Origin of the sequence: Lactobacillus sp. ESL0679 (assembly GCF_029433515.1) — a bacterium.
Lineage (GTDB): Bacteria > Bacillota > Bacilli > Lactobacillales > Lactobacillaceae > Lactobacillus.
In genome coordinates this window covers 230,384-288,054 of the sequence record NZ_JAQTIG010000001.1, presented here as the reverse complement: position 1 = coordinate 288,054, position 57,671 = coordinate 230,384, and the positions used below count along the sequence as shown (strand labels likewise).

The following is a 57,671-nucleotide window of genomic DNA, read 5'->3' as shown; positions in this document are numbered from 1 at the left end:
TTTTCAATCTTGCCGATAAATGGCTTAGTAAGCTCTTCCTCTGATTTTGCGCTGACAATGTCACCTAATTTTACGTCTGCTTTTTTCAAAATGTGTCTTCCTCTCTTTCCCATGTTTCATTATAATAGAAAGATATTATTATAAAAGTCAATTGTTTTCAAGTAAAGGGAGTCTAGATTTTGCGAAAATTAATATTAATTGCTGGTCCCAGTGGTGCAGGTAAGACAACAATTTCGGAATATCTAACTACAAAATTCAATATTCCGCGAGTAGTGACGCACACGACAAGACCAATGCGGGCAGAGGAAAAGCAGCATCAGGCTTATCATTTTGAAGATGATACATCTTTTAGTAAATTACACTTTTTTGAGCATGTTAAATATGGCTCGTATCAATATGGCTCAAGTAGGGAAGCCCTAGATGCTGCATGGCAAAAGAGTGATGTTGTGTCGTTAATTGTTGATATTCAAGGAGCGGTATCATATCTTGAACAGTTAAAAGCGCAGGTTTATTTCTTGTATGTGACGACTAGCACGAAGCAGCAATTACGAACAAGACTGCTTGAGCGCGGAGATGATCCAGTTAAAATTCAAGAACGAATGAGTGGGGATGAATTAAACCAGCTGCCAAATGAGTTGACGAGCGATGCGCACATTTTAGTTAACAATGATTGGTCGCTGACTAAAAAGCTGCTAAAGACGATAATTACTGGTCTTTAACGTGTCTGACGTTTCCTTTTTGGCGGTTAAAAACAAGCTATAATTGAATTCTCATGATTTTGTAGCTTGTTTGACATAAACGTGTAACATTTAATGAGTAAGATATAACTCGTAGGTTGAAAGTAATGGAGAAACTTTCAAAATAAAAAAGATTATCAAGTTGGAAGAAGCGAAAGTTTTGGGACATAAACATAGTTTAATCAAATTAATTACGGTTATATCATTATTCTTTGTTGGCAGTAGTACTGCTGTTTCTGCAGTCGCTAGCACAAGTGAAGTTGTTAGTGCCAGTGCAGTTACTAAAAAGCGCAACGCAATTGTTAAGCTTGCTAAAAAGCAGGTTGGTAAGAGTTACGTTTATGGTGCTACTGGTCCTTACTCGTTTGATTGCTCCGGCTTGGTTCAATATGTTTTTCATAAGGCTGGTAAAGTAACTTTGCCAAGAACGACTTACTCACAAGTTACATTGGGCAAGAATGTTTCTTTAAATAAACTCAAGAAGGGCGATTTGCTTTTCTGGGGTTCACCTTCTGCGCCATATCACGTTGGGATTTGCGTCGGCAATAATAAATTTGTCCATGCAGCAACTCCCGATCAAGGCGTTATCGAACAAACGATTAGTACCTACTTCTATCCATCAGCAGCTAAACGAGTTCTTAATTAAGTTAAAGCTGTAATGTCTTTTTAACATAACAATTAAATTTTACTGAGCTTTTTCGGAAAAAATATTTTCTGAAAGGGCTTTTTTACATACTGGTATCTGTTTTGTAACATTTATGTAACATAGCACGAGTAAAATTTACAATGTAATGATAGAAGTATAACGATAATGGTTGATTGGTCTTCAACGATTTAGTGTAAATGGGAGAATTTGATTTTGAAAATTAAGAGTAATATAGCTAAATTCACTACAGCTGCAGCTCTTGCTATTACTGGCATTGCGGTTGTCAATGCTGGTAATGCAAATTCGATGACATCAAATGTTGCAGCTGCGACTAATAAAGTTACGGTTAATTATATTCCAGGATATGGAGTTAATATCTGGAATAGTTACGAAAATCCAACTTTCACTGGTCAAAGAGTTCAACATGGCACTGTTGTCAATGTAATTGACAGTGAAACAGATGCTAAAGGCAATGTTTGGTATGAAATTGGTCCTGATCAATGGATTCAAGCAAAATACACGGTAAAAGGCAGTGTAGCTGCTAAGCACGTTACAACTTCTACTAAGCAAGCTAAGAAAGTTGTTAAATTAGCTAAGGCAGAAGTTGGTAAGGCTTATGTTTGGGGTGGCACCAGTCCAAGTGGTTTTGATTGCTCTGGCTTAGTTCAGTATGTTTACAATCAAGCTATTGGCAAGGATTTAACGCGCACAACTTATACTCAAGTTAAGCAAGGTAAGGAAGTTTCAATGCAAGATTTGAAGCCTGGCGATTTGCTTTTTTGGGGTTCAGCTGATGCACCATACCATGTAGGAATTTATGTTGGTAATAATCAGTTCATTCATGCGGCAACACCAGAGCAGGGTGTTATTAAAGCAACTCTTAGTTCATACTTCTATCCATCAGTTGCTAAGCGGGTTCTTAATTAAAAGCTAAAATAAAATGAGGCATTTAGAAAATTCTTTCTAGGTGCTTTTTTGTATTCTTAAATGCCATGACTTGATTAAAAATTCCAGTCGATTAAAATAAAGTTATAGGTCGAATTATAGTCACTTTTCGCTACCAAAAAAGGAGAGCCAATGTTAATGAAACGTAATTTTTTGAAAATGGGGCTAGCGGCGGCTTTAACCTTAACAGGAATTGCTACTATTGCTCCGCAAAAGGCAGTTAACGCGGCAACATTAAAGGAACCAATTAAACAGGTTCAGATTAATTATTTACCCGGTAAGAGTATTAAAATATGGACGAATTATGAGGGCGGTCAACTCATTAATTTTCGTGCAAAAAATGCCAGCAAGTGGAACGTTGCTGACACCGCGGTCGATAAAAAAGGTAAATTATGGTATAAAGTTGGCGTTGATGAGTGGATCGAAGCGCGCTATACCGTAGAAGTAACGGCTAACGCTGCAGCTGCAGCAACTTCTAAACCACAAGTACAGGTTCCAGTCAAAAAGCCGAAGAAGACTAAACCAGCTAAAGCACCAACACCAGCGGTTAGTAAACCGGTTGAGAGTAAGCCTGCTAATAATACCGTGACGACAGTTGCCAATACAGTGGTCGGCGGTAATGTTAGTCAGCGAGCTAAGGCAGTCGTCAATTTAGCTGAAAGTCAAGTTGGTAAAAGTTATGTTTGGGGTGGCGATGGTCCCGACAGCTTTGATTGCTCTGGCTTAGTGCAGTATATTTACAATCAAGTTGGCGGCGTTAGTCTGCCACGAGTTACAACGGATCAGGTTAAGGTGGGCACGACAGTTGATATGAGTCAATTGCAGCCGGGCGATTTGCTCTTTTGGGGGTCGACGGACGCACCTTACCACGTGGCAATTTATGTTGGTGATAATCAATATGTTAGTGCCGCAACTCCTGAGCAGGGCGTAGTTTTACAAACTCTTAGCTCATACTTTTACCCGTGTGTGGCTAAACGAGTTTTATAATAGAATATTTAATTAAAAAACAGTTAGATGATGTAAAAATCACCTAACTGTTTTTTATGTGTAATTATTTAAATAATATATTTCTGAAATTGAGCCTGCTTTTCTGGAGCTAGGCGAACGCAAACGTGAATGCCATCAGATTGATATTGCTCGTCCATTACTTGAGCATGTTCGTGCAAGTAGGCTAATTCTTTGCCATCAGTTAAAGGGAGCAATAGATTCAGTTGTTCATAGTTGGCAAAGATACGCTTAGTAATCAGTTGCGCCAGCATTTTAATTGAGGCTGGGTCAGTTGCTGCATATAAAATGTCGCTGCCTTCAATCTGAGGGTAATTACGCTCGGTCTTGTCCGCCTTGTTATAGGCAGTAATCATTGGGATGTCTTTGATGCCAATTTCTGCTAGTACATTTTGCGTGGTGCGAATCATTTGAATCATGTTCGGGTCAGCAGCGTCAACAACATTAATCAGCAGGTCAGCATCTTTTGCTTCTTGTAAAGTTGCCTTGAATGATTCCACCAAGTTGTGAGGCAACTTAGAAATAAAACCAACGGTATCAGATAAGATGAAGCTAAAATTGTTCCCCAGTTCAATTCGGCGAACACTAGTATCCAGCGTCGCAAACAGCATATTTTTGACAAAAACCTGCTTGTTACTGTTTTCAGTGCTGAACTCTTGCAATAAGCCATTCATTGTTGTTGACTTGCCCGCGTTGGTGTAGCCCACCAGAGCAACCTTGGGGATATGATTTTGATTGCGGCGCTTGGCCTTGATTTCTTCTTGTCCAACGATAGCCTTCAGCTCTTTTTTAATCGCAGAAATTTGCTTGCCAATTGTTCTGCGGTTCATTTCTAACTTGGACTCACCTGCACCACGATTGGCAAAGCCACCGCCAGTTGAGCCACCATTACCGCGCTGCTGGTCAAGGCTATTTTCTGAAGGGTGCAATCGGGGCAATTCGTATTGCAGTCGTGCTAATTGCACCTGTAATTTGGCTTGTTTAGAGCGGGCACGACTAGCAAAAATTTCGAGAATTAATTCTGTTCGGTCAATTACTCGTAATTTGGTTAATTTTTCTAAATTACGAATTTGTACTGGTGATAGTTCGTCATTAATAATTAATACTTTTGCTTTTAGACCGCGAGCCATATCTTTAATTTCGTTGATTTTGCCAAGGCCAAAGTAGGTTCCGGCAACAACTTGGACGGCGTTTTGATGTGATTGGCCAACGACTTCCATATTATTAGCTGCGGTTAAATTGGCTAGTTCAGTCATGTAGTAGTCGAAGTTAGGATCATTTAAATTGACGCCTGCAAGGTAGGCCTTGATTTTTTTGGGTGTGTTATCGATCATTTGCTGTTCTTTCTAATGTAATCATTTTAATGGTAAGTAATTAGTTTAATTGTAGTACAAAAATTGCTTCCTGCGAAAGAAGTTAATTTAGACTTTTGCTAGTTTAAGCTGGTTTAGTCAATTAGTTGCACCAAAAATAATTAATTGGTGTGACTTATCGAATAGGGTACTTCATGTTTGAATGATTAAGGAAGCGATTACTTAGAAAGGAGCACTCATGTTAGAGAAGCTGAAAAAAGAAGTCTATGAAGCCAATATGCAATTACCCAAGCTTGACCTAGTAACGTTTACTTGGGGGAATGTTTCGGGAATTGATCGTGACAGCGGCTTATTTGTTATTAAGCCTTCTGGTGTAGCGTATGAGCAATTGAAGCCAGAAGATATGGTCGTAGTTAATCTTAAGGGTGAAGTAGTAGAGGGCAAGTTGAATCCTTCTAGTGATACACCAACACATACGGTTTTGTATAATGCGTTTTCTAAAATTGGTGGGATTGTTCATACTCATTCGCCTTGGGCTGTATCGTTTGCGGCTGCCAAAATGGATATTCCAGCGATGAATACAACTCATGCCGATACATTTTACAATGCAATTCCTGCAGCTGATGCTTTAACTCAAAAAGAGATTGAAGAAGACTACGAGGGCAACACTGGCAAGGTAATTGTCCGGACGTTTAAAGAACGCAATTTAGATTACGAAGCAACTCCGGGATCACTTGTTAGTCAGCACGGACCGTTTTGTTGGGGAACAACACCTCAAAAGGCGGTTTACAACGCAAAGGTCTTGGAAGTTGTAGCTGAAGAAGACTATCACACGTTGCAATTAACTAGAGCTAATAGTGAGTTACCACAATATTTACTGGATAAACACTATTATCGCAAGCACGGTAAGAATGCTTATTACGGTCAAGATAATGCACAGTCAATGACGCATGCAAAACGGTCCTAGTTTTGCTAGTCAATTAGTTGCACTAAAATTGGTTGCTTGGCGTTACTTATAAAGCGCTTTTATAAATGGTTAAATATTTGGTGTAAGAAGACAAATGGGAGGTGAATAAATGGAGTTATTAAGTCCAAAGCTGGTTTTTGCACAAGTTAAGGCTAATTCTGCTGATGAAGTTATTCACTATTTAGCAACTCAGCTTAAAGATAACGGTAAAGTAAAAGATACTTTTGAACAGGCTGTAAAAGAGCGTGAGCAAATTCATCCAACAGGGTTACCTAGTGGAAAAATCGCGGTGGCAATTCCGCACACCGATGTCCAGTATGTTAATGAAGCTGCAATAACTTTTGCGACATTAGCTCATCCGGTTGAATTTCATAACATGGCTGTAACTGACCAACTGTTAGAAGTTCAAATTGTCGTTATGTTAGCTTTGAAGGATCCACATGGTCAAGTGGAAATGTTACAAAAATTAATGGCTTTATTTCAGAATCAAGAGTTATTGACTCGCTTACAAAAAATTACTGATAGCAAGCAGCTCTATGATGCTGTGATTAAGCATATTTAATAAATATTATTTGGGAGGAATTATTTATGAAACCGATTATTGATTTCATCATGTATATTGTTGGCTTAGGACCAACTGTGCTAATTCCAATTATCATGCTAATCTTTGGCCTGTGCGTGCGTGTACCTTTTACTAAGGCACTGCGTGGCGGTTTAATGGTTGGTATTGGTTTTATTGGGTTAAATGCCACTGTTTCAATTTTAACTGATGTAATGAATCCAGCTATTAAGAACATGATTCAAGTTATGCACCTGAACTTACAAGTTATTGATGTTGGCTGGCCGTCAGCTTCCGCAATTGCTTATGGTACTGCAGTTGGTGTAAGTATGATTCCATTGGGAATTGCAATTAACATCTTAATGCTAGTAACCAAGACTACTTCAACAATTGATGTTGATATTTGGGACTTTTGGCACTTCGCCTTCAGTGGTTCACTTGTTTATGCTCTGACTAAGGATATTGTTTTGAGTTTATTCTTAGCTAGTGTCAACATGATTGTGATCATGGTAACTGCTGATAGAACAGCGCCGTTATCTGAAAAATACTTGGGCTTGCCGGGAATTTCAATTCCTCATGGATATGCAGGTTCATTTGTTCCAATTGCCATTGTCTTTAACTGGATTATTGATAAAATTCCAGGCATTAACAAGATTCACATGGATGCTAAGGACTTCAATAAGAAGTTCGGTTCATGGGGTGAACCAACATTGTTGGGATTTGCCATTGGGATTATTATTGGTATCTTAGCTTATGGCTTCATTCCAGGCATGACGGTTGCAACTAAGTTAGGTAAGATTATGTTAATGGGTGTTACTTTGTCAGCTGTGATGATTATCACCCCTAAGATGGCAGCGCTGCTTTTACAAGGTGTTGTTCCTGTTTCAAATGCCATTCAAGCATTTACACAGAAGAAGTTCTCTGGTAAGAGAAAGATTTACATTGGGATGGATACTGCTGTTGGTATTGGTAGCCCTGTAGTATTAGCTTGTGCTACCTTAATGATTCCAGTAGCTTTACTGTTTGCCTTTATTTTGCCAGGTAACCAATTCTTACCAACTATTGGTTTGGTTGGCTTTGTCTTCATGTTCCCATTAATTGTTTCAATAACTCACGGAGATTTCTTTAGATCATTTATTATTGGTGCAGTCAACGTTGTTATCGGTTTATGGATTGGGACTAATTTAGCACCATTAGTTACTAAATGTGCTAGAGCCGCTCACTTTGCTTTGCCAAAGGGCTCATCGATGATTTCAAGTATTGACTATGGTTCTAACCCATATCCTTGGTTAATTGTTCAAGTAGCTCCATTTAAGATTGCTGCTTATGTAATTGGAATTATTTTGATTGTTGGCTTATGTTGGTGGAATAGAAAGAAAATTGTTGCCGAAGAAGGTCAATTAGCAGCAAGTAAAAGTAAAAAATAAACTTTAATTTAAAGGAGAATATATTATGAAAAAGATTTTGGTTGCCTGTGGTGCAGGAGTAGTTACTAGTACTAGTGCAATGAACAAGTTGCAAGAAGAACTAACTAATCGTGGAATTGATAGTGATAAATATACTTTGGGCCAATCTTCAGTTGCTCAGGTTGAATCACTCGCAAATGATTACGACTTGGTAATCACAACGACACAATATGATAATGATGCAATTAAGATTCCAGTAATCAATGGTTTACCATTATTAACTAATATTGGCGTTGATGCTGTAATTGACGAAATTATTGATAAGTTGGATCTTAATTAAGCCTGTAAAGGATATTTTGGCTAAAGAGAATATCGCTGTAATTGAAGGGTGATTGGTGTGACGAGGAATGGTTCTGTTAAATTAACAAATGCTAACAAATTATTAGAGTATTTGGCAAAAGCACCTGATTTTATTAGTTTGAAAGAAATAATGGAAACTTTTAATATTTCACGTAGAACAGCTTTTAACTGGCTAAGTTCAATCAATCAGGAATTACAAAAAAATAATTTAGCAGAAATTGTTAATATCCCACGCTATGGCTATAAAATGACCGATCAAACCAAAAAGGCAATAATCAGGCATGATAATAGATTGCAAGTTGTGCCTAAGGCGGCAAGGACAGTTGTTAGTGCGCAAGACCGGCAAACGATTATTGTTCTTTATTTAATCGGTAGTGGCAAAAACGTTTCAATTAACGAATTAGCTGATCAGTTTGCTTGTTCACGCAATACGATTATCAAGGATTTTAAACTAATTAAGTCTCGTTTTCCGTTATTAACAATTGCTAGCTCGCGAACTGGCCATCAAATTGTCAGTAGTGAAGTCGCTATTAGATTGACTGTTTATGAGTTACTACTTCATCATAATAAATTGGCGTTTAACTTTATTAAAAAGTTGAATTATTCAGTAACGGCGACAAGAAAGTTGGTTGTTCAGGCGCAACAAAAGCTGCAGATGAGTTTCTCCGAAAATTCTATTCAGCAATTAACTTATTGGCTAATGTTTAGTAAGTGGCGCATTAGTCATCACCACCATCTTCAAGATAATGATGATTATTATTCATGGATTGCTGCCAATACTAAAGGTGTGCTGACTACATGTTCAGATCTACTTTTAAAATTAACTAATCAGGACTGTTTAAAGGGTGAAGTCACTTTTCTTAGTAAAATAATACTTTGTTCACAGGCAACTGAAGTTACTTGTGTAAAACCAAGTTTATATCGTGATCTTGCCAATATTGCACAAGAAATAATTTTTCGTTATGAACAGCTAACAGAACAACAAATTTCGTATAAGTTGTTTACTAAAGTGTTGTGTAATCATCTCTATGCCACCTTTTTTAGGGTCAAGTTTGGGATTCCCTTTTCTTCAAATGAGGTTGATGAAATTAAGCGGCAATATCCAGAGCTGATTAAATTCACGGCGGTTGCATGTGCGCCACTTGAACAATATCTACAAAAGAAATTGCCAACTGAAGAAGTAGCATTAATTTGTTTATATTTTGGTTCAATTAGTAGCAAAGGTTATCAAGATTTTTCAAATGGAGATAAGCTCAAGCGGGCATCTTTAGCAGAAGTACTAGTTGTATGTTCAAGCGGCATCGGGACTTCGGCTATGCTCTATCATGAACTTAGTCGCCTGTACCCGTTAATTAAATTTTCACCACCACTTGAAATTCGCGATTTAGAGCAAATTTTTGCCAACACATATCAGGCACGGTTAATTGTCAGCACTGCGCCACTTAATGCAGTTGCTTATCCGATACCAATTGTTAATGTCAAAGCAGTTTTGACTAAGCATGATCAGAGCATTATTGAAAGCTTTTTGCGTGAGAAAGTTCCTCGTAAGATTGAACATAATGCGAGTGCAGTCGATAATTTAGTATCAATTATTAATGAATATGCGGATGTTAAAGATGAAAGTGGCTTAAGATTAAGTCTAGATAAATTCATTTTCCCTGAAAATAATAAGAGTAGCCATAGCGACTTACCTAATTTAGGCAATTTGTTACCAGCGAAGCGAATAAAATTTATCCATAATAGAGATAATTTGTCTTGGCAGCAAGTTTTACAGGTTGGTTGTGATTTACTTGAACAAGATGGAGTAGTTGACCAGTTATATTTCCAAAAAATTAGTGACCTAATTAATAAGTATGGCCCGTATATGTTAATCAGTAGCAATATCTTTTTGGCTCATGCTGCTCCAAGCAGTAGTAGTAAAGCAGTTGGCTTATCCCTAGTTTTATTAGATCATCCACTTGTAATTCAGGCTCATGGTCAAAAAGTCACTATAATTTGCATGTTTGTTTTATCGCCTGGCGTGCAGCGAGAACATGAACGAGCACTAGAGCAGTTAGTTGATATTATCAGAAGTGAAAAGAACGTCAACAAATTGCTAAAAGCTAAGACTTCACAGGAGGTGCGCAAGTTCTTACTATCATTTAACTAAATATTGAAAGAATACGTATGCTTTAAAGTATGCGTATTTTAGCTTACTTGCTGTAAAATATATTCAATATTTAAAATAGAGGAATTACAAATGAAACTCTTATTGATCAGCGACAGTATCGTTGCGCGCAAAGAAGGATTGAAAGAGCCGCGATTAAACGCAACACTAAAAAAGTTACACCAGAATCTTGAACTTAATAATACGGCGGTTTCTGGGGTTAATTCAGGAGTACTTTGGGTAGCAGGGATATTGTTTTTAGGAAATTTAATTGTTAAATAGATAGAGTAGATAGGGTAACAAGATGGCTAATCAATTAGGGCAAGCGCTAAAAATGGCGCGGCAAGCAAAGAAGATGACACAAAAAGAAACAGCGGAGAATATTTGCGCGCAATCAATGCTATCGGCAATTGAAAATGGTAAGTATGTTCCTAATGCTAAGCTGCTAATTGAGCTTTGCCAGCGATTGGGAATAGAACTAAACACAATTAGCTTGGCGAGTAATTTTGCGATTAGTAGCCAGCCCTCGCTTAACGCAAAATTGGACAAGTTGTGCAATCTACATGATTATGAGCAACTTCGCGGTTTTCTTTTAAAAAAGTCGACAATTAATCAACTGCAAACAGCTGCAGAAGAACAAGCATATTACTATTATTTGGCAATAACTGATTTTCAAATCGATCATAATTTAACTGCAGCAAAGCAAAATCTCAAGCTTGCCTTAGCTTGTAACGAAACAAAATCTTTAACTTCGGTATTAATGCGATTGACGTTAATTTCGTTAAGTTTGGTTAATTTGGAACAAGGTCAAAAGAAAGAGTCGGAGCAACTACTAGCTAAGGCTTTGGCCGACATTAACCAAATTAATTATTCTGAAAATCTTAATGTGCTGTTTTATCTGGCAGCTTTAATTAATTATCAAGCTGGTAAAATTCGTGCGGCAGTAGATTGGCTGGATCAAGGAGTTACGTACATTACCGAGCATAATTCACATTACATGTTGGCTAATTGCTACTTTTTACTTGCTAAGATTGCACAGAAGACTGGTCAGGAAGATCAGGCATTAGAAAATGAGCACAAAAGTCGCTTTTTAAGTGAATTATTTACTGAAAAAATCTTTGATCAGATTTAATATCAGTATTCTGATTATCTTTAAATTTTCTTTTTTCATAAACTAGGACTATAAATTCAAGGAGGTTCTAAGATGGAACAGAAAATTTTTACAAATGTTAGGTTAGTTAATCAAACTCAGGAACAGGTACAACGGTTTTTATTACAACCACAGTCAATATTAAAGTGGGTACCAGAAATTAGGATTACGGAGCAATCAAGTGACCAATTTGTGATTGAGCGGACAACTGAAGCCCCTAATAAACGCGAGCAAATAAAGATAATTAGCGATAATGATCAGGTGACTTATGTTAGTACCCAAGGTAAGATTGCATATCGAGTTGAATTTCAATTTAGTAAACAGAGTGGTAAGACATTAATTGCAGAAAGCCTTTATTTAGCCGATCAAGTTGCAGGAAAATTACCATTAAAATTATTAAAGCCAATTGCTAAGCATGCATTTAATCTTAATTTAAATAATCTTGCGCAGGTTTTAGAAGCGCAAAGTTAAATGATCAAAAAGCAGTTATTCATTATTGAGTAACTGCTTTTATTTTGTACTTGGCAAAGACCAAATAAAGTGTATAATTTATCTTCATAAGGTACCTAACTAAATTGAGAATACATGAAAGGACTTGGAATAAATGGCACAAAATTTAAGTTACCAGACTGATAATCAGGTGCAAAAGAATCGCTGGTTGATTTTAGTAGCAGTAGGACTGTTTACCTTTATGTCAACTTTGGATGGGACGATCGTTAATATTGCGCTGCCCGTAATTAGCAATGATTTGCACATTTCAATGAGCCAATCAGAATGGGTTGTTTCTCTTTATCTAATTGTTGTCTGCAGCTTTATTCTTTTCTTTGGTAAGTTGAGTGACTTGCAGGGTAAAATTAAGATTTTTAGATTAGGGGCGGTGTTTTTCATCGCTGGCTCGTTAATGTCTGGTTTTAAAGTCAATTTACTCTTTTTACTAATTGCGCGAGCAGTGCAGGCATTTGGGGCAGCCATGACAATGGCGACCAATAATGGGATTATCACAGAAATTTTCCCACATTCTGAGCGAGGAAAGGCTTTGGGAACGATTGGCTCTTTTGTAGCCTTGGGTTCAATTGCTGGACCTGGTCTTGGTGGAGTAATTTTATCTCATTTATCATGGTCATATATTTTTTGGCTAAATGTTCCAGTTGGTCTGATCGCCGCTATTATTGGTGCCATCTATTTGCCTAAAGATATTACTTTTACTAAGGCACCGCTTGATAAGACAGGTTCATTTGCTTTTGCTTTAGGGATGGTGACTTTGTTTGGCGGAATTTTTCTGGGACAGCAGCTTGGCTTCACTGCAGCGCCGGTTTTAGTGATGTTAATCGTCGGGATACTTAGCTTTTGCTGGTTTGTTTATACAGAAAATCGCGCGGTTAATCCATTATTGCAGTTTAGTTTGTTTAAAAATCCAGACTTTTCGGTTAGTTTGTTATGTGCGTTGCTGATTTTTATTACTAATTTCTTCTTTAATGTGGTGACGCCATTTTATTTGGAAAATGCACGGCATTTAGCGCCAAGTCAAACCGGCTACATTTTAATGATTTTACCGCTTGTGCAATTGTTTGCGGCGCCAGTTGCAGGGACGATTTCTGATAAAATCAGTCCGAAGTTAATTACTTTTATCGGTTTATTACTGCTACTGGTAAGTCAAATCGGTTACTATCTGTGCAATTTAACGTCACCGCTTTGGCTTTTTATTGTTAGCATTGCCATCATGGGTCTTGGCAGCGGAATTTTTAGTTCACCGAATAACTCGCTGGTTATGAGTTCTGTTGAGCAAAAAGACTTAGGTGTTGCTGGCAGTATTAACTCACTTTCTCGTAACTTGGGAATGGTAATTGGAATTTCTAGTGCTACGACTATTTTGTTTGCGGCGATGAGTGTGAAGAAAGGCTCGCGAGTAACAGGTTACTTACCTAAGCAGCCAGAGATTTTTATTTATGGGATGCACGTTGTCTTTTTAATTTCTATTATTATTTGTTTAATTACGGTTATTTTAAGTGGCTGGCGATTACTCAAAAAAGATTAATATAAAACGGCAGAAATATGGCTTTATATGTTAAACTTAAAAATAAAAGTTTAATTATTGAAGGGAATAAATATATGAGGATGTTATTGATGAGTCATGGTCAAATGGCTCAAGCAGCTTTAGGCAGTGCAGAATTGATTATGGGTAAGCTTGATAATGTAAAGGCAATTGGTCTTAATCCCGATCAAGGTCCCGAGGATTTGCAAAAAGAGGCCGAGGAATTTTTAGATCAAGGTACTGATAAGGAAACTGTCGTAGCAGTCGATGTATTGGGTGGTACACCATCTAATGTTGTTATCCGCCTGTTTGCTAAGTACCCTAATATTCAAGTAATTAGCGGTATCAACTTACCCTTAATTATTGAATTTGCTAACCAATCAATGATGGGCCAGGGACTGAATAAGCCGCAGCTAATTGCAATGGCTAAAGATGGCATTGTTGATGTTAATGCAAGATTGAAATAATTGTGCAATAGAAAAAAGGCTTGGGTAGACTAGTATCTACTTGAGCCCTTTTTCTATGTTAACTAATCTTGAAAACCAATCATTAGACCGCCAGATTCAATATAGAAACCACAGAGTCCCTTGACTGAGCGAATTGTAATCTTAGTTTTAGGGTATTGGCTGAGAATCTTTTCTTTGAGTGTAATTGCGTCTTTGGCGTTATGAAAATGGTCGATGATTACTTCATCGCCATGAAAACCTCGCTCTTCCATTCGTGAAACGACATCTTTTAAGGCGCGCTTCATGCCACGGATTTTTGCAAGTGGTTCTAGTTTACCTTCAATGCTGGCTTGAGCAACAATGTTAATTTTTAGCATTTGAGCAACTTTAGCTATTGCAGGATTAATTCGGCCATTAAGTGATAAATTATGTAGTGATTGCAAAATTGCTAATAGGTGTGTGTGTGTTTGGAAATGTGCAATTTTTTGTTCAAAATCTACAAACCTAGTGTGGTGTCGTTCTAAACGTTGGATTTCGTGCAAAATTAGTGATAATTCTGGACCAGCTGATTTGGAATCAACAACAATCACTCGACTTTGGGGATGATTTTCTTCATAAATTTTTTTGGCTTGATAAGCTGATGAGTAACTACCACTCAATGCACTAGTTACAGTCAACAAGATGGCACGATTGCTGCCTTCAAGTGCTTTAAGCCAATCATCAATACTGGGACAAGCTGTTTTGCTAGCTTTAGTGTTGGCTGCCATACTTGCACTTAATTTATTTAAGTCTAGTGCTTCATCATCAATGAAATTATGCTGATTGACGGCAATTGTCAAAGGGACAATTTCAATGTTGTCAGTCTTGTTTGCTAATTCATTTGAGCTAGAATCTAAAATTAATTTTATTTTGTCCATCTATAATTCCTTATTAAAATAATATCAGTAAATTTATATTTTCTTTAGCAAAATATTACTACCTTATTCTACATAAATCTATATTTTTTGCAAAAAATATAGATTTTAAAATACGGCTAAGCTATTTATTTGAAAATTACAGATAAAAACTTGTTTTATTTGGTATACTTAATAATATAACCTCTCTATATAAATATAAAATTCAAAATTGAAGGAGAGGTTAAAATGCTAATTTTTCATGGGTAACTTTAGTTTGCTTAGCAATTTATGTTGCAATGCCCAGTTAGATGCTAGTGAAATTTTCATTTTACTTGAAGAATACGACCTTGGTGGTCGGACGTCAGGCTGGCAGCGTTGGAGTCATAAACAACAATATTGACATACAGGTTTTACTGGAATCTCAATCGCTGTTGACCGAGAAAGGAAAACGGGTTTTGTGTGCTTAACTAATTGAATTTATCCGACCTGAGAAAATAAGTGCTTTGTTAAAACGCGACGCAGAATGTTGATCGCTTTTTTCGGTCAAGAGAGAATGGGACAAATGACCAAAATTACTAAAATTACGCAAAAAATTATTAGTTTACCTCTAAAAACACCGTTTACGACCGCGCGGCATACAGTTACGGCAGCGCAAGCTGTTCAAGTTGAAATTACGCTCGCTAATGGCTTAGTCGGTGTTGGTACAGGAACACCAAATGAAGTAGTTACTGGCGATACACTGGCTAGCTGTCAAGCAGTTTTGACAGATGTGCTAATTCCTAGCCTGATTGGCTGCGAATTTGAAGCATGGGAAAAGTTACTGGTAACGCTTAAGAATGCGATTCAAGGCAATCAGCCAGCCAAGGCTGCACTAGAATTTGCCTTGTATGATTTGCGCTGCCAAACTTACCATACGACGTTAGTAAATTTACTTGGTGGTCAGACTGCTGCTGTTACAACAGACATGACACTGGGCATTAAGCGGCTTGAGCAGATGGTTCAGGAAGCCAAGGAGTTTGTTCAGCAGGGGTTTACTACCTTAAAGATTAAGGTTGGCTCTAACGGGATTACCAATGACATTAACTTAATCAAGACAATTAGTGAAGCCGTTGGCCCCGAGATAAAGTTACGACTTGATGCCAATCAAGGCTGGAGCCGGATGGAAGCTGTTCAAGCATTGCGAGCATTAACTGCCGCAAATTTACCAGTCGAATTTATTGAACAGCCACTGGCTGCTGGTGATATTGCTGGACTAAAAGAATTAACGCAGCTACATATTTTGCCAATCATGGCAGATGAAAGTGCATTTTCTTATGCTGATGTGATTGCTTTATGTAAAGAACATGCGGTTGACTACGTTAACATCAAGTTGATGAAGACGGGTGGTTTGTCTGAAGCAGAAAAGATTAATGACCTGTGTGCAGCTTCTGGAATTGGCTGCATGATTGGTTGTATGATTGAGCCAACCAATAGCATTCAGGCGGCAATTGCCTTTGCTGGTGCTCAAGAAAATGTAAAATTTGCGGATTTAGATTCGGTTTATATGACTAAGGAAGTTCCTGCGGGATTAGAGCTTGCGGGTCCAGAATTACGGGTAAAATAATTATGACTAATTTTGAACAAGAACTAGCAAGCTTAAAGCATGACGTTAATTTTCAGCTATATTTACGTAGCTCGTGGGGCTTAGAGTATGAAATCAATACAGACCAAATGTGGGCAACTGCTAGCTTAATTAAATTGGGAATTGCGGCATATGGCCAACAATTATTTCTTAAGCAACCTCATCTTTTGGAACAGAAAGTTACGTTGCAGCCAGAGGATATTGTTCCCGGTGGTACTTTAAGCTTAGTGTCGCCGCGGGTATATACGATTAAAGACTTGTTGCAACTAATGCTGATTCAGTCGGACAATACAGCGACTAATGCACTGCTAACGACATGGGGAATGAAGACCATTAATGATTGGCTCAAGGCAAATTATCCTAATGTGTTATTGCAGCGCCGCTTAATGTCGCCACCAACAAACGGTGAGAATTTGGCCAATGCAAAGAGTCTGGGACAATTACTTGCCGCCATATTTAAGTATAATGATGAATATGCGCAAGCAGCACAGGCAAGTATGCATGGACAAATGTTCTATGATCGGCTGGTTTGGCCAGTTGCAATGGGTGAATATAGTCAAATTAAGTCTTACAATAAGACGGGTGACTTGCTTAATTATGCTCACGATGCGGCACGACTAGAGTTAGGCGATTCATGGCTTGAATGTGTGGTAATGACCAAGTTTAGTCCTAATGAAAAGACACATGCTGTTCAATTTATGCAAAATGTGGGTCGCTTGCTTTGTCAAATGTTAACGGAGCAAAATCCGATTTAGCACATTAATTTAAATAATCAAAAAGACAGATTTCTAACTAGGAATCTGTCTTTTTTTGGTTGAAAAACACTTAGACTATCTAACTAATTTTACTTTTTTGGCGAATTTCCGACTAATTTTTTTGAAAAAATTTCTTTGTCTAGCTTACTAACTTTTTGAAAGCAGTTCATTAGTGATAAAGACTATACGCTAACCGTTTTTATAGCACGGCAAATAACAGCGCTCTCACTGCCAGTAAGGCAAAGTGGTGTGAGCAGTTAAATTGACGCTCCTAAATCAGCGTGTTTATAATTGCTCCCTGTTATGCTTATTAATTTTCAAAATATTTAGTTAATTACGAAAGGAATTTTCATATGGGACAAGGTACACACTCATCTGTGCACAAAACTTGGCGCGATAATAGATGGCTGATTGGCCTGTCTGTTGTTATTGCCGGAATTGCTGTTGCCATGGCGCAAAACAAGGTTTCGCCGGTAATGAATATGATCATTACGCAATTCCACACCAGTGCGTCTGTTGCTGGTTGGATTAGTTCGAGCTTTTCATTGATTGCTGTCTTGCTGTCAATGACTGCTGCTAACCTTGCTGACTCAATCGGAATTCGCAAGGTCGGTATCTTCGCTTTGATTATTACGGTTGTCGGTGGCCTACTTGGCATGTTTTCAACTAATATTTGGTTCATGCTCTTAACGCGGGTTATTGAGGGAACCGGTGTTGGTATTATTGCTGTTATTGGACCGGTGCTGATTACTCAATGGTTTAATTCTAAAAACGGCTTGAGTATCATTATGGCAATTTGGACTTCTTGGATGACAATTTCACAAGTAATCATCTTCTTCACGGCGTCACCAATTACCAGTAGCTTTTCATGGCAAGGTATGTGGGGCTTAGCAATTGCCTTCTTAATTGTTGGCTTTATTGCTTTCTTACTGTTTGTTCATCAACCACAAGAGATTGTGGAAGAACACGAGAACCGTAAGGATAATCGTTCAACTGCCCGTAAGGTGCTTGATTCAATTAACATCAAGACCCAATTTAAGGCAATCAAGGCGGCAGGAAAGTCATCAGCCTTCATCGGGATTGCTGCTTTCTTCTTTGCTCTTTGCTCATTTACATTTGTTTCTTGGATTCAGTCAGTTTGGGTACAAAATGTGCCTGGACTTTCTCGTGGTCAAATCAATACGATGCTCAGCAGCATGTACTTCCTGGAGATTTTCTTCACGATTCTTGCTGGGGTTGTTTTGGACAAGATTAAATCAGAAAACGGTAAAAAGATTTTTGGAATGAGTTGTGCTGTTTTATACGGTGTTATTGGTTTAGCTGCCTTTAACTTTATCCATACAACAGCATTAGCTTGGTCCATCATCATCATTTTCCCGATTTTTGATGGGTCAATTCCAACCACAATCTATTCGCTTGCACCAATGTCTGTTAAGAAAGCACCGCTATCAGCTAATGCGATCGGTATTATGAATATCGGCCTTAACGCTGGTACCTTCTTTGCAGCACCACTTGCTGGTTCAATTATGAACATGGGTTCAAGTATGGTCGGCGTGATGTTTATTGTTTCCGCAATCTTAGTTGCTTTAGCATTTGGCTTTGTAACTTTGTACGAAGGTAAATAAACTTATTATTATTTTTTAGGAAAGGAAGTTAACTATGTTAACGACAAATTACGCATTACCTGGTTATTTAAATTTGGTCTTTATGCAAGCCGGTGCTCGGACTCCTGTTTCTGGTTATGTTTCAGAAGCTTCAATGAACGAATGGCTTCGCTTCAAGACTGATAGTCAAAAGGTAGAAGTTAAGGAATACTTGGCAAGTAAATCTGCTACTGAAATTGCAGAAATGCAAATTCAAGACAACTTGGACCAATTATTTGAGTACATGGACAGAGCCACAATCTCTTATGCTGGTTACCAAATGTTAATCACTCCTGAAACCTACACTCACGGCTTTAGTCCAGTTGCTCACGATTACCCATTGCACGAAAACGACAAGTTTATGAAGCAATTGCAAGATAAGTGTGCGACCTTGGGTGTTTGGCTAGTTGTTGGTGCTTACTACCAATTTGAAGGTGACGACGAAGCAAGAAACGTTGCCATTACGATCAACGATGAGGGGAAAGTAGTTAACATTTACGCTAAAGCTCACCCGTGGAACCCAGCTGAACCAACTCACCCAGGAATGGGCGAAGGCTTAATGCCATTTGACGGTCCAGAAGGTTCTAAGATTTCAACAATTATTTGTGCCGATGGTGACTACCACGAAATGTGGGATATTCCACGGCAGAATGGTGCTAACTTGGTTATTCGGATTTCTGCTTACATGGATCCATACCAAGAAGGAACAATGATTACCAACCATGAAGCTGCTTACCACAATAACTTCTACGTTGCCTACACTAACTTAGCTGGCCGTGATGATGGTTACCAATGGTTTGGTCACTCAGGTCTTTACGCACCAGGTGGTGCATTGTTGCAACATTCAGATTCTAAGAATGCTGAAATGTTCATGGCAACCTTCAACCCACGTGAATCTAGTTACTTACAAAACTCATCAATGATGGGTGACTTGGGTTACTTGAATGATCACCGTGGTGGTGCTAATCCAAACGCTGGTGACCATGATTACATTGGTTTTAAAGGCTTAGATAGCAGAAAGGACTAATAAGATGGCAGAATACGTTGTTGCACAATACGATGCACATTACTTTGCACAAAGTTACCGCGAAATGCTTGAAAACAGCAAGCGCGGCATGATTAACTTTTTCCCAATTACTAAAGATGAATTAGTTAAGGAAGCTGCAAACATTGATTTACGATTATCTAATTACAAGTCAGTTAAATTAGGTCAAATTATCAGTGAGTTTGATGGTCATGATTACCCATCAGCAACTGCTTTAACTCAAGCTTATGTCCGCTGGACAGGCTTGGGCAAGACCAACTTTGACTTAGAAGCAAAATAAATTTTTCTTACATATATACACAATTTTCCTAACATAAACACACTTAAAAAAGCTCCGTAATTTAAATCTGAATTGCGAAGCTTTTTACTTTTATAAAAATTATTTAACGTTTAGCATGCCTTCCTTAGCATGAACCAAGTTGGTAATGCAGGCGCAATATGGTGTGGCGACGCCGTATTTTTGTCCCTTACGCCAAACAGCACCATTAATGTAGTCAATTTCTGTTGGGCGGTGGTTGACTACCAAGTCCTGATACATTGATGGGTAGTGGTCCATTGTCCATGTGCTTTCAACGTGTTCAACTACTTCCTTGCGGTCAAGGTAGATGCCCTCGCGTTCAGCAACATCAGCAAACTCATCAACAATGGTACGGGTGATTGCGTCAGCATTCTTAGCGTGACCAAAATCAACGGTTGTTCCTTCTAACAATGCACAAACGGAGTTGACTACGCCATTGACGCAAGCCTTACGCCAAATTGAGTACAGCACGTTTTCACTATAAACAGAATCAATCTTGGACTCATTAAAGACATCAACGACTTTTTGGACTTCTTGTTGACCACTGGAACTTAGACACTGTAATTCTGTTTGTCCGTTGCCGTCAAACTTGGTCTCACCGGGAGCGGGCATACTTGCGGCATTCATGGTGACACCCATAATGATATGATCTTTAGCCACGTATTTTTCAAGTACTTCCTCATGTCCTAAGCCGTTGAGCAGGCAAAGGATATAAGTGTTGCCTCCGATTACTGGTTTAATGCTGGTGAGCATTGAGTCTAGAGCCATTGACTTGGTGAAAACAATGATGAGGTCAGCATTGGTGATTTTTGGAGCAACTTCATCTTGTTTATAAATTGGCATCTTAGCGCTCAAAGTTTGTCCATTTACATCTGCTTTAACCCCGTTTTCTCTGACGGCCGCAATGTTCTTGTCCCAGCCGTCAATTAGAGTAACATCATTACCACCACGCTTGAGCAGCAAGCCAAATCTCAGGCCCATTGCACCAGAACCGGCAATCACAATCTTCATAATATAATTCCTCCACAAAAAATATTTATCAATGTGTATTTATTCACTAATTATAATTCTTCTGTTAATAATGAGCAATATGATAAATAATTTAAAATAATTTGCAAATTCATGCGGCAAACACGCAGTTTAGGTATATCATGATATTAGGTAACACTATAGGACGGAGGGATTAGTTAATGGCTCATAGAATAGTAACTTATCCGGCAATTTTTAAACCACTTGGTGATGATGTCTATGTAATTAGTTTTCCTGATGTCAAAGGAGCAATTACTGAAGGCGAGGGTCTGCGCGAAGCAATGAAGATGGCTGCCGATACTCTGGCAAGTCGGTTGTATGATAAGGCAGTGCTGCCTAAGAGCACCACGATTACTGAGATTGAGTTAGCAGATGACGGCTCATTTGTTGCGCCGGTTTCGGCTGATTTGACCGAGGCTTCACGTGACCGGATTAATTACGAAATATAAAAAAGCACTCCAAGCGGAGTGCTCTTTTATTAACTTGTTCCAAAAACTAACTTATAATTCTTGGGAACACGATTATTATATTATATAAAACGCAAGATTGCCATTGATTTGGGCAATAAATTTGTTGAAAATAAGCCGTTTTTTACCAAAAATTATTTTTTCTTCCATTATAATGTAATCTTGATTTAATTAAAGCATTTGTTTGACAAAAAAGCCTGGTTTCAAGGCAGTAATTGACAGAAGTAGTGTTAAAGTGCTATTTTTATCTGGGAGAAAGTTTGGAGTGAACTATGCAAACAATTGAAAATTCTCTTTTGCGTGTTGCAATTGATGAAAATGGTGCCCAGATGCTTAGTTTGGAAAATCTTGGTAATCAGAGTGACTATTTCAAACAGGATGCTGCGCAGGAGAAGTTGGCGGTTGTCTTTTCAAATACGGGTCAAGGTGAAAACTTGGCAGAGCTCTTACCTTGGACCGTTGTTGATAAGGGAGACGCGCGTGTTAGTTTGGCTTTGATTGATGATGCGGCAAGCTATAAGAAGTTTCCGTATCACTTTGAGATGATTTTGACGTATGCGCTTGAAGGCAACCACATTGATCTTAAATGCTATTTAAAAAATAACTCACACAAAGAAATGCCATTTTCCTTGTCCTTTATTTTACCTGTGATTACAGACTGGACAGTTAAGGAAAGTGTCAACGAAGTTGAATTAACTAACCAAGAGGAAGCAATTAAGTTAAACTCTGCCAATTTTTCTTTAGCAGTTAAAGGCCAGCAGGTAGTTGCTTCAATTGCTAAGAGCTTACTAACAGGAGATAGTAATAATGAGTTTCAGCTGACCTTAGCGCTTAGCTAAAGATGGTAATGATTTTAATAAGAAGTTGCGAGCAAACCAGCATCGGTTTGCTTTTTTTGCTATAATACACTCATTGTTAATTAATATTTGGGTAAGAAAATGGATCATAACGATAATCGCCCGAACAAGAGTCGGGTAGAATTGCATGCCAAAGATTATCATCGGCGGCGCCAAGTTTGGGCTTGGTTAATAAGCATTGTTGCGGTTGCTGCTGTTGCAGCGGCTGCTTATTCGGCATATGTTTATTATCGAACCAAGACTGCGGTTGATAATACGTACGACAGTAACAACCGAGTACAAATTAAAAAAGGTGAATTTAACGGTAAGAAAAAGTTTGCCATTTTATTACTTGGAACTGATACGGGAGCACTTGACCGAACTGAAAAAGTTGGTAATACGGATACAATTATTCTAGCTGTTGTTAATCCGCAGAAGAAACGGTACACACTAATGTCGATTCCGCGTGATACAATGGCACAGATGGTTGGTGCTCAGCAATTTCAGGTTGATAAGATTAACGCGGCTTATGGTATCGGCGGCGCCAAAATGACAATGGCGAGTGTTTCGCAGCTAATTAATGTGCCAATTAAGTACTATGCTTTGGTTAATATGAAGGGAATTATGCGTCTTATTCGCTATGTTGGTGGGATTAACGTCCGACCGACGCTTAGTTTTGAATACGGTGGCTATATTTTTAAGAAAAACCAATTAACCCACATGGGTGGTGGCGGCGCACTAGCATATTCGCGGATGCGCTATGATGACCCGCAGGGAGATTATGGCCGGCAAAAGAGGCAGCGTCAGGTGATTACAACTTTGATTAAAAAGGCTGTTTCGATTAGTACATTAACTAAGCTAGATTCTGTCTTAACGTCAATTTCTGGCAATGTTAAGACTAATTTACCGTTTAAAGCTCTTGAAGAAATCGCACTTAATTATCGTGGCTCAACAAAGAATGTTAAGAATGACTATCTCCACGGCCACAACGCGACGATTGCTGATGCTTCTTATCAAGTGCAATCAACTAAGGAACTGCAACGAGTTTCTGATTTTTTACGTGGCGAATTAGGACTAGCCTTAATGCCAATCAGCAATAATGAGACTTATCAAAATAAGCGCAATATTGCTGGAGGTTTTGACTTTTCTGATCCAGCCACGCAGGATTATACTATTTATCAGGATTATCAAGAGCAAAATTCACAGGAAGAAGATGATAATTAATGGCACGCTTGTGGTCAATTTTAATTGGTTATGTACTGGGAAATTTCCTTGGTGCAATGCTACTGGGGCGGTTTGTTTTCCATCAAGATCCAACTAAGGTTGGTTCTGGTAATCCTGGGACAGCTAATATTGGTGCCGTTTTTGGCAAAAAATGGGGCATCATCACTTGCTTAGGTGATTTCTTAAAAACCGCCGTGGCAATGCTGTTAGTTGCTAACTTTTTCCCCGGCCGTGTTAACTTGGCTTATGCAGGCTTAGGCTTGATTTTGGGGCATTGTTTTCCAATTTTAAATAAGTTTAAGGGCGGCAAGGGTGTTGCCGTAGCTGGATTATTTGCTTTAATCTATGATTTTCCAGCGGGTATTGTTACCTTACTGATTGCTTTAGTTTTAATGATTATCATGAAGAACTTAACGGTGCCGCCGCTAATCTTTATCTTTTTATTTGCTTGTTATGAAATGACGAAGATTAGTGAGGTTGGGATTATCCTATTAGTAATTGGGCTAATTATGGTGTTTAAGTTCAGGCATGATCTCCGGGACTTTTTTGCAGGTAAAGGTAAAAAGGTTGACGTTTTATACTCAATTAAGAAAAAGTTGGGTATAAAGATACAATAGATAAAATCAATTTTTAGTGAGGATAGATACTAGAAACATGAGTAAAAATAAAAAAACGTTAAAGACCGTGCAGATTATCTGTCTGCTAGTTGCAACTTTCTTCATGCTAGTACAAATGTTTAACTTGAAAGGTATTGCTTCGAGAGCGCACTTTTCATTTATTCGGTTTATGCCGAACATGTTGTACCACGCGACAATAATGATTGTACCAATGGTCTTTGGTGCTGTTTACAGTAAGAAAAAGCAACGTGCAAGCGAAAGTTTTAGGTATTGGTTACTTGGAGTAACAACCTTAATTATTTATTACCTGTTGTTTTTTATTATATCACCAAGTCACTTTAATATGTGGCGCGTGTGGGGAATGCTCTTTCCGGTTATTACCAGCACGTCAGTTTTGTTTGCCGGGTTAATTTTTAGTTTATTGGCTCAGCCACATCTATATGATTTGCAGCATCAGTTAAGTGACAAGCAAAACCTGCTAGTGTTGAGTATCTTAACGGTATTAGGTTTTGCTTTAAGTGCTGGTAATTTAACTTTCCAATATTCAATTTACGGCTTGTATTTGATTTTGTTCTTTGCCTGGGGGATGTTCCTGGCAAATGTCAAAATTAGCAAAAAAATGTTAGGATTTTCTCTACTTGTTGGCATTGTTTCTTTCTTTGTTGTTTTAATTGGTGTGCCGGGATTTGATGCCGTTTATTGGTCACAGCTAGTTGCCGGTAATGGTGGTGATTGGAACAGGGAATTTTTGAATAATCCTTCTTCACCATTTATGTTCTTAATAGTTGCAGCTGCCTTTTTACTTTTCAAAAAGGTAATTGTGACCTTTAGCGCACGTGAAATGCGCTACTTTATTCCAGTAATTATCTTCATGGATGCGCCGATTTCAGCTAAATTTATGAAGGTCTTTCTGTTTACTAATTCTTCAACAATTAATAAGCTCATCATGATTGTATTGATGATGTTAATTGCTTGGGGTTGGTACTTTATCCTAGACCGCTACTTATTTAAGTGGCATCCATTTGCACAGGTCATTGATTATCTCAATCATGAAACTAATTTAGCTAAAGTTTGTGCAACTGCACTAAACCACGTTACTAAATGGATCGTTACCAACCGCGTTAATTTGTTAACGTGGGCTTGGTTCTACGTTTTAAGTTTTGCGTCTTTCTTAATTGAATCCGATAATTTACGAATACAGATTAGTACAGCCAAAAACATTAATGCGGTTGTTTATCTTTTGGGGACGAAGTTCTTTGCGATTGTCTTAACAACCATCTTTCTTGATGCCATGTTTTCAATCATTTACTTCATTACCACGCGGTACTGGACATCTAACATGCTGGTCAGCATTATTGTGCTCGGTTGGGCTGTTGCCAACAAGATTAAGATGAACTTGCGTGGCGAGCCAATTTATCCAACTGAAATTAGTGAGATTGTTAACTGGAAGACTTTGCTGCCAATGGTGGGCAAGAATTTGGTAATTGCCATTTTAATTGCTCTGGTAGTAATAATTATTTTTGATGTCTTTCTAGAGAAAAAGTATCCGATTAAGAAGCGTGGTTCATGGAAGCGGCGCGGCATTTGGGCACTACTTAGCTTACTATTGTTCTTAACGCCGCTGCGGTTTAATCACGATAATGGCTTTATTTATTACATTAATCTTGGCTTTGATAATCATCAGAAGTTCCGTAATCCTGAACGTGATATTCAGGTTAACGGGCCACTGCTAAACTTCTTGAATTATATTGATTTGCAGATTATGGACCAGCCAAGTGGCTATTCAGCGACAACAATTAATCACTTGGACCAAAAGTATGCTAAGGTTGCGGCTAAAATTAATAAGACGCGGAAGAATGATATTAGCAAACAAACGATTGTTTTTAACCTGAGTGAAAGTTTTGTTGATCCATATACCTTCCCAACAATTAAATTTGATCGGGATGTGCCAAATCCAGTTAAGTTCATTCAATCAATGAAGAACCGGTCAACTTATGGCTCAATGCTTAGTGCTGGTTATGGTGGTGGTACAGCCAACATGGAATGGGAAACGTTGACAGGTCTGAATATGGGGATGTTTAAGTCAACGCTGACACCATACGTGCAAGTTGTGCCAAATCACAAGTTCTACCCAACAATTGGGATGAACTTTGATTATAAATCTGCTATTCACCCGTTTATTGGTAGTTATTATTCAAGAATTGGTGATTATCGGATTTTCAAGTTTAATAAGTTTGTTTACCTAGGTTCAGGTTATAAGGTTATTGACCAGAAGAAATTGGGGCACAGTAGTTATAATTCTGATTTCACTACTTATGCTAATGGTTTGCATCAAATTAATGCGCGTAAGGGTGGCCAGTTCATCAACCTGATTTCAATTCAGAACCACATGCCATACAATAATTGGTATCCAAATAACGAATACATGGGTAAGATTACTGGTGACTTGTTCAAGACTGCCGCAGACCGTGAGCAGATGGCAACTTATGTCAAGGGGACACAGTATACTGATAAGGCAGTTAAGAAGTTTATTAAGCAAATTGATAAACTTAAAAAACCGGTTACTCTAGTCTTCTATGGTGACCACTATCCAAGTATTTTGTCACAAAGTTACACAGCGAAGTATCCAGTGCAAATGCACTCAACGCGCTACTTTATTTACTCTAATAAGTATGCCCGTGAACATGGTGCCAAGATGAAGTTGTCGACTAAGGCAAATAGCTTTGTTAATAGTAGTGACTTTATTGCCATGATGTTGCAACAGACTGACTCGAAGGTTACGCCATACCAAGCATTGCTAACAGAAGTTCATAAGAAGTTGCCAGCAATTACAATCAACTTTGCCGGTGATAAGGGCTTTAACTTAGTTAACCGTAAAGGTGAAATGGTCGATCCAAAGACGTTGACTAAGAAGCAACAGGAACTACTTGCTGATTATGAAATGGTTCAGTATGATATGACTTCTGGTAAGGCATATGGCTTGAAGGCTAAAGGCTTTTACAAATAATTAAAAAATAATGTTGACTAATTAATAAAAAATTAGTATTATTCATTTATCATCATAATGAAGTAGCACCTCGATTCAGCGATCAGAGAACTAGCGGTTGGTGTGAGCTAGACAGGTCGAGGGTGACGAAATACGAGTTGGGTGGTTCCCGTAAAGACCGAATAAGACGCTGTAATTGGCGTAAACGTGGGTGGTACCACGGCTAAAAAGTAATTTAGTCGTCCCTAGATTCGAATTGAATCTAGGGGCGTTTTTTGTTGGAGGAATATAAATGGCAAACTTTGATATTTTAGAAGATTTAAAATGGCGTGGTGCTATTAATCAGGAGACTGACGAAGAAGGTTTACGTAAATACTTAAAAGAGCATGATGACCTCGCCTTGTACTGTGGTACTGACCCAACCGGTGATTCCTTGCACATTGGTCACTTAATTCCCTTCATGATTTTAAAGAGATTTCAGCTTGCAGGTTACCACCCAGTAATCGTTATCGGTGGTGGTACGGGAACAATTGGTGATCCATCGGGCCGTAAATCAGAGCGGACATTATTGAGTGCCGAAAAGTTGCATCAAAATGAAGTAGCTTTAACTAAGCAAATGGAAAAATTGTTTGGTACAGAGAACTTTGAAATTGTTAACAATGCTGAATGGCTGGACAAGATGACCCTAATTGACTTTTTACGTGATTACGGGAAGCATTTCCAAGTTAATAACATGCTTAATAAGGATGTTGTTGCCAGCAGACTAGAGAATGGGATTTCCTTTACCGAATTTTCTTACCAGATTCTGCAAGCGATTGACTTTAACGAGCTGAACAAAAATCATGGTGTCCAAATGCAAATCGGTGGTAGCGATCAGTGGGGCAATATTACGGCCGGAATTGATTTGATTCATAAGTTGCAAGGATCAGACAGACAAGCCTTTGGTCTGACTATTCCATTGATGCTAAAAGCCGATGGTACCAAGTTTGGTAAGTCAGCTGGTGGTGCTGTTTGGCTTGACCCAGAAAAGACTAGTCCTTACGAATTTTATCAATTCTGGATTAATCAAGATGACCGCGATGTTGTGAAATACTTGAAGTACTTTACCTTCCTAAGTCATGAAGAAATTGATGCTTTAGATGAAGCAACTAAGAAGGAGCCATGGAAGCGAGCTGCACAGAAGAAGTTGGCTGAGGAAGTAACCAAGTTTGTTCATGGTGAGGCTGGCTTAAAAGAAGCCCAAATGATTACTGATGCTCTATTTTCAGGCGACATCAAGAACTTATCTGTTAAGCAAATTGAAGAAGGCTTAAAGAGTGCACCAGCCGCTCAAGCAGACGGCAATATTAAGAATATCGTTGACTTCTTGGTTGAAACCAAGGTTGAGGATTCTAAGCGTCAGGCACGTGAAGACATCAAGAATGGTGCGATCTACATTAATGGTGATCGTGAACAATCTGTTGATTTTGATGTTGACCCAAGCAAGGCATTCGATGGCAAATACGTCATTGTGCGCAAGGGTAAAAAGAAGTATACATTAGTTACAATTAAATAATAAAACAGGTATTCCTAGTGATAGGGATGCCTGTTTTTATAATGATAATTTTAATCTGATAATGTATAATTAAAGAGTATTTAGTTAGCGAATAATTTTAGGAGAATAATAATGGATGCAGAACAAGTTTTGGTAACAACGACAGAACAAATCCCCGGTAAAAAATATGAGGTCATAGGTGAGGTCTTTGGCTTAACCACGCAGTCTAAAAATATGCTTAAAGACTTTGGCGCTGGCTTAAAATCAATGGTTGGTGGTGAGATTCGTAGTTATACTAAAATGCTAGAGGAGTCTCGTACACAGGCTTTAGATCGATTACGCCAAGCAGCTGCTGAAAAAGGTGCAGATGCGGTTGTGATGATGCGCTTTGATTCTAGTTCAATTGCTGGTGATATGCAATCGGTTGTTGCTTACGGCACAGCAGTTAAATTTATAGACTGAAATACAATCTGAATAAAAATGGCTCTTTGTCAAATTCTGTTGATGAAGATAAATAACAAATTAGATGCACTTTAAGCAGTAATGCTTAAAGTGTTTTCTTTTAATACGGTATTTTTTGCTTCTAAGTTAATTTTAGCTGATGAAGAACTTGATGAGAAAGTGGTTGTCAACTATCAGTTGATGACCACTCAGCATGGTGCCATTAAAGGGAAAAAGTTGATAGTGAGTTTAAAAAGTATCAGGACAAGCATCATGAAGTAACAAGAGTGGATAAAGATTACTTTGATGCATTAACTAAAAATGTAAAGCAATTAAAGAAATAATTCTTTAAAAGCATTCGCTGCGAACGAATGCTTTTTGGTATAATGGTATTGCCACTTTAGCTCAGGAGGTAGAGCACCGCCGTGGTAAGGAGGAGGTCCCCAGTTCAAATCTGGGAAGTGGCTTGAAAATGGCACACAGTTTTTAGCTGTGTGTCAGAAAAATCTTTTGGAGTGAAACGGTCGTTGAAATGGTGGGCTTTAAGCCCGCTATTTTTTGTGTCAAAATGATATTTTATAAAAGCTATATTCATATAAAAATAATTTTGCTATAATTAAGAAACGTAGAAAAGTTAAAAAGGGCGGTGGTTACCGTTTGAAAGAAGATGATGCTTATGGCATTTACTGGACTAATGCTCCAATCTCTTAGTAGAAAGGTAGTCACTTGTGAGTAGTTACGAAGTAGCAACAATTGTATTGCTATCAGTTACATTTCTTGTTGATTTGTTGACATATATCGACAATCGCAAGAAATAAGTACGAACAAAAAACGCCCTGAGAAATTAACTTAGCAGTTACAGGGCGTATTTGTCAAAAATATCGTTCAGTAGCCACCGTCCTTTGAAGACGGCTCTACGTAGAGAAGTCCTATTACTAGTAGGGCTTCTTTTTAGTTACAACGATATTATAGCATGTGCATTAGTGGTAAGCAATTTAATGTTCACAATGGATAATTATTAAATTGCTTAGGGACAATTGCATTGTGTTGCTATCAGTTACATTTCTTGTTGATTTGTTGACATATATCGACAATCGCAAGAAATAAGTACGAACAAAAAACGCCCTGAGAAATTAACTTAGCAGTTACAGGGCGTATTTGTCAAAAATATCGTTCAGTAGCCACCGTCCTTTGAAGACGGCTCTACGTAGAGAAGTCCTATTACTAGTAGGGCTTCTTTTTAGTTACAACGATATTATAGCATGTGCATTAGTGGTAAGCAATTTAATGTTCACAATGGATAATTATTAAATTGCTTAGGGACAATTGCATTGTGTTGCTATCAGTTACGTTTTTCGTTGATTTGTTGACATATATCGACAATCGCAAGAAATAAGTACGAACAAAAACGCCCTGAGAAATTAACTTGACAGTTACAGGGTGAATTGTTTATTTAAACATCGTTTAGTAGCCACCGTCCTTTGAAGACGGCTCTACGTAGAGAAGTGTAGTAGGACTTCTTTTTAATTACAACGATATTATAACATGTGCATTAGTATGAAATACTCACAACAGATAATTTCACTCACAAAGAAAATACTTGGTCTATAAAATCAAATAGGCTAGAATTATAGTATTAAATAATAGAAAGGAAAATTAAATTGGAAATAACTGAAGTAATCGACTTTGTCAAACAGCAGCTTAAGGATGAAAAAACAGGCCACGACTTTTATCATGGTCAGCGGGTGGCCCATCTAGCTAAAAAAATGTACTTGCAAGATAATCCCAGTGCCCATCAAGATAGTCGTATGGTAGCGATTATTGAAGCTGCGGGATATCTACACGATACGATTGATGAAAAAATTTGTGCTGATCCAGAAATTGTCTTGGCGAATATTAAAGAATTACTGCCACAAGTTGGCTTTACAGCTTTAGAAGTCAAGGATATTTTGTTTACCATGCAGCACATGTCGTTTTCGCAAAATATTGAGCATCATTATCAATTGCCGGTTTCGGGACAATATGTTCAAGATGCCGATCGCATTGAAAGCTTGGGTGCAATTGGGATTGCTCGTGCCTTTACCTATGGTGGCGCGCACGGCAATTTGATTTATGATCCAGCGATTAAGCCGCAAAAGTTGGTTAGTCATGATCAATATCGTCAGCATCAGGAAACGACTATTAATCACTTTTACGAAAAATTATTTCAGTTGGAAGATTTGATGAATACCGCCGGCGGTAAAAAAGAAGCACACGCTAGAACGGAATATATGCGTAATTTTGTTAACGAATTTATGCAAGAGTGGAATGTGTAAAATGCGGGTAAGAGTGGTTATTTATAATCGGCAATCGCAAGCTGTGCTCCTAATTCACCGCTTAAAGAATGGTCGCGATTATTGGGTCGTTCCCGGTGGTGGCGCTGAGGGGCAGGAAACACCTACTCAGACAGCAATCCGTGAAATTTACGAAGAATTACAAATGGTATTAGCACCAGATGGGTTGTACCAACTGTTTGTGTTGCAGGAGAAAGAACGCGAGGTCTTTTTCTATGCGGAAGCAACTCAAGTAACCACACCTGATATTAGCGGCGAGGAAGCAGAACGCGCAAGTGCGACCAATGTCTATTTACCAACTTGGGTAAAAGTCAATAACTTGCCGCAGACTAATTTAATGCCGCCGGAAGTAAGTGGAAAAATAGTGAAATTTTTTAATAAAATTCAGGAGGATAACGGATGAAGAAAAATTGGCAGCGGTGGTTATCCTTGAGTGTAATTATCCTTGGAATAAGTATGGTTTTGACGGCTTGTTCGGGTAAGAAACAGGATAATTCGACTGGTAAAAACAGTAAGAACAGCATTGCTTTGATTACTGACAGTAGCGGCGTTGATGACCAATCATTCAATCAGGCGGCTTGGGCTGGCTTTACGGCTTTTGGCAAGGAACATAATTTAAAATGCGGTCATGGCTACCAGTATTTTCAATCAAATAGCGCGGCAGATTACACACCTAACTTCAATCAAGCAGCTAGCTCGGGATACCAAACGATTTTTGGTGTTGGTTATGCATTAAAAGATTCGGTTAAGGCAGCAGCGATGAAAAATCCCAAGAAGAATTTCGTCATTATTGATGATGTGATTACTAGTCAGAAAAATGTCGCTTCGGTTACCTTTAAAAGTAACGAGGCTTCATATTTAGCAGGGATCGCGGCAGCTTATACGACTAAGACGAACAAGGTGGGCTTTGTTGGCGGTGCCAAATCAAGCATCATTAATTCCTTTGCGGCTGGTTTTCGGCAAGGTGTTCAAGCTGGTGCTAAAATGTTGCACAAAAAAGTGACAATAAATGTTGAATATATTGGAAACTTTACCTCAACTGATAAAGCAAAAGCAATCGCTCAATCGATGTATTCGGATAAATGTGACATTATTTATCAAGCAGCGGGAACGGCAGGCAATGGCATTTTCCAAGAAGCAAAGGACTACAATCAAACGCGCCCTGCGGCCCAAAAGGTGTGGGTAATTGGTGTTGATGTTAACCAGGCAACTTTGGGTAATTACAAAACTAAAAATGGTCAGAAAGATAACTTTACCTTAACTTCGGTTTTAAAGGGGTTAGGCGTTGCGACTAAGACATTGGCCGATGCGGCTGCTAAGGGCAAGTTCCCTGGTGGTCAACATTTAGTTTATGGCTTGAAGGATAATGGCGTTTCCATCACCAAGGGCAACTTAAGTTCTTCAACTTGGGCCGCTGTTCAAAAACAGCGCACGCGAATTATTACTGGACAAGTTAAGGCGGTTAATTCAGCTAAATAATTTTTTTACAGACGCGAAAGCGTCTTTTTTCTTTGGTCAATTTTACATAAGTCGACAAATTTAGAAAAATTTTCAAATTGTGCTTTGAAGCATACAAAAATTATGGTGTGATTGACTTAGAGCGAGTTCTAGACCAATTGACAAATCCTAATAAATCAGCACTTTATCTTGTATGTAGACTTTGACACAGCCACTAAATGTTGTTATTTTAGTAACTGGAAGAATTATTTGAGAGGTAATGACATGGGTATAAAGTTTAAGAAAATTTGTTCGACAGCAGCGTTGATTTTTTCAGCTGGTGTGATGTTGACGGCTTGTTCTGGTAAAAAGCAGGGCGGCAGTGGCAATACTGGTGATAGTGCTAAGCATTCCATTGCGTTAGTAACAACGGCAGCTGGAGTTAACGATAACTCGTTTAACCAATCGGCGTGGAATGGCTTCAAGGCATATGGGAAGCAGCATAATTTACAGCGTGGTAAGAATGGCTATCAGTATTTCCAATCAAGTAGTGATGCTGACTTTGTTCCCAACTTTGAGCAGGCCAGCAAGGCGGGTTACCAAACGATTTTTGGAATTGGCTATAATTTAAAGGATGCCGTCAGTGCAGCGGCTAAGAAGAATCCAAAGAAGAATTACGTTATCGTTGATGAAGTAATCAACGGCCAAAAGAATGTTGCTTCGGCTAACTTTAGAAGTGAACAGGCCGCATATCTAGCCGGTGTTGTTGCCGCTTCTGAGACTAAGACCAACGTCATCGGTTTTATCGGCGGAGTTCGCGGTAACATTATTGATCTCTTTGACGCTGGGTTTACCAAAGGCGTTAATGATGAGGCTAAGAAGCTGCATAAAAAGATAACGCTGTTAAATCAATATGCAGGCAGCTTCACCAGTGCAGATAAGGGTAAGGCGATTGCCCAATCAATGTACGCTAAAAAGGCCGATATTATCTTCCATGCATCAGGTTCTACTGGTGATGGGTTATTCCAAGAAGCAAAGTCAATTAACCAAAACAGACCGGCTTCTAAGCGTGTCTGGGCAATTGGTGTTGACGTTGACCAATCGTATCTAGGTAATTACAAGTCAAAAGATGGTAAGAAGACCAACTTTGTGTTGACATCAGTGATTACCGGTGTCAATATTGCCACTCAAGATATTGCTAATCGTGCGTATGAAGGTAAGTTTCCTGGTGGGCAACACCTTGTTTACGGTTTGAAGACTAACGGCGTCTCAATCAAGCGCGGCCAGATTAGTTCTGCTGCTTGGAAGAACGCGCAAAAGGCACGGACGCAAGTTATTAATGGCGAGATTAAGGTGCCAATTCACCCGACTAAATAGTTCGTGTTTTAACCAGAATTAATCTAATTTATACCAAAATAAAAAATATTTCTATTGAATTTGCGCATTTTTAAGATAAAATAATTATATATAGTTCGTAAATTTATAGGAGATAGAAAATTGAAGCGTAAATTTAGGAATGTTCTGGCTTTAGGAACAGTTGTGGCATCAGTTAGTCTTGTTTTAGGTGCATGTTCCGGTAAAAAGCAGAGTTCTGGTTCTCAAAGCAGCAAGGGTAGTATTGCATTAATTACCGATAGCAATGGGGTTGATGACCAGTCATTCAATCAAGCTGCTTGGCAGGGCTTTAAAGATTATGGCAAAGAGCACAGTTATACTCGCGGCAAAGGCTACCAGTACTTCCAATCAAGCAGTGCATCTGACTTTACACCTAACTTTAACCAAGCTGCCAAGTCTGGTTACCAAACAATTGTTGGTGTTGATTATATGTTAACGGATTCGGTCAAGGCAGCAGCTAAGAAAAATCCTAAAAAGAACTTCGTCATTATTGATGATGTAATTTCAGGACAAAAGAATGTTGCTTCTGTTACCTTTGAAAGTAACCAGTCTTCCTATCTTGGCGGGATTGCGGCAGCCTATACAACTAAGACGAACAAGGTTGGCTTTGTCGGCGGTGCCAAATCAAGCATCATTGATAAGTTTGAAGCTGGTTTTAAGCAAGGTGTCCAAGACGGCGCTAAGGCATTACACAAGAAGATTAAGGTTTCAACTGAGTATGTTGGTAACTTTACTTCAACTGATAAAGCCAAATCGATGGCTCAATCAATGTATGCAAGCAAGACCGATATTATTTTCCAAGCTGCAGGTGCAGCCGGCAACGGTGTCTTCCAAGAAGCTAAGGACCGCAACCAAACACGTCCAATTAACCAAAAGGTTTGGGTAATGGGTGTTGACGTTGACCAGGCTAACTTGGGTAACTACAAGACTAAGGACGGCAAGAAGGCCAACTTTACTTTAACTTCAGTCTTGAAGGGACTTGATGTTGCATCAAAATCATTAGCTGATGATGCATATGATGGTAAATTCCCTGGTGGCAAGCACCTAGTTTATACCCTAAAGGGCGATGGTGTTTCCCTAACACGCGGCAACTTATCTGCTAAGACTTGGACAGCAGTCAACAAGGCCAAGGCACAGATCATTGCAGGAAAAATTAAAGTTAATGAAACGGTTAAATAATTAATAATTGAAAACTCTTTGTGTAAGCAAAGAGTTTTTTAACAAAAAGGAACTCAATAAGCAAAATGGAAAATGTTACGAACGTAATTGAGATGCGCCATATTGTCAAGGATTTCAATGGTTTTAAGGCGAATGATGATATTAATCTCGTCTTGCATCATGGGGAAGTCCTGGCTTTACTTGGTGAAAATGGTGCGGGTAAGTCAACCTTGATGAGTATTTTGTCAGGACTACTTGCGCCAACAGCTGGTGAAATTTTGGTACGGGGACACCACGTTACTGTTAAAAACCCAACGGTTGCCAAAAACTTGGGCATCGGGATGGTCCACCAGCACTTTATGCTCATGAATTCTTTTACGGTTTTAGAAAATATTATTTTGGGCCACGAGATAACTAGGGGACCAAAATTAGATTTGAAAAAAGCACAAACACAAATTGAAGAATTATCTAAGTGTTACGGCTTGAACGTTGACCCTAATAAAAAGGTCGGCGAGATTACTGTGGCCCAACAACAAAGGGTGGAAATCTTGAAGGTGTTGTACCGTGGTGCTGATATTTTGATTTTTGATGAGCCGACGGCAGTTCTGACTCCGCAAGAAATTACAGAATTTATTCAAATCATTAAGGAGCTTGCCGAAGAGGGCAAATCAATTATTTTAATCACGCACAAGTTAGAGGAAATTAAGCGGGCAGCTGACCGTGTGACCGTTATTCGCGCTGGTAAAAGTGTTGGTACCTTTAATGTCGCCGATGTTACCGACAATAGTTTGGCTGAGTTAATGGTTGGCCGCCACGTTAACATGCGTTTAACGAAGCCGGAAGTAGAATTAGGTAAGACTATTCTTGATGTGACTAACCTGCAAATTAAAAACAAGCAAGGCGTTGCGGCACTTAAGGGCGTGACTTTTAACTTACGCGGCGGCGAAATTTTGGGTGTTGCCGGAATTGACGGTAATGGTCAGGATGAGTTAGTTGAGGCGTTAACGGGCTTGCGCCACGTTAATGCTGGCAAAATTATGATTAATGGTCGCGACATGACTAACCAAAAGGTGCGCAAGATTACGGAAAGTGGCGTTGCACACATTCCCGCCGACCGGCAAAAATATGGCCTTATATTACCATTTACAGTTGCCGATAATTTGGCTTTGCAGAATTATTATCAGCAGCCATTTTCTCGTCATCACTTATTGCACCGTGATGTCATCAATCAACATGCGCAAAAGCTGGTGGAAAAGTTTGATATTCGGACTACTGGCATTAATTTACCGGTTAGTGATTTGTCTGGCGGTAACCAGCAAAAAATAATTATTGCGCGGGAGCTCGACCGCGATAGTGATTTAATTATTGCTTTTCAACCCACGCGAGGATTAGATGTCGGTGCGATTGAATATATCCACAAGCAGCTGTTACAGGAGCGGGCAAAGGGTAAAGCGATTCTGCTGATTTCCTATGAACTAGACGAAATCATGCAATTATCTGACCGAATCATTGTGCTCCACGATGGTAATATTTCTGGTGAAGTTAAGCCGGAAGCAACTAGTGATGAAGAATTAGGCCTGTTAATGACCGGAGTTAAGAAAGAAGGCACTACTCTTGCTTAAAGTAACGCCCAGAACCAAAAGAATTTTAGTACCAATTATTTCAATCCTTGCTGGGTTCTTAATTGGTGCAGTAATCATGTTAATTTGGAATTACAATCCAATTCAGGCATATTCATCAATGTTTGCCAGTGCCTTGGGAAACATGAATGGGATTGGTGAAACAATTCGGGAGGCAACGCCACTGATATTTACAGCGATTGGCTTTGCGATTGCTTCCAGTGCTGGCTTTTTTAATATTGGGTTACCTGGTCAAGCACAAGCTGGTTGGCTAGCTTCAATTTGGGTGGTTTTAGCCAATCCTAATTTACCTAAAATTGTCTTGTTGCCGTTAGCGATTGTTGCTGGAATTATTGCCGGTGCAGTCGTTGCTGGGATTGCCGGCTGGCTGCGGGCCCAATTTGGCACTAACGAAGTTATCACTACGATTATGCTTAATTACATTGTGCTTTATTCATGTCAATACCTGATGCAGCAGATTATGTCGAGTCGGTTGCGGATCGATACGGACACAACGAAGACGATTGCGGCTAATGGTAGTTTAAAGATTGATTGGCTGAGTTCCTTCTTTGGCGATTCGCGGATTAATTCCGGAATTTTTTTAGCATTAATTGCAGTTGTCATCTATTGGTACTTAATGAAGAAAACAACCACGGGTTTCGAAATTCGGTCGGTTGGGGCTAATCCTTATGCTAGTCGTTATGCTGGGATGTCCACTAAAAAGAATATTATGTTGTCGATGCTGCTATCAGGCGGCTTTGCCGGACTGGGCGGCGTTATTCAGGGTTTAGGAACTTACCAAAACTACTTTACGCAAACAACAAGTTTGGACATCGGCTGGGATGGCCTGTCAGTTGCCTTGCTTGGTGGTGGCACTGCGATTGGGATTTTACTAGCGGCACTTCTGTTCTCAATTTTGAAAATTGGTGGTTTAGGGATGCAGACAATTGCTGGTATTCCTTATGAAATTGTCTCGATTGTCATTGCGGCAATTATTTTCTTTATTGCTATTCAGTATGTGATTGGACGATTGTTTAAAAATAAGCAGGCTCTTGATGGAGCAGTAGTTAAAAAAGAAGCTCGAGTAAACGTAACTGATAACGGGGGACAAAAATAATGAGTTTGGTAGCGATTTTATCTTTACTAGTGTCATCGACTTTTGTCTATTCGGCACCACTGATTTTTACCGCATTGGGCGGTGTTTATAGTGAAAATTCGGGCGTGACTAACATTGGACTTGAAGGAATTATGACTATGGGTGCCTTCTCGTCAATCGTTTTTAATCTGACCTTTGCTGATACTTTTGGCAAACTAACGCCGTGGTTAGGTGCGTTAGTTGGCGGAATTGTTGGCCTGATTTTTTCACTGCTCCATGCAGTAGCGACAATCAACTTTCACGCCGACCATATCATTAGTGGTACGGTGCTTAATCTAATGGCGCCTCCACTCGGTGTTTTCTTGATTAAGGCAATCTATGATAAAGGACAGACGGCAAATATTAACCAAAGTTTCGGCTACTTTTCGTTTCCAGTCTTGGCTAATATTCCGGTGATTGGCCCTATTTTCTTTAAAAATACATCCGCACCTGCTTGGACGGCAATTATTGTTACCATTATTCTGTGGTGGCTACTCTATAAGACGCGCTTTGGCTTGCGTCTGCGCTCTTGTGGTGAAAATCCGCAGGCGGCTGATACCTTAGGCATTAATGTTTATGGCTTGCGGTATGCTGGTGTTCTGATTTCCGGCTTTCTTGGCGGCATTGGTGGCGCCATTTTTGCAGAAGCAATTTCTGGGAACTTTTCTATTTCCACAATTGTTGGGCAAGGGTTTATGGCCCTGGCAGCAGTCATCTTTGGTAAGTGGAATCCGATTGGGGCAATGCTGGCATCATTGTTCTTTGGTTTTGCCCAGAGTATCAGTATCATTGGTAACCAGTTGCCGTTTTTCAACCATATTCCTGCTGTTTACATGCAGATTGCGCCATACGTAATTACGATTGTTGTGCTGGTGTTATTCTTTGGTAAATCAGTTGCACCTGCTGCCGATGGGCAGAATTATATTAAGTCAAAATAAGGAGAAACTATGAAACAAATTTATTTTAACCACGATGGTAACATTGACGATTTAGTCTCGTATTTATTGTTGTTACAGGCACCGGATATTCAGCTGTTAGGTGTTGGTGCGATTGACGCCGATGGCTATATTGACCCAGCAGTTGAGGTTTGCCGGAAGATGACCGACCGCTTTAATCTGCGGGGTGACAAGTTGGAAGTTGCCAAGTCAGACTCGCGAGCAGTCAACCAATTTCCGCAAGAATGGCGCACAGCATCGTATTCCTTTAATTACTTACCAATCTTAAATGAATCTGGCAAGATGATTACCAAACAGGCAAAATTGCCCGCTCACCTAGACATGATTTCTAAGCTAAAAAGTGCGGTTGAGCCGGTTACCCTAGTTATGACAGGTCCATTGACGGACTTAGCAAGAGCACTCGATGAGGACCCAACGATTGAAGGTAAAATTGCCAAACTTTACTGGATGGGTGGCTCACTTGATGGTCACGGCAATGTCGTGATGGTTAATGCTGATGGAACGCAGGAGTGGAATGCCTATTGGGACCCTCAGGCTGTCAGTCGGGTGCTTGCGTCACACATTCCGATGCAAATTGTGGGGCTTGAAAGCAGCGAAGAATTACCATTGACTGATGAATTGCGGATGCACTGGGCAAGTTTACGCAAGTATCCAGCAATGGATTTAGTTGGTCAGGGTTACAGCTTGTTAGTTAATCCACCGGTGCAAACAGCCCAGCTTTATTTCTGGGATGTATTGACCACGATTAGTGCTCTGTATCCCGAGGTTGTTTCTAAAGTTGAGCAACGTAAAGTACGTATTATTACTTCAGGTATTGCCCAAGGACGGATGGAAGATGATCCTAATGGCCGTGAAATCACTCTGGTTACTAAGGCAAATAAGGAGCTGTTCTTCAAGCGCTTTGATGAGTTATTGGAGCAAAGCAAATAGTGCGCCGGCCAAAACTTGTTATTTCAATTGTGGCAATTGGATTACTTAGTTTTTTAGGAATTGTAATTGAAACTTCGCTGAATATTGTATTTCCAATGCTGATGCGTGAGTTCAGTTTGTCTGCCAGCACAGTCCAATGGTTAACAACGGGCTACATGCTAGTAGCGACGATTTTAATTCCATTTGGTTCCTTTTTGCGCGCGCACTCAACATTTTTCGCGTGGGGGTTGTTAGCTTTCTTATTGGAACAGGCTGTGCAGGTCTGGCAGCGGGATTTCCAATAATATTATTTGGCCGCCTGCTAGAAGGAATTGCGGATGGTCTTTGTCTGCCGTTAATGTTCTCAATTATTTTGGAACAAGCTCCGAAAAAAGCTGTCGGCACCTTTATGGGCATTGGCAGCTTGGTGATTGCCTTTGCACCAGCCGTAGGGTCAGTCTACGGCGGTCTTGTACTAAAATATTGGTCATGGGCACCAGCTGTTTTGGCTAATCATGCCAGTAATCATTTTGACATGGCTATTGGGCGAAGTTAGCATTACGCAAGTTAAAAAGCCGGAGCAGCTGTCGTTTGACCTGCAAGGCGGAGCATTATTGGCGGTCTTACTGACGGCTACACTATTACTAGTGGTCAGTGTAACTTCGAGCGAAGCAAATTGGTTCTGGCAATTACTGCTGCTAATCATTGCGGTAATTAGCCTGATGTTGTTTATCAAATGTGAACAACATCAAACAGTTAAGCTGCTGGATTTATCATTATTTCAACGCCCCACCTTTGTAACCTTTCTAAGTGCATTCTTTTTACTGCAAATGTTGTCGCTGGCGATGTCTTACTTGATACCGAATGTTTTACAATTGGCATTTAAGGAATCAACAGCTGCAACTGGACTGCTAGTTTTGCCGGCCGCAGTTGTGGATGCACTGCTGTCCGCGCTTGCTGGCCTCATTTATGATCGCGTTAGTCACAGATTACCAATTATTGTTGGGACGGGAATTATCGTCTTGATATTTGGCTTGGCAAATGTATTAACTCCCAGTGTTATCTTGCTGGCTGTGATGTATGTTGCATTTATGGTTGGCCTCGGGCTGAGTTACAGTAATATCATGCCCCTAAGTTTGGCTCAACTACCAGAATCGGTCGTGGATGATGGCAACGCTATTTATATGACCGCCCAAAGTTATTCGGGAGCAATTGGCACGGCACTTGCGGCGTCGCTGTTAACGATGACGCAAAAAGGGGATGCAGCACTTACAGTCGGGACATTGCAGGGACTTAAACTAAATTTGGTAGTCTTTCTGCTTCTGGCACTAGTTGTATTTTTCCTGTGCATTAGGTCAGTATTTAAATTAAAAAAATAAATCAACAAAAAACGAGGTTCATTTTCGAATCTCGTTTTTTATAAAGCTAATGTGTTTTAGGCTAAAGAATCCCAAACTGGCAGGTCAGTGATTGGGCCTTCAGCTAAAGTTACTTGTTCTGGTGTTAGGTACTTCTTGTGAACAACAACTTCATAAGTATATTGTTTAAACCAGTCATTAGTCATCACAAAGAATCCTTTGTCGCCGTTCTTTTCGCCCCAAGAATTTTCAACTTTCCATTGACGAATGTGACCGTTGTCTTCATCAACACCAACCAAGGTCATAGCGTGTGTTGAAGCAGCAGCACCAGTGCGCAATTGGTCAGCCTTGGACATCTTGGAATCAATGCCAAACAAGTCGTCTAACTGGTACAAGTTAGTGTCAAGGTAGCCTTGCTTACGGTCGCTTTGCTCGCCAACATCATTACCAAACCAAACAGCTTCGCCATCTTTTAATTGGGCGACAGAAGCTTGCTCGAGATATTCCATTGGAACATTCAGGAACTTAATCCGGTAGGAACCCTCAACGTTATCTTCAAATGGTAAGCCGTATAACTTGCCGTATTCATGGTCAGGGGCGTTAGTTAAGACAACATAGTCGTCAAAGTCAACGTCGCCCATATATTTATGTAAAAATTCAAGCGGTGTTAAATCCTTATCCAAGTGATACTTTTTATCGTCATCACGGTATTCCAAGTCGAATTTCTTTGGTGGTTCACCAACAGCAATTGCTGTCATTTGGTAAACTTCACTTAAAAATTCTTGCCGTTTTTCCTCAATTTCTTCATCCTTGCCAGCTTGCTTTAAGTCACGTAACACTAAGGCGTCTTTGCGCATTTTGTCACCCAAGGCTTTAGCAAAGGCATTCGTGTTGTTAGTGTTGAAGCTTTCTGGCATTGCGTATGTTGGCACAACACCATATTTTTCAATTAATGCTGCAGCCATGTGGAATTGACCGCCATCTTCGCCGGCATCATTTAAATAAGCCTTAACAGTCCGTGAGTCGAGTGGCTCATCTGCAGTGGCTAAAATGTTGTCGTAAAAAATATTGGCACGCTCAATTTTATCCCAGAAAAAGTTGTAACTTTGTGAGAAGGTAAAATTCTTAACGTGGTATTTTTTACCAAAGTTGTGGCGCAAAATATTTAGCGTCGCAAATTCCCAACAACGACCAGATTGGCGCTGATTAGTAACATTTTCCGTATCTAATTCTGTTGAAAAGACCCGGGTCAATTCACCTTGTACGCGTTCATTATATGAAGCCATCTGAACACCGCTCTTTTGAGCAGCGCGAGCAACAACTTGGTTTTTCGGATTCTCGTTAAAGCTGTCAGCGAACTTTTCGAGTTCTTGCACAGTTAATTTGTGTCCCATATCTGTTCTCCCTTTTTAATCTTTTTTGAATTACTCTTTAATTTTAAGCTAAAAGAAAACTGAGTTCAATTACTGAACTCAGTTTTTTATTATTAGCCTAATGGGTCCCAAACTGGTAAGTCTTCGGCAATTGGTCCCTCTGCTAGAGCTAGTTGCTCTGGTGTTAAATACTTTTTGTGAACGGCAACTTCATAAACGTAGTCGTTAAACCAGTCAGTACTCATCACAAAGTAGCCATTCTTACCAACTTGGTCGCCCCAAGAGTTTTCAACTTTCCAGCGCTTCACTTCGCCTTGGTCTTCATCAACACCGACAAAAGTCATGGCATGTGAGAAGTTTGCTTCGCCTGTTCGTAAGCGATCAGCCTTGGACATCGTTAAGTCGACATCAAAGAGGCTGCCCATTTGGTAAAGTTGCGAGTCGAGGTATCCTTGCGGCCGGTCTAATTCGTGCAAAACATCGTTGCCAAACCAGACGGCTTCGCCATCCTTGAGCTGCTTAATTGTTGCGTCTGCAAGGTAGGTCATCGGGACGTTGAGTAGCTTGATTTCACATAAGCCAGCCACATTATTGTCGGCGGAGTAGCCATATAACTTGTTATATTCATGGTTTGGCGAATTGGTTAAGACAACGTAATCGTCTAAGTCGAGGTCACCAAGATACTTTTGGTAGAATGTCTGCGGCGTTAAATCCTTATCTAAGTGATACTTTTTATTGTCGTCACGGTATTCTAAGTCGAATTTCTTAGGTGGTTCGCCAACAGCAATCGCCGTCATACGGTAAATTTCGCTTAAAAAGTGGTCTTGTGCTTCTGCAACTTTATCGTCTTTACCAGCTTGCTTTAATTGACGCAGCACCAAGGCATCTTTGCGCATTTTTTTACCTAGAGCCATCTTCAAGGCATCGGTATTGTTAGCGTTAAAGCTTTCAGGCATTGCATAACTTGGGACAACACCGTACTTTTGCACTAAAGCAGCAGCTAATTGCCAATGGCCGCCGTCTTGACCAGCACTTGCCAGATATTTGCGCACGGTTCGTGAGTCGAGGTCTTGGTCCGCCGTTTTAATAATATTGTTGTAAAAAATATTGGCGCGTTCGATTTTATCCCAGAAAAAATTATAACTTTGTGAGAAAGTGAAATCTTTGATGTGGTACTTTTTACCAAAGTAATGACGTAAAACATTGAGGGCAGCAAATTCCCAGCAGCGTCCGGAATGCTTTTGTGCTGTAACTTGGCCGACATCAAGTTCTGTCGAGAAGACGCGATTAAGGTCATTACTGGCCTTTTGCTCATTATAAGAAGCCGTGAAAATGCCACCCTTTTGGGCAGCGCGGGCAATAACTTGATTTTGTGGTTGCTTATTGAAGTCAGCAGAATATTTTGCCAATTTTTGAAATGAGAGTTGATGGTTCATTGAGTAATACTCCTTTTTAATTAATTATTAATAAATATTTTAGGGCAAAAGAAAAACGAGTTCAATAGCTGAACTCGTTTTAGAGAATTACTTGTATTGGCAACTTATCTGAGACTTCTTGCAAGTATAATAATAAGTTAATCGATTGAAATCGAGTTATCATTGCTGCCAGCATTTTGCTTTGGCAGGGTGATAGTCAATACACCTTTATCATACTTTGCATGAATCTCACTTGCAACTACATTTGGTAATCTAAAGCTGCGAGAAATGTGTCCTTCGCTTCTTTCACGATGGATAAGGCTGTCATCTTTAGACAAATCCTTGAATGACTTTCTAGAGCCGGATACACTCAAAATCCCGTTACTATAGTTTAAATTAATCTTTTCTTTGTCCATGCCGGGCATGTCAACCTTAACAACATAGTTCTTGTCGTTTTCGGCAACATCTGCCTGCATTAATTTTGCCATTTCGTTATCATCAAAAAATTTCTGTGGAAGGTCAAACCAATCATTCATTGCGTCAAATAAGTTATTGTGACGATTCGTTAAATCTTGTGCCATAGTAAAAACTTCCTTTCAAAATTAAATTATTGGTAAAGAAGACTTTCATTTCTTCCTTACACTGATTATTATAGTAGGCAGATTTAAAAAATGAAAATATTTAGCACTCTTAATTTTAGAGTGCTAAATTTAAGAAAGAAAGCTTGCTATGACTAGCTATTTTGCTTGTGGATAATTTTGAATCAAAAAACTAGAGGAGTAATATTTGTGGTTTATTATCAAAAAATGACACCGGAAGGCTACCAAAAAATTAAGGATGAAATTGCAGATCTAAAAAAGGATCGCCCTCGTAGAATTAAAATCTTGCAGGAGGCACGCAGCCTAGGTGATTTATCCGAAAATACTGAATACACGGAGGCCAAACGTGATTTGGGACACTTGCAAAGCCGGCTGCGCTACTTGGATAAACAATTAAAGTATGTCGAAATTGTGGAAAAAAGCGATGATGGCAAGGTTGACTTAGGAAAAACAGTGACATTAAAGTTTGCTGGTGATGATGAAACCGAAGAATATCGCATTGTTGGCCGCATGGAAGCTGACTTAGACGAGGGCAAAGTGGCATTTGACTCACCGCTAGGTCAGGCAATTATGAAGCAGCCGGTAAAAACAACGGTAACTGTGGCAGCTCCGGCAGGGGAGTACCAAGTAACAATCATGGCTATTAAATAAGAAGGCACAATCTGAATTTTTTCGGATTGTGTCTTTTGCGTTAAGTTCAGAAACATAGGAATGTTGAGCAAAAAATGTATTAATTACTCCGCACTTGTTCTTGATTGTTCGAACAAAAGTTCGTATAATAGTTTTAATTAATAGCGAACAAACGTTTGCAATAAGGAAGTGCCAATATGTATGATTATCGTTATGAGCCGCATCGCGTAATTTTTATGATTGATAACAAGTCGTTTTTTGCTAGTTGCGAGGCAATTCGGCTTGGGCTTAATCCGATGAAGGCTGTGTTAGCAGTGTTATCGCACCAGCCAGATACTGAATTTGGGTCGGGGTTAATTATGGCAGCTTCACCTTTGGCTAAGAAAAAATACGGTTTAACTAATGTGATGCGTGCGCGTGATTTGCCTTCTAAAAAGCAGGCGCCGGATTTAATGCTAGTCGAGCCGCATATGAACCTTTACATCAAGCGCAGTATGCAGGTCCTGCAGATTTTCCGTAAGTACGCGGCAGAAGAAGATATTCACGTTTACTCAATCGACGAAAGCATGATTGACATGACTAAATCATGGCACTTGTTTGGCGACGACCCGTATCTTGTTGCCCGCAAAATTCAGCAGGAGATCCGCCAAACTTTGGGACTGTATACAACTTGCGGAATTGGTGAAAATCCCTTGCTGGCGAAGTTAGCGATGGATATTGCTGCTAAGCATCGGCGTTCGATGATTGCGGCGTGGCACTACATTGACGTACCAGACACAATTTGGCAGATTCCTAATCTTGAAGATGTATGGGGAATTGGCAAACGAACGGCGAAGCGATTACGGCGATTGCAGATTAATAATATGTATGATTTGGCCCACACTGATCCCGCGATTTTGACTAAAGAATTTGGCGTGATTGGTGAGCAGCTGTTTGCCATGAGTTGGGGTGTTGACCGCAGTATTATCAGCGACAAGTTTGTTCCCAAAATGAAGCACTACGGCAATTCACAGGTTTTAATGCGGGATTATACGGACCAGAAAGAGATTGAAATTGTCTTGCGTGAAATCGGTGAACAGGTAGCAGCGCGAATTCGAGCGCACCAATTGCAGGCGGGGTGTGTCAATTTGACAGTTGGCTTCAACCAGTATCAGCCAGAGCGTCAGCGGAAAGGCTTTAGTGTTCAACAGAGGATTACCCCAACTAATGATAATGACTTGCTAGTAGCAGAATTAGTGGCACTTTTTCGTAAAAATTGGCATGGCGAGACTGTTCGGACTTTGGGCGTTAATTATAGCCAGCTAGTGCCTGATACTAGTCAGCAGTTGACTTTCTTTGTGCAGCCAGAGCGTCAGATTAAAAAACGTAATTTTGTCATGACAGTTGATAAAATTCGCCAGAGGTATGGCTTTACTAGTTTAGTTAAGGCCTCAAGCTTGTTAAAGGGGGCAACGGCAATTCAGCGGAGCAACCTTATGGGCGGACATAATGGCGGGAATGCTTATGAGTGATTTTGATAAAATTGTGCAGGATTTTTTTAAAAATTATCAGGATCGCGGAATGAAAAAATGGACCGGCTTTTTCCTAAGTGATCATACAATGATGATAAATAAGGACCGCGATAAGCGCAGTGTCCAGCACCCATGCAAGAGAACGCTGACTCAAGAGGAGATAGGTAGCAGGCTACTGGAAGCTTACAGTAATCACCAGTTGGTGTGTGTGCAAGTCAAGATAGTCGATGAAAATGATTGTATGCCAGCGGATATTGTTGGCTTCGTGAGTGGCTATTATGAAGATAAAATTATTATTGCTAATCAAAGTGTTGCTTTAGCCGACATTAATAATATAGAATTAAAATGGAAAAATTTAATTTGAAATTTCATAAAACTGTCTTTTTTTGCTATAATATGGGACTTGTAGGGTACACAAATGGATAGAGGTAATTTTTGTGAATACACCAGCATCAAGAGAGGGCAACTTATTCCGCTATATTGTTTACTTCATCGGCTATTTAATGGCTGCTGGCACGGTTAAGTTAGTTACTATAAATTCACCAATTCGTATTTGGAATTTAATTTTATTTGCATTAATTTCTCTAATGGTTTTGCTGTTTTTCATTTATCGTTTCAATCGTGAGCAACGCTTTTTTGACCGTAGTTTGTCGGGATCGTGGCTTGGCAATTTCGGTATGATTATTGGCCTAACCTTAGTAGTAACAGCATTGCGCATTGTTGTTTCCTGGCTGCAGGCTTACGGTAAGGTCAAGCTGTATGGTTTTCAAACAATGTATTTACGCCATGAGTCAGTCGCGATGTATTGGTTTTTGGTTGTTGCGCTAGGAATTGTGCTACCGATTTTACAGGAATTTTTAATTACTGGGTTTTTGTTCAATTATGCGTTCAGGCGTAATACAATGCTAACAGCAATTTTAGGAATTGCGACCTCGGGTATTCTGTTCAGTGCGCTGAACTGGCAAACGACGGTGCCACTCTTAGTGATTAATGCAATCTTTGGCGCATTGTTTGCGTGGTCCTACCTCTATACCCAGACGTTGTGGATGCCGATTTACTTAGCAGTAGTCAATGGCATCATTTTGATGGTAATGATGTAAAAATAAAAAAGGCAATGATTGAAAAATCATTGCCTTTTTAGTTAAGCGGATAGCGTGAATCGAACCCGCATCTTCAGCTTGGGAAGCTAACGTTTTACCATTAAACTATACCCGCGTTACTAAAATAGTTTATCATGTTTCAGGAATATTGCCAAGCTAAATTTTGATAGATAGAGATTTATTTTTCCATAAATAATGTACGATAATATTAGCTTGTTTGCTATAATATTTAAGACGTAGAAAAGTTAAAAGACGGTTTACTACCTGTGAGTGAAAGGACTGATGCCTATGAGCATGAGTGGATTCATACTCCAATCTATTGTACGAAAGGAGGACAGGTAGTTGGAAATCATTTTGGCCTTAGTGTTACTTCTTGCTATTGGATTAGTAGGATTAGCATTTTATTTAGCTAAAATGAAGCAGAACCAATTGTTAGCGGTAGTGATAATAAATCTATTGCCACTAGTAGTCGAGCTGCTAAGAAGTTTGCTCAATTAATTTTGAGCAAAATAAAACCGTCTACCTCTGACTGGAATGACGATTTTGTAAAAAATTATAATTTCAGGTAGTAAACCACTTTTAGTGGAACTACGTCAAGGAGTTGTGTTGGTGCACAGCTTCTTTTTTATTTCAAAAATAGTTTAACACGAAAGCAGAAAAATTTAAAGACATGCGATAAAGCAATTTGCTTTAATATTTAAGACGTAGGAAAGTTAAAAGACGGTTTACTATCTGTAAGTGAAAGGACTAGCTCCGATAAAATATCGGGAGCTAGTCCTAAGTTAAAGTTTAATAATCTGTCCTAATTTTAGGGTTCAGATCATAATTTTCGATATTAGCGTTTCTTTATATATTTTTGAAATAATACTATGTTAATAATTAGCAGGATATGCATCAATATTTAAGTCAGTTGATGCTTTATCTGCGTTTTTAAGTTGTTCTTGGGCTCTGTTTAGCAGCCAAGTTGCTTGATTAATTTCTGCAACACTTGCTGTTGTTGAAGAAGTAATGTCTTTAGCTTGTTTTAGAAAGTCATCATAGTAAGTACCATAAGGGGAATAGTACTTGTCGTAATTAGAATAAGCTTTGATCTTGGGTTCTTGATCGATCAATTCTTGTAAGTCTTGTTTGTCACTAGTAGTGGCAATTTTAGTGTCAGCTTTAGCTTCCTCGGGAGTATTAATTGGAGTTAATTGTGGGCCTGAAATATATTTAACGTCTGCAGCTTTGATATAGAAAAGATTATTTTCAAGTGCGTTAGCTACGCTTAATGTATCGGTACTTTTATTGCTTACTAAACGATAGAATAATTCAGCTTTATTGTCTTGGCTATCCCAAATATAAACAGACTCTATTACTTGTTTGTAATCAACTAGGTCTTTGTCTATAGTTATATTTTTTTGGCTATTAGGGTTTAAAATGCTTTTGATACTATAGGCAGGCGTAGCTTGCGCAAATTGAATAAAAGTACCGTTTGTTTTGGTTGCCAATCTTTGACGAGGCTTTCCTTTGACTAACCTTGCCACAATATTAGTGCTGTCAGTGTTGGCAACATGATAAAAATTAGAGAGTCCATTACCAGCAATATCAGAAAAGATATAATCTACTTTTAGCTTCATACCGTTTTTGATTTTTATTTTATTATTTCCTGTTCCGATACTGAAATTTTTGGCTGCAGGTCCTGATATTTTGACCGTAACGGTAGTACTTGCTACATAAAGCGGGTGACCATCAATCTCACTAACATTAGCTGCATTGATGTAACCACCGTGACCAATGTTGTAATAATATTTACCCTTGATTTTTTTATAGGGTAACCATGATTGATTGTAGTTGTCATCATTTAATAAGTAGTATTGCTTGCTACCTTTTTCAATAGGCTGGATTGTTCCAGCGTACTTAATATTAGTACCTTTGTGTAAATGAGTGTTATACCGGCTACCACGATATTTCGTTAGGCGTTTACCCTTTTTATTATAAACATAAGCTCCATGAACTAATTTTAGAGTGTTAGTACTTGAAGTTGTCGCTGCAGCAACAGGTGTAGATATAGGCTGTTGTGATATTGGAAATCCAGCACCTAAAGTCAAAATACCAGCAATCGAACCAAGAAGAATTTTTTTACTTAATTTCATATATTCACCTCATAAATGGAAATAATAATTATACCCATTATAGTTCAATAGCAAGATAAGTTTAAGCAATAACTGTTCTTAATCTACGAACGTGTGTTTGTATAGATAAGAAAACAGTGCTATATTAATTGTGCTTTTATAAGTTTAAAGAAGCCAAGAAAGGGCGGGTAGAGTTGGATAAAACCATTTTAATGCTACTGACCTCTACCGCCTTTGGTGGACTTGTTTCGATGCTAATCGGTTTCTATCAATGGCGTGTAAAGTCAAAGCATGAATCTGATGAAGAAGAACGTAAACGTCTCTATGATGACGTGAAATATTATCATACTAAGTTTCGTGATGATGAAGATGAAATTGATCGTTTAAAAGAAGAAATTAGGAGATTAAAAGCAGAACAAACTGGAGCTGCTAAAAGAAAAGAGTGATTATAATGAACAACTTAACTGATATTTTGCAATTGTTAAGTACCCTGTCTGTAATTATTGCTTTTCTGTTTGTAGGACTATACCCCTACATTCAAGAGCATAATAAACCTCTGGCTAATAAGTTAGACCTGTGGTATCAAATTGCCCAAGTCTTGGTTAATAATGAGGCAACTATTTTATTTTATGCAATATGTAAAGTTAGCATTGGAATAAGAATTTTTACTCACTCTTTTTGTTTAAGAAATAGTAGAAACTTATTACTTTGAAGTATAAACTAAAATTTAATAAATATATTATTTGTTTTTTATGAGGTATAGAAATGAAAAAAAACAAAAAATTAATAGTAAATTTGGCGGCAGTTATTTTGGCAACAACCTCAGCAGGCTCAATTATTACTACTAATCAAGCTCACGCAGCACAAACTACTGACCAAACTCAAAATAAAACCGTAGCAGATGGAACATTAACGTTAAATCATAATACCCGTATTTATAACAAAAAGGGACAAAAGTTATATTCTTATCAAAGAACTAATGGTTTGCTTAAAAAGGGTACAAGGATTAGCTATGCTAAAAAGGTTAAAGCAATAGATGATCCAAGTACAGTTAGATATTCTTTCCATGATGATAACTGGAATTGGTTCTATTTGCCATACAAGACAATCAAGGGACAAGAGTATTATAGTATTGGCCATGGTGGCTATGTTAAAGCTGTAAATGTTGATAAAATTATTGGCAATAACTTGTATACAAATCAGACTGTTGCCACTGTTGAACATGTAACTCCTAATTCTAAAGATGGATTAGATGTATTTGACGATCATAGAAATAATACTGGTAAAAAAATAAAGATAGGCAAGACTGTAATCGTAAATCGTGAAGCTGCACCTTCTGCTTTAGATATGAATTATTATGAAATAGATGGCAATACTCCTTCTGCATTCTATGGTATAAAAGACCAAAATGAATACATTTATACAGATAAAGTGAAAGTTGCTACACGTCAATTATTATTGCCATACAGTAACTATACAACCGTAATGATAAATAAAAATACTCCAGTTTATGATATTAATGGAAAACAAAAGAGCAAAAATATAGTTCAAGGATATAAAGAACTACCTGTCGATGAATTGTTATATATTTGGGTTCCAGGTGATAATCAAGCAGAGTTATTTTATAGGTTAAGTGATAAATCTAAAGAAGGCTCATTTAGTGATTCTACAGATTTTATTAAAGCTAAAGATAATAAGTATATTTATGGGCCAAGATTAGAAGTAATAAATTCAGTAAATGATGCCAAAAATGCTGCAGTATCAGCTTCTAATAGTGATAAACAAAAACTCCAAACCGTGTTAGATAAAGAATCAAGCATTAAGAATAGCGCTCCATATAAGTTCGGCAGATATCTAGAAAGGAATACATATTTACATGCTATTGATAATGGAAACAAGGTTATTCAAGAATCCCAGCCAACGCAAGCAGAAATAAATCAGGCTATTTGGAGTTTACAAGATGCGGCTAAAAATTTGAATGGTAAAAAAGTAGTAGTTAAGGATATTAATAAGTTAAGTAAAGATGAAGCCAGTCAGATTGAAAGCTTGGCAAAAGCTGATGCTGCTCAAGTCTATAATGGGACAAATAGTAATACAGAAGTAGAATTTAATAAAGACAAAACTAAGTTAACGCTTACTGTGTATAATAATAAAACTGAAAAGAAAACTCAGCAGATTTTAAATATTAATGATTATGCTGAAGAAAATTAAAGATAACTGATTAACTTAATTATTTATGAATAAAAAACATTAGCTTTTCTATTTGAGCTAATGTTTTTTTATTTCTTTTCGTAGTTACTCTTTCTGCGGCATTTTCTTAACGGTTAATGGCAGCTGACTACGATCAATCAGGCTAGTAAAATTTTGAAACAGCCAGCGGCGCAATTCTGCTGCGGTAATGATTAGCGGCATCCGGTCATGGATTGGTGCCATGTCAGCGTTGGGCTTAGTTGTTACCATTGAAAAATGGTCGCCTTGGTAAATACCGGCAATCAAAGTTAGGGATGCATTGGGGTCGCGAAAACTATAGCGCTCATGATAGGTGTGACCATTAACTGCATAAGTTTGATGTCCAGATTCCCAGAATTGCTTGGTAATGATAATGCACCGTGATTTGGCAAAGGATGAATCCCACATCGACGGTTTATTTTCAAAAAAGCGTTCAACGCGGGCGTTAAAAATCACTTTTTTATTGTCAACTGGGCTAGGATAACCCCAAGATTTGGGCACTAATTGTAATTGGTTATTTTGGTAGAGCAAGACGGGTGCGTCTTCTTTAGGAAAGACAGCCTGACTTTGCGGGAGGTTAGGCGCTGGCTCGGTCAACGGCAAGTTAAGGTCTGCTACTAAATATTTTTTGATTTCTGCCAAGTTAGGCAATTGGAATTGATTACACATTTTTCCTCTAGGTTTAATCATTGTTTGATTTTTGGTAAAATCAAGTATAACAATTATGTTAAATAAGATTTTGATTTTTAAAGAAGGCCCAAAAAACAGATGGATAAGAAAATTATTTTAACAGGTGACCGCCCAACTGGAAAGCTCCACATTGGACACTACATTGGCTCGTTGAAGAACCGAGTAATGCTTCAAAATTCGGGTGAGTATCAACCATTTATCATGATTGCCGACACGCAAGCTTTAACTGATAATGCGCGCAATCCCGAAAAAATCCGCAACAGCTTAATTCAGGTAGCACTAGACTACCTAGCTGTTGGCATTAATCCAGAAATTTCCACGATTTTTGTACAATCACAAATTCCGGCATTGTTTGAGTTAACGGCTTACTACATGGACTTAGTGACTGTTAGCCGGCTTGAACGTAATCCAACTGTTAAGACCGAAATTAAGCAAAAAGGCTTTAATGATTCAATTCCAGTTGGCTTTTTGAACTATCCAGTTTCACAGGCAGCAGATATCACTGCCTTTAAAGCAGCACTTGTTCCCGCTGGTGATGATCAGGAACCAATGATTGAGCAAGCACGGGAAATCGTGCGCACCTTTAACCGTGTGTACAATTGTGATGTTCTAGTTGAGCCTAAGGGTTACTTCCCAGAAGACGGCAGTGGTCGTCTGCCGGGTCTTGACGGCAATGCCAAGATGTCTAAGTCATTAAACAATGCCATTTACTTGTCAGATGATGCGGAGACGGTGCAAAAGAAGGTTATGTCAATGTACACTGATCCAGATCACGTCCACGTTGAGGATCCGGGTAAGATTGAAGGCAACACTGTTTTTACATATCTTGATATTTTTGATCCTGATAAGGATAAGGTAGCGCAATTGAAGGCAGATTACCAAAAAGGTGGTCTGGGTGATGTCAAAATTAAGCGTTACTTAAATAAAGTTTTGGAAGCAGAATTAGCACCAATTCGTCAGCGGCGAGCAAAATTTGCGCAAGATGAAGATGCTGTCTATGAAATGTTAATTGAGGGCTCGAAGAAGGCTAATGCCGTTGCTAACGAGACTTTACGACAAGTCCGGGATGCAATTGGCTTAAATTACTTTGACAAGAGGTAAATACAATGCGTGATCGAATTCCGTGGAAACAATATTTTATGATGCAAGCTTTAGTGATTGCCCAGCGTTCAACGTGTGATCGGGCGCTTGTTGGTAATGTGCTAGTTAAGGATAATCGCATTATTGGAACTGGCTATAATGGGTCTGTGACTGGTGCGCCACATTGCGATGATGTTGGCCACCAACTAGTTGACGGGCACTGCGTGCGGACAATTCATTCAGAGATGAATTCACTGATTCAATGTGCTAGAAATGGTGTCTCAACGGACAACACGGAAATCTACGTCACGCATTTTCCTTGTTATAATTGTGCTAAATCCTTAGTTCAGGCTGGAGTTAAAAAAATTAACTATTATTTTGATTATCATGATAGTCCACTGGCAATTGCACTATTCAAAGATTGTGGGGTTCCCTATGAGCAAATTAAAATTGACCGCAAGTATGTGGAACAATTGGCGCATAAACTGGAAGACGCTGAAAACTAAGCTGACATTAATCACCGTTTTAATTGGTCTTTTTTGTACATTAACCGGTTTTTCAAATACAAATATTCAGGATAATAGTCACTTGCTAAATCATGCGACTAAAGCATTAATTACTGCTAAAAATGACCGTTATTGGCAAACTAGTGAGCAGCCGCAAATTGTAGTTCGCACATTTAACCGAATTGATGGGTTAACACCCAAAAATTTGGCCAAGTCGAAGCGGACGGTTTTTATCATTGTTGGCACTAAGGGTAAAAAGCGCAATGTGCAGATTTTTTCGAGTAAAGACTTGCACGCAGCCTTTACGGCAGATACGCGCGGCAACATTATCCGCTCACAATCGGACCAATTGCGCAGCAATAGTAAGACCGAGTTTAACAAGGGACTGCGTTTTGTTTTTCGTGCGTGTGCAACCACGATTGACCAGCAATATCAATATTCCTTTGACAAGTATGACTTAACTAATGATGAGCGCTCGCAGATTGCCCATCCTCATCGTTTGGCGCTCCCAATAGCTTTAGCATTAGTTATTGTAGTAGCCGGGTTATACTACTTTTTCCGGCATAATTTACAACCTAAAAACCGAATGAAAAAGTAGTCAGCGATTAATATATTGGGAAATATTATTCTGCTTTTTATAAATAATTTAGACTAAATTAGTTGACTTGGTCCACAGTTATGGATTACACTCACTATGTAAATTCAATAAAACAAATAAACTGTTAGGTGAGACTCCTACGTGAACACACGCTATCGCCCAGAAACATCCAGAGATGCCAACGAGTTAAATAGGTGTCGTCGATTTAAGGCGAGATCCAGATAGCTAGCATGTGCTTACGTCACGTAGTGTTAAAACTGAACGACGAGTATATTATAATATATGATACCTTGTTTAAAAGAAGGTCGCCTGCAGCTTTTGCATGCGGCTTTTTTAGTTTGTTTGAGATTTTTAAATAAGGAGTGGTAAGGATGCTGAGAAAACCTAATAACCAGGCTGAAAGCAAAGACTTGCAGCGGGTTAAAGCAATTGCCAAGGAGACACGTGCCGAAACGTTGGCACGGCTCCACGCGAGCAGTAACGGGCTATCTAGTAAGCAGGCTGATAAAAATCGTGAGGAATATGGATCGAATCAGATCGCCTCAAACAAACACGATTCTAAGCTGCGCTTTTTAGCCGAGGCGTTTATTACACCGTTTACCTTGGTTTTGTTAGTTCTAGCAACGCTGTCGCTGTTTACCGACTATATTTTTGTCCCGGTTGGACAGAAAGATTTAAGTACGGTATTGATTATGGTGACAATGGTTTTAATATCCGGGATTACCAGTTTTATCCAGAATATTAAGTCGTCTAATGCCGTTAATTCACTGCTGAAGATGGTGTCGGTTACTACTGATGTTATCCGCGATGGCAAGGACCAAGAAATCCCGACTGATCAAGTGGTTATCGGTGATGTTATTCGGCTTGGGGCAGGAGACTTAGTGCCTGCTGACATGCGGCTACTTTCGAGTAAGGACCTCTTCTGTTCGTCAAGCTCACTCAACGGTGAGTCAAGTCCTGTGGAAAAGATTGCCACTAAGAGACCCGGCGTAGGTAGGGACCGTGATTATCTGGATTACCCCAATGTTTTATATGAGGGGACAACGATTGTTTCCGGCGCTGGACTTGGTGTCGTCTTTGCGACGGGGTCACACACCATGTTTGGCAAGCTGGCTCATGATATTGCTAGAAGTGACGTCAAGAATACGTCCTTTGATGTCGGCATTAAAAATATTTCGAAATTGTTGATTACCATGACCGCGATTATTGCGCCGCTGGTGCTCATCATTAACGGTTTGACAAAGGGCAACTGGATTGATGCCTTAATCTTTGCGATTGCAACAGCTGTGGGACTGACACCAGAAATGCTGCCAGTGATTGTGACGACCAACTTGGTTAAAGGCTCCGTTGAAATGTCCAAGCACGGCACAATTGTTAAAAAGATGAATTCGATTCAAAACTTTGGCTCGGCTGACGTGCTCTGTACCGATAAGACGGGGACGTTAACGCAGGACAAGGTCGTTTTGGAGAGGCACTATGATTTAAATTTGCGGGAAACGCCTAAAATTTTGGAGTTGGGTTACCTCAATTCTTATTACCAAACAGGGATGAAAAATCTGATCGATAAGGCAATAATTGAAGCAGCTGGTGATGAGCTCGATGTTAACGAAATTCAGCGTGATTATCACAAGATTGATGAAATTCCGTTTGACTTTTCCAGACGGCGCATGAGTGTTGTGGTTGAAAACTCAGACCGTGAGCACGGCGAGCACCTCTTGGTAACTAAGGGTGCTGCAGAAGAAATGATTGCTGTTTCCAACCGTGTTGAAGTTGACGGGCAAATTTTGGCATTAACTCCAGAGCGCAAACAAAAGGTCATGGCCAAGATTGACAACATGAATGATGACGGTCTGCGGGTAATTATGCTGGGGTATAAGCCTAATCCCGCACCAGTTGGTGAGTTCTCCACTAAAGATGAAAGCAACCTGATTTTGTGTGGCTTTCTAGCCTTCCTTGATCCACCAAAAGAAAGTGCCAAGAATGCTTTGGCTAAGTTAAAGAGCGATGGAATTAATGTCAAAATCCTAACGGGCGACAATGAGGCTGTCACAAGAACGGTTGGCCTGCAAGTTGGGTTAAACGTTGATAACGTGTATTCTGGTGCTGATTTAGATGGTAAGAGTCCTGAAGAATTGGCTAAGATGGTTGAAGAATGCAACATCTTTGTTAAGTTGTCACCAGAAGACAAGACGAAGATTATTAATTTGCTCAAGCAAAATGGGCACACAGTTGGCTACATGGGTGATGGCATTAACGATGCTCCCGCAATGAAGGCCGCTGATGTCTCGATTTCTGTTGATACTGCGGTTGATATTGCCAAGGAGTCAGCTGACATTATTTTGCTGCACAAGGATTTGAATGTGCTGGAAAAGGGCGTCAGAATTGGTCGGAAGGTCTTTGGTAACACGATGAAGTATATCAA

The 57,671-nt window shown here is 39.1% G+C and carries 57 protein-coding genes, 2 tRNA genes and 1 riboswitch (2 of these 60 running past the window's edge); of the genes, 49 read left to right on the top strand and 10 right to left on the bottom strand.

The window, feature by feature from the left end:
- Positions 1–89, bottom strand: the start of a protein-coding gene (locus tag PT287_RS01515) for a DUF2187 domain-containing protein (protein WP_277132037.1). Its footprint begins 226 nt before the window's first position; 89 of the gene's 315 nt are visible here — the first part of the coding sequence; the start codon lies at positions 87–89; its stop codon lies off the left edge, out of view.
- A gap of 90 nt (positions 90–179) precedes the next feature.
- On the opposite strand from PT287_RS01515, the gene PT287_RS01510 reads away from it, so the two are divergent.
- The 4 genes from PT287_RS01510 to PT287_RS01495 all read left to right on the top strand — a co-directional run bounded on the left by PT287_RS01510 (position 180) and on the right by PT287_RS01495 (position 3,315).
- The gene (locus PT287_RS01510) at positions 180–719 is read left to right on the top strand and encodes an AAA family ATPase (protein WP_277132036.1); all 540 of its coding nucleotides are present in this window, start codon (positions 180–182) and stop codon (positions 717–719) included.
- 178 nt (positions 720–897) lie between these two features.
- Positions 898–1,383, top strand: coding sequence for a C40 family peptidase (locus tag PT287_RS01505; protein ID WP_277132454.1), 486 nt, complete (start codon positions 898–900; stop codon positions 1,381–1,383).
- 213 nt (positions 1,384–1,596) lie between these two features.
- Complete coding sequence (locus PT287_RS01500; protein WP_277132035.1) at positions 1,597–2,310, top strand: C40 family peptidase; 714 nt, start codon at positions 1,597–1,599, stop codon at positions 2,308–2,310.
- A 156-nt stretch (positions 2,311–2,466) separates the two neighbouring features.
- A complete protein-coding gene (locus PT287_RS01495; RefSeq protein ID WP_277132034.1) occupies positions 2,467–3,315 on the top strand; it encodes a C40 family peptidase in 849 nt (282 codons plus the stop codon).
- Between the two features lie 68 nt (positions 3,316–3,383).
- Here the strand turns inward: PT287_RS01495 and hflX are convergent, their stop codons facing one another.
- Positions 3,384–4,667: a GTPase HflX gene (hflX, locus tag PT287_RS01490; protein WP_277132033.1), complete on the bottom strand. Its 1,284-nt coding sequence runs from the start codon at positions 4,665–4,667 to the stop codon at positions 3,384–3,386.
- 217 nt (positions 4,668–4,884) lie between these two features.
- Between hflX and PT287_RS01485 the strand changes: the two genes are divergently transcribed.
- The 10 genes from PT287_RS01485 to PT287_RS01440 all read left to right on the top strand — a co-directional run bounded on the left by PT287_RS01485 (position 4,885) and on the right by PT287_RS01440 (position 13,733).
- Entirely contained in the window at positions 4,885–5,613 is a 729-nt protein-coding gene (locus PT287_RS01485) for an L-ribulose-5-phosphate 4-epimerase (protein WP_277132032.1), read from the top strand.
- Between the two features lie 109 nt (positions 5,614–5,722).
- Positions 5,723–6,175 (top strand): PTS sugar transporter subunit IIA, encoded by a 453-nt coding sequence (locus PT287_RS01480; protein WP_277132031.1) that lies wholly within the window; start codon positions 5,723–5,725, stop codon positions 6,173–6,175.
- Between the two features lie 26 nt (positions 6,176–6,201).
- Positions 6,202–7,599, top strand: a complete 1,398-nt coding sequence (locus tag PT287_RS01475) for a PTS transporter subunit IIC (protein ID WP_277132030.1) — start codon at positions 6,202–6,204, stop codon at positions 7,597–7,599.
- 25 nt (positions 7,600–7,624) lie between these two features.
- Positions 7,625–7,918, top strand: a complete 294-nt coding sequence (locus tag PT287_RS01470; RefSeq protein WP_277132029.1) for a PTS sugar transporter subunit IIB — start codon at positions 7,625–7,627, stop codon at positions 7,916–7,918.
- Positions 7,919–7,966: 48 nt separating this feature from the next.
- The gene (locus PT287_RS01465) at positions 7,967–10,087 is read left to right on the top strand and encodes a PTS sugar transporter subunit IIA (protein WP_348635264.1); all 2,121 of its coding nucleotides are present in this window, start codon (positions 7,967–7,969) and stop codon (positions 10,085–10,087) included.
- A gap of 90 nt (positions 10,088–10,177) precedes the next feature.
- Positions 10,178–10,366: a hypothetical protein gene (locus PT287_RS01460; RefSeq protein ID WP_277132027.1), complete on the top strand. Its 189-nt coding sequence runs from the start codon at positions 10,178–10,180 to the stop codon at positions 10,364–10,366.
- A 22-nt stretch (positions 10,367–10,388) separates the two neighbouring features.
- Positions 10,389–11,216, top strand: a complete 828-nt coding sequence (locus tag PT287_RS01455; RefSeq protein ID WP_277132026.1) for a helix-turn-helix transcriptional regulator — start codon at positions 10,389–10,391, stop codon at positions 11,214–11,216.
- 72 nt (positions 11,217–11,288) lie between these two features.
- Positions 11,289–11,705 (top strand): SRPBCC family protein, encoded by a 417-nt coding sequence (locus PT287_RS01450; RefSeq protein WP_277132024.1) that lies wholly within the window; start codon positions 11,289–11,291, stop codon positions 11,703–11,705.
- Between the two features lie 133 nt (positions 11,706–11,838).
- Positions 11,839–13,269, top strand: coding sequence for an MFS transporter (locus PT287_RS01445; RefSeq protein WP_277132023.1), 1,431 nt, complete (start codon positions 11,839–11,841; stop codon positions 13,267–13,269).
- Between the two features lie 89 nt (positions 13,270–13,358).
- Entirely contained in the window at positions 13,359–13,733 is a 375-nt protein-coding gene (locus tag PT287_RS01440; protein WP_277132021.1) for a PTS sugar transporter subunit IIA, read from the top strand.
- 62 nt (positions 13,734–13,795) lie between these two features.
- On the opposite strand, the gene PT287_RS01435 is transcribed toward PT287_RS01440, so the two are convergent.
- On the bottom strand, positions 13,796–14,629 hold the full coding sequence (locus tag PT287_RS01435) for a DegV family protein (protein ID WP_277132020.1): 834 nt from the start codon (positions 14,627–14,629) through the stop codon (positions 13,796–13,798).
- Between the two features lie 541 nt (positions 14,630–15,170).
- Between PT287_RS01435 and PT287_RS01430 the strand changes: the two genes are divergently transcribed.
- The 5 genes from PT287_RS01430 to PT287_RS01410 all read left to right on the top strand — a co-directional run bounded on the left by PT287_RS01430 (position 15,171) and on the right by PT287_RS01410 (position 19,952).
- Positions 15,171–16,211: a dipeptide epimerase gene (locus PT287_RS01430; protein WP_277132018.1), complete on the top strand. Its 1,041-nt coding sequence runs from the start codon at positions 15,171–15,173 to the stop codon at positions 16,209–16,211.
- A 2-nt stretch (positions 16,212–16,213) separates the two neighbouring features.
- Positions 16,214–16,984 (top strand): serine hydrolase, encoded by a 771-nt coding sequence (locus tag PT287_RS01425; RefSeq protein ID WP_277132016.1) that lies wholly within the window; start codon positions 16,214–16,216, stop codon positions 16,982–16,984.
- 353 nt (positions 16,985–17,337) lie between these two features.
- Positions 17,338–18,609: an MFS transporter gene (locus PT287_RS01420; protein ID WP_277132014.1), complete on the top strand. Its 1,272-nt coding sequence runs from the start codon at positions 17,338–17,340 to the stop codon at positions 18,607–18,609.
- A gap of 34 nt (positions 18,610–18,643) precedes the next feature.
- Positions 18,644–19,654 (top strand): nitrilase-related carbon-nitrogen hydrolase, encoded by a 1,011-nt coding sequence (locus tag PT287_RS01415; RefSeq protein WP_277132013.1) that lies wholly within the window; start codon positions 18,644–18,646, stop codon positions 19,652–19,654.
- 4 nt (positions 19,655–19,658) lie between these two features.
- Complete coding sequence (locus tag PT287_RS01410; RefSeq protein WP_277132011.1) at positions 19,659–19,952, top strand: hypothetical protein; 294 nt, start codon at positions 19,659–19,661, stop codon at positions 19,950–19,952.
- Between the two features lie 99 nt (positions 19,953–20,051).
- Here PT287_RS01410 and PT287_RS01405 read toward each other — a convergent pair whose 3' ends face one another.
- Entirely contained in the window at positions 20,052–20,981 is a 930-nt protein-coding gene (locus PT287_RS01405; protein WP_277132009.1) for a 2-dehydropantoate 2-reductase, read from the bottom strand.
- A gap of 179 nt (positions 20,982–21,160) precedes the next feature.
- Between PT287_RS01405 and PT287_RS01400 the strand changes: the two genes are divergently transcribed.
- The 19 genes from PT287_RS01400 (at position 21,161) to PT287_RS01310 (ending at position 41,425) form a co-directional block, all read left to right on the top strand.
- Positions 21,161–21,448: a type II toxin-antitoxin system HicB family antitoxin gene (locus tag PT287_RS01400; protein WP_277132008.1), complete on the top strand. Its 288-nt coding sequence runs from the start codon at positions 21,161–21,163 to the stop codon at positions 21,446–21,448.
- A 290-nt stretch (positions 21,449–21,738) separates the two neighbouring features.
- Positions 21,739–22,305 (top strand): aldose epimerase, encoded by a 567-nt coding sequence (locus tag PT287_RS01395; protein ID WP_277132006.1) that lies wholly within the window; start codon positions 21,739–21,741, stop codon positions 22,303–22,305.
- Between the two features lie 99 nt (positions 22,306–22,404).
- Positions 22,405–23,526 carry an LCP family protein gene (locus PT287_RS01390; protein WP_277132005.1) on the top strand — a complete coding sequence of 374 codons (1,122 nt, stop codon included), beginning with the start codon at positions 22,405–22,407 and terminating at the stop codon, positions 23,524–23,526.
- Positions 23,526–24,143: a glycerol-3-phosphate acyltransferase gene (locus tag PT287_RS01385; RefSeq protein ID WP_277132004.1), complete on the top strand. Its 618-nt coding sequence runs from the start codon at positions 23,526–23,528 to the stop codon at positions 24,141–24,143. The genes PT287_RS01390 and PT287_RS01385 overlap by 1 nt, the downstream gene beginning before the upstream one ends.
- 37 nt (positions 24,144–24,180) lie before the next feature.
- Positions 24,181–27,150: an LTA synthase family protein gene (locus tag PT287_RS01380; RefSeq protein WP_277132003.1), complete on the top strand. Its 2,970-nt coding sequence runs from the start codon at positions 24,181–24,183 to the stop codon at positions 27,148–27,150.
- A gap of 271 nt (positions 27,151–27,421) precedes the next feature.
- Positions 27,422–28,684, top strand: a complete 1,263-nt coding sequence (tyrS, locus tag PT287_RS01375) for a tyrosine--tRNA ligase (RefSeq protein WP_277132001.1) — start codon at positions 27,422–27,424, stop codon at positions 28,682–28,684.
- 111 nt (positions 28,685–28,795) lie between these two features.
- On the top strand, positions 28,796–29,125 hold the full coding sequence (locus tag PT287_RS01370; protein WP_277131999.1) for a heavy metal-binding domain-containing protein: 330 nt from the start codon (positions 28,796–28,798) through the stop codon (positions 29,123–29,125).
- Positions 29,126–29,498: 373 nt separating this feature from the next.
- Positions 29,499–29,571: transfer RNA gene (locus PT287_RS01365), tRNA-Thr, on the top strand.
- Positions 29,572–30,765: 1,194 nt separating this feature from the next.
- Positions 30,766–31,419, top strand: a complete 654-nt coding sequence (locus PT287_RS01360) for an HD domain-containing protein (RefSeq protein WP_277131998.1) — start codon at positions 30,766–30,768, stop codon at positions 31,417–31,419.
- A 1-nt stretch (position 31,420) separates the two neighbouring features.
- Positions 31,421–31,840, top strand: coding sequence for an NUDIX domain-containing protein (locus tag PT287_RS01355; RefSeq protein ID WP_277131997.1), 420 nt, complete (start codon positions 31,421–31,423; stop codon positions 31,838–31,840).
- Positions 31,837–32,916 carry a BMP family ABC transporter substrate-binding protein gene (locus PT287_RS01350; protein WP_277131996.1) on the top strand — a complete coding sequence of 360 codons (1,080 nt, stop codon included), beginning with the start codon at positions 31,837–31,839 and terminating at the stop codon, positions 32,914–32,916. Before PT287_RS01355 ends, PT287_RS01350 begins: the two co-directional genes overlap by 4 nt.
- A 243-nt stretch (positions 32,917–33,159) precedes the next feature.
- On the top strand, positions 33,160–34,251 hold the full coding sequence (locus PT287_RS01345; protein WP_277131995.1) for a BMP family protein: 1,092 nt from the start codon (positions 33,160–33,162) through the stop codon (positions 34,249–34,251).
- A gap of 120 nt (positions 34,252–34,371) precedes the next feature.
- On the top strand, positions 34,372–35,448 hold the full coding sequence (locus PT287_RS01340; RefSeq protein ID WP_277131994.1) for a BMP family protein: 1,077 nt from the start codon (positions 34,372–34,374) through the stop codon (positions 35,446–35,448).
- A gap of 65 nt (positions 35,449–35,513) precedes the next feature.
- The gene (locus PT287_RS01335; protein ID WP_277131993.1) at positions 35,514–37,049 is read left to right on the top strand and encodes an ABC transporter ATP-binding protein; all 1,536 of its coding nucleotides are present in this window, start codon (positions 35,514–35,516) and stop codon (positions 37,047–37,049) included.
- On the top strand, positions 37,042–38,163 hold the full coding sequence (locus PT287_RS01330) for an ABC transporter permease (RefSeq protein WP_277131992.1): 1,122 nt from the start codon (positions 37,042–37,044) through the stop codon (positions 38,161–38,163). Before PT287_RS01335 ends, PT287_RS01330 begins: the two co-directional genes overlap by 8 nt.
- Positions 38,163–39,119, top strand: a complete 957-nt coding sequence (locus PT287_RS01325; RefSeq protein WP_277131991.1) for an ABC transporter permease — start codon at positions 38,163–38,165, stop codon at positions 39,117–39,119. The genes PT287_RS01330 and PT287_RS01325 overlap by 1 nt, the downstream gene beginning before the upstream one ends.
- 9 nt (positions 39,120–39,128) lie before the next feature.
- The gene (locus PT287_RS01320; protein WP_277131990.1) at positions 39,129–40,067 is read left to right on the top strand and encodes a nucleoside hydrolase; all 939 of its coding nucleotides are present in this window, start codon (positions 39,129–39,131) and stop codon (positions 40,065–40,067) included.
- Positions 40,068–40,203: 136 nt separating this feature from the next.
- The gene (locus tag PT287_RS01315; protein ID WP_277131989.1) at positions 40,204–40,602 is read left to right on the top strand and encodes an MFS transporter; all 399 of its coding nucleotides are present in this window, start codon (positions 40,204–40,206) and stop codon (positions 40,600–40,602) included.
- A complete protein-coding gene (locus PT287_RS01310; RefSeq protein WP_277131988.1) occupies positions 40,562–41,425 on the top strand; it encodes an MFS transporter in 864 nt (287 codons plus the stop codon). Before PT287_RS01315 ends, PT287_RS01310 begins: the two co-directional genes overlap by 41 nt.
- 56 nt (positions 41,426–41,481) lie before the next feature.
- On the opposite strand, the gene PT287_RS01305 is transcribed toward PT287_RS01310, so the two are convergent.
- The 3 genes from PT287_RS01305 to PT287_RS01295 all read right to left on the bottom strand — a co-directional run bounded on the left by PT287_RS01305 (position 41,482) and on the right by PT287_RS01295 (position 44,773).
- A complete protein-coding gene (locus PT287_RS01305) occupies positions 41,482–42,798 on the bottom strand; it encodes a C1 family peptidase (RefSeq protein WP_277131987.1) in 1,317 nt (438 codons plus the stop codon).
- Between the two features lie 92 nt (positions 42,799–42,890).
- Positions 42,891–44,213, bottom strand: a complete 1,323-nt coding sequence (locus PT287_RS01300; protein ID WP_277131986.1) for a C1 family peptidase — start codon at positions 44,211–44,213, stop codon at positions 42,891–42,893.
- A 137-nt stretch (positions 44,214–44,350) separates the two neighbouring features.
- The gene (locus PT287_RS01295; protein ID WP_277131985.1) at positions 44,351–44,773 is read right to left on the bottom strand and encodes an Hsp20/alpha crystallin family protein; all 423 of its coding nucleotides are present in this window, start codon (positions 44,771–44,773) and stop codon (positions 44,351–44,353) included.
- 207 nt (positions 44,774–44,980) lie between these two features.
- Here PT287_RS01295 and greA point away from each other — a divergent pair, with 207 nt between their 5' ends.
- The 4 genes from greA (at position 44,981) to PT287_RS01275 (ending at position 48,032) form a co-directional block, all read left to right on the top strand.
- Entirely contained in the window at positions 44,981–45,442 is a 462-nt protein-coding gene (greA, locus tag PT287_RS01290) for a transcription elongation factor GreA (protein WP_277131984.1), read from the top strand.
- A gap of 176 nt (positions 45,443–45,618) precedes the next feature.
- Positions 45,619–46,932, top strand: coding sequence for a Y-family DNA polymerase (locus PT287_RS01285; protein ID WP_277131983.1), 1,314 nt, complete (start codon positions 45,619–45,621; stop codon positions 46,930–46,932).
- Entirely contained in the window at positions 46,925–47,296 is a 372-nt protein-coding gene (locus PT287_RS01280; protein ID WP_277131982.1) for a hypothetical protein, read from the top strand. The genes PT287_RS01285 and PT287_RS01280 overlap by 8 nt, the downstream gene beginning before the upstream one ends.
- Before the next feature lie 73 nt (positions 47,297–47,369).
- Complete coding sequence (locus PT287_RS01275) at positions 47,370–48,032, top strand: type II CAAX endopeptidase family protein (RefSeq protein ID WP_277131981.1); 663 nt, start codon at positions 47,370–47,372, stop codon at positions 48,030–48,032.
- Positions 48,033–48,076: 44 nt separating this feature from the next.
- On the opposite strand, the gene PT287_RS01270 is transcribed toward PT287_RS01275, so the two are convergent.
- A tRNA-Gly gene (locus PT287_RS01270) sits at positions 48,077–48,147 on the bottom strand.
- A gap of 227 nt (positions 48,148–48,374) precedes the next feature.
- Here PT287_RS01270 and PT287_RS01265 point away from each other — a divergent pair.
- Positions 48,375–48,530 (top strand): hypothetical protein, encoded by a 156-nt coding sequence (locus tag PT287_RS01265; protein WP_277131980.1) that lies wholly within the window; start codon positions 48,375–48,377, stop codon positions 48,528–48,530.
- Between the two features lie 374 nt (positions 48,531–48,904).
- Here PT287_RS01265 and PT287_RS01260 read toward each other — a convergent pair whose 3' ends face one another.
- Positions 48,905–50,167 carry an FIVAR domain-containing protein gene (locus PT287_RS01260; RefSeq protein ID WP_277131979.1) on the bottom strand — a complete coding sequence of 421 codons (1,263 nt, stop codon included), beginning with the start codon at positions 50,165–50,167 and terminating at the stop codon, positions 48,905–48,907.
- Between the two features lie 191 nt (positions 50,168–50,358).
- Here PT287_RS01260 and PT287_RS01255 point away from each other — a divergent pair, with 191 nt between their 5' ends.
- Both PT287_RS01255 and PT287_RS01250 read left to right on the top strand, forming a co-directional pair.
- Positions 50,359–50,592: a hypothetical protein gene (locus PT287_RS01255; protein ID WP_277131978.1), complete on the top strand. Its 234-nt coding sequence runs from the start codon at positions 50,359–50,361 to the stop codon at positions 50,590–50,592.
- A 319-nt stretch (positions 50,593–50,911) separates the two neighbouring features.
- Positions 50,912–52,357, top strand: a complete 1,446-nt coding sequence (locus tag PT287_RS01250; RefSeq protein WP_277131977.1) for an SLAP domain-containing protein — start codon at positions 50,912–50,914, stop codon at positions 52,355–52,357.
- 84 nt (positions 52,358–52,441) lie between these two features.
- Here PT287_RS01250 and PT287_RS01245 read toward each other — a convergent pair whose 3' ends face one another.
- Positions 52,442–53,044, bottom strand: coding sequence for an SOS response-associated peptidase family protein (locus tag PT287_RS01245; protein WP_277131976.1), 603 nt, complete (start codon positions 53,042–53,044; stop codon positions 52,442–52,444).
- A 99-nt stretch (positions 53,045–53,143) separates the two neighbouring features.
- Between PT287_RS01245 and trpS the strand changes: the two genes are divergently transcribed.
- The 4 genes from trpS to mgtA form a co-directional block, all read left to right on the top strand.
- Positions 53,144–54,166 carry a tryptophan--tRNA ligase gene (gene trpS / locus PT287_RS01240; protein ID WP_277131975.1) on the top strand — a complete coding sequence of 341 codons (1,023 nt, stop codon included), beginning with the start codon at positions 53,144–53,146 and terminating at the stop codon, positions 54,164–54,166.
- 5 nt (positions 54,167–54,171) lie between these two features.
- Positions 54,172–54,651, top strand: coding sequence for a deaminase (locus PT287_RS01235; protein WP_277131974.1), 480 nt, complete (start codon positions 54,172–54,174; stop codon positions 54,649–54,651).
- Complete coding sequence (locus PT287_RS01230) at positions 54,608–55,249, top strand: TPM domain-containing protein (protein WP_277132452.1); 642 nt, start codon at positions 54,608–54,610, stop codon at positions 55,247–55,249. The genes PT287_RS01235 and PT287_RS01230 overlap by 44 nt, the downstream gene beginning before the upstream one ends.
- 113 nt (positions 55,250–55,362) lie before the next feature.
- Positions 55,363–55,526: riboswitch (M-box (ykoK) riboswitch) on the top strand.
- A gap of 94 nt (positions 55,527–55,620) precedes the next feature.
- On the top strand, positions 55,621–57,671 hold the 5' portion of the coding sequence (mgtA, locus tag PT287_RS01225) for a magnesium-translocating P-type ATPase (RefSeq protein WP_277131973.1). 640 nt of this gene lie beyond the right edge of the window; 2,051 of the gene's 2,691 nt are visible here — the first part of the coding sequence; it begins with the start codon at positions 55,621–55,623; its stop codon lies off the right edge, out of view.

What these genes read in the sequence shown, in the direction of transcription:
- PT287_RS01495 (WP_277132034.1), top strand. Translation starts at nt 2,467, where the DNA reads ATGAAACGTAATTTTTTGAAAATGGGGCTAGCGGCGGCTTTAACCTTA.
- hflX (WP_277132033.1), bottom strand. Translation starts at nt 4,667, where the DNA reads ATGATCGATAACACACCCAAAAAAATCAAGGCCTACCTTGCAGGCGTC.
- PT287_RS01485 (WP_277132032.1), top strand. Translation starts at nt 4,885, where the DNA reads ATGTTAGAGAAGCTGAAAAAAGAAGTCTATGAAGCCAATATGCAATTA.
- PT287_RS01480 (WP_277132031.1), top strand. Translation starts at nt 5,723, where the DNA reads ATGGAGTTATTAAGTCCAAAGCTGGTTTTTGCACAAGTTAAGGCTAAT.
- PT287_RS01475 (WP_277132030.1), top strand. Translation starts at nt 6,202, where the DNA reads ATGAAACCGATTATTGATTTCATCATGTATATTGTTGGCTTAGGACCA.
- PT287_RS01470 (WP_277132029.1), top strand. Translation starts at nt 7,625, where the DNA reads ATGAAAAAGATTTTGGTTGCCTGTGGTGCAGGAGTAGTTACTAGTACT.
- PT287_RS01460 (WP_277132027.1), top strand. Translation starts at nt 10,178, where the DNA reads ATGAAACTCTTATTGATCAGCGACAGTATCGTTGCGCGCAAAGAAGGA.
- PT287_RS01455 (WP_277132026.1), top strand. Translation starts at nt 10,389, where the DNA reads ATGGCTAATCAATTAGGGCAAGCGCTAAAAATGGCGCGGCAAGCAAAG.
- PT287_RS01450 (WP_277132024.1), top strand. Translation starts at nt 11,289, where the DNA reads ATGGAACAGAAAATTTTTACAAATGTTAGGTTAGTTAATCAAACTCAG.
- PT287_RS01445 (WP_277132023.1), top strand. Translation starts at nt 11,839, where the DNA reads ATGGCACAAAATTTAAGTTACCAGACTGATAATCAGGTGCAAAAGAAT.
- PT287_RS01440 (WP_277132021.1), top strand. Translation starts at nt 13,359, where the DNA reads ATGAGTCATGGTCAAATGGCTCAAGCAGCTTTAGGCAGTGCAGAATTG.
- PT287_RS01435 (WP_277132020.1), bottom strand. Translation starts at nt 14,629, where the DNA reads ATGGACAAAATAAAATTAATTTTAGATTCTAGCTCAAATGAATTAGCA.
- PT287_RS01430 (WP_277132018.1), top strand. Translation starts at nt 15,171, where the DNA reads ATGACCAAAATTACTAAAATTACGCAAAAAATTATTAGTTTACCTCTA.
- PT287_RS01425 (WP_277132016.1), top strand. Translation starts at nt 16,214, where the DNA reads ATGACTAATTTTGAACAAGAACTAGCAAGCTTAAAGCATGACGTTAAT.
- PT287_RS01420 (WP_277132014.1), top strand. Translation starts at nt 17,338, where the DNA reads ATGGGACAAGGTACACACTCATCTGTGCACAAAACTTGGCGCGATAAT.
- PT287_RS01415 (WP_277132013.1), top strand. Translation starts at nt 18,644, where the DNA reads ATGTTAACGACAAATTACGCATTACCTGGTTATTTAAATTTGGTCTTT.
- PT287_RS01410 (WP_277132011.1), top strand. Translation starts at nt 19,659, where the DNA reads ATGGCAGAATACGTTGTTGCACAATACGATGCACATTACTTTGCACAA.
- PT287_RS01405 (WP_277132009.1), bottom strand. Translation starts at nt 20,981, where the DNA reads ATGAAGATTGTGATTGCCGGTTCTGGTGCAATGGGCCTGAGATTTGGC.
- PT287_RS01400 (WP_277132008.1), top strand. Translation starts at nt 21,161, where the DNA reads ATGGCTCATAGAATAGTAACTTATCCGGCAATTTTTAAACCACTTGGT.
- PT287_RS01395 (WP_277132006.1), top strand. Translation starts at nt 21,739, where the DNA reads ATGCAAACAATTGAAAATTCTCTTTTGCGTGTTGCAATTGATGAAAAT.
- PT287_RS01390 (WP_277132005.1), top strand. Translation starts at nt 22,405, where the DNA reads ATGGATCATAACGATAATCGCCCGAACAAGAGTCGGGTAGAATTGCAT.
- PT287_RS01385 (WP_277132004.1), top strand. Translation starts at nt 23,526, where the DNA reads ATGGCACGCTTGTGGTCAATTTTAATTGGTTATGTACTGGGAAATTTC.
- PT287_RS01380 (WP_277132003.1), top strand. Translation starts at nt 24,181, where the DNA reads ATGAGTAAAAATAAAAAAACGTTAAAGACCGTGCAGATTATCTGTCTG.
- tyrS (WP_277132001.1), top strand. Translation starts at nt 27,422, where the DNA reads ATGGCAAACTTTGATATTTTAGAAGATTTAAAATGGCGTGGTGCTATT.
- PT287_RS01370 (WP_277131999.1), top strand. Translation starts at nt 28,796, where the DNA reads ATGGATGCAGAACAAGTTTTGGTAACAACGACAGAACAAATCCCCGGT.
- PT287_RS01355 (WP_277131997.1), top strand. Translation starts at nt 31,421, where the DNA reads ATGCGGGTAAGAGTGGTTATTTATAATCGGCAATCGCAAGCTGTGCTC.
- PT287_RS01350 (WP_277131996.1), top strand. Translation starts at nt 31,837, where the DNA reads ATGAAGAAAAATTGGCAGCGGTGGTTATCCTTGAGTGTAATTATCCTT.
- PT287_RS01345 (WP_277131995.1), top strand. Translation starts at nt 33,160, where the DNA reads ATGGGTATAAAGTTTAAGAAAATTTGTTCGACAGCAGCGTTGATTTTT.
- PT287_RS01335 (WP_277131993.1), top strand. Translation starts at nt 35,514, where the DNA reads ATGGAAAATGTTACGAACGTAATTGAGATGCGCCATATTGTCAAGGAT.
- PT287_RS01325 (WP_277131991.1), top strand. Translation starts at nt 38,163, where the DNA reads ATGAGTTTGGTAGCGATTTTATCTTTACTAGTGTCATCGACTTTTGTC.
- PT287_RS01320 (WP_277131990.1), top strand. Translation starts at nt 39,129, where the DNA reads ATGAAACAAATTTATTTTAACCACGATGGTAACATTGACGATTTAGTC.
- PT287_RS01315 (WP_277131989.1), top strand. Translation starts at nt 40,204, where the DNA reads ATGGTTAACAACGGGCTACATGCTAGTAGCGACGATTTTAATTCCATT.
- PT287_RS01310 (WP_277131988.1), top strand. Translation starts at nt 40,562, where the DNA reads ATGCCAGTAATCATTTTGACATGGCTATTGGGCGAAGTTAGCATTACG.
- PT287_RS01305 (WP_277131987.1), bottom strand. Translation starts at nt 42,798, where the DNA reads ATGGGACACAAATTAACTGTGCAAGAACTCGAAAAGTTCGCTGACAGC.
- PT287_RS01300 (WP_277131986.1), bottom strand. Translation starts at nt 44,213, where the DNA reads ATGAACCATCAACTCTCATTTCAAAAATTGGCAAAATATTCTGCTGAC.
- PT287_RS01295 (WP_277131985.1), bottom strand. Translation starts at nt 44,773, where the DNA reads ATGGCACAAGATTTAACGAATCGTCACAATAACTTATTTGACGCAATG.
- PT287_RS01285 (WP_277131983.1), top strand. Translation starts at nt 45,619, where the DNA reads ATGTATGATTATCGTTATGAGCCGCATCGCGTAATTTTTATGATTGAT.
- PT287_RS01280 (WP_277131982.1), top strand. Translation starts at nt 46,925, where the DNA reads ATGAGTGATTTTGATAAAATTGTGCAGGATTTTTTTAAAAATTATCAG.
- PT287_RS01260 (WP_277131979.1), bottom strand. Translation starts at nt 50,167, where the DNA reads ATGAAATTAAGTAAAAAAATTCTTCTTGGTTCGATTGCTGGTATTTTG.
- PT287_RS01255 (WP_277131978.1), top strand. Translation starts at nt 50,359, where the DNA reads ATGCTACTGACCTCTACCGCCTTTGGTGGACTTGTTTCGATGCTAATC.
- PT287_RS01250 (WP_277131977.1), top strand. Translation starts at nt 50,912, where the DNA reads ATGAAAAAAAACAAAAAATTAATAGTAAATTTGGCGGCAGTTATTTTG.
- PT287_RS01245 (WP_277131976.1), bottom strand. Translation starts at nt 53,044, where the DNA reads ATGTGTAATCAATTCCAATTGCCTAACTTGGCAGAAATCAAAAAATAT.
- trpS (WP_277131975.1), top strand. Translation starts at nt 53,144, where the DNA reads ATGGATAAGAAAATTATTTTAACAGGTGACCGCCCAACTGGAAAGCTC.
- PT287_RS01235 (WP_277131974.1), top strand. Translation starts at nt 54,172, where the DNA reads ATGCGTGATCGAATTCCGTGGAAACAATATTTTATGATGCAAGCTTTA.
- PT287_RS01230 (WP_277132452.1), top strand. Translation starts at nt 54,608, where the DNA reads ATGTGGAACAATTGGCGCATAAACTGGAAGACGCTGAAAACTAAGCTG.